The following is a 57,671-nucleotide window of genomic DNA, read 5'->3' as shown; positions in this document are numbered from 1 at the left end:
CACCAAACTTGAATGTTGATTTTTTTGGACCATTTTTTGCCCAAAGCGATTCAACTGTCTGACTTGGTGTTTCGATGGTTTTCTTATCAACAGTAACTTTACCAGGAAGTTGTCCTGTAAAGGATGCTACTTTTTTCTTGGAGACATCAGAAGATAATTCAAATTTATCCTTTGTCCCGAACATCGCTGGATTTGCTTGGTATACTTGATTAATGAGATTGGCTAAATAGCTAGAAGAACGTAATCGGGCTCTTGAGTCCATTCCAGTGTTGTCATCGTGACCTGCCCAACTACTGATCGTAATAGATGGCGTTGAAACAATCAGCCAAGAATCACGGTAGTCATTTGTTGAACCTGTTTTGCCGATCCAATCCGCTTGTCCCAGTTCATGATTTAAAGCAGTAATATCATCTTTAAAAGGTGTCGTGATTTTCGCAGTGATTACACTACGCATCATATCATTCATAATTGATGCTGTAGCTTCAGAATACACTCTTACAGGTTTTTCCTCATGTTTGTAGATGACTTTTCCTGAGTTATCAGTAATTGAATCAATCAAATAACCTTCTTGATAGACCCCGCCATTAGCTAAAGCTTGGAAGCCATTGGTTTGTTCCAAAGTCGTTACATCAACGGTTCCCAAAGGTGCAGACTCAACGCCCCAATTATCGTTGGTTGGATAATTCATTTTTGCCAAGTAATTTTCATAAGCATATTGTTTAGAACCTCCATTTTCTAAAACATCCTGATATAAATGATAGGCAGGGATATTGTTAGACCATTCCAAAGATTCTCGAATCGTTTGGAAGGTATTAGAACCTTCATTCGTTGCATTGACGATTTTTTCTCCTGCGTTACTTCCTTCTTGCCAGGTAGTTGCGTAATCAGAAACACGTGATTCTGATCCTACGAGCCCCATATCGATGGCTGGACCATACACGAGTACTGGTTTAATCGAAGACCCAGCTTGTCTTTGGGTGTCAAAAGCATGATTATTTTGGTTTTGTAGATAATTTCTACCACCAACAAAACCATAGATACGACCAGTTTTATTATCCATCAAGACATTTCCTGTCTCAACTTGTGTGGCTTTGCCATCGTCTAATAGATGACCATAACTTTTTGCTGCTTCTTGCATTGCCGCATAAACATTTTTATCGATCGTTGAATGGATCGTATAACCTTTGTTTTGGATCGTTTGTTGTGCTTTTTGATAGTAGGCATCATAGACTGAACTATCAGATAAATCTGCATCATCTTTTTCAGCTAATTGTTTAGTGATGATCTCTGTGGCTTCACCCATAACGGTATAATATAGAAACTCACGATCACTTTGTTCAGCAATCTGTTGTGGTAAGAAATCTTTCGTGAGATCATAAGCTTTCGCTTCTTCATATTGTTGTTTTGTGATTTTATTTTCACGATACATGCTGAATAGAACCACATCTTTTCGATTTAATCCTGCTGAAAGGTCTTCTTTTAAACTCCCAGTATTTGTATAAGGACTATAAGTGATCGGACTTTGTGGCAAGCCTGCGATAAAGGCAGCTTGTGGCAAGTTGACATCCTTGGCATTGACACCAAAGATTCCTTTCGCTGCTTCTTGTACACCAGCGATATTTTGTCCTTTATTGTTTCGACCAAATGGAGAAACATTTAGATACATAGAAATAATTTCATTTTTGGAAAAGTGTTTCTCGACTTGTGCTGCTAATAAAATTTCATTTGCTTTTCGCTTGAATGTTGTTTCATCAGTTAAGATTTGTTGTTTGACTAACTGTTGAGTCAACGTGGAACCACCGGAAGAACCGATACCAGTTGCTTCAGAAAATAAAGCACGCAAAACAGCTTTTGGTACATAGCCGTTATGTCGCTCAAAATACTCATCTTCAGTACTAATGATTGCAGTTTTCAATAAAGGCGAAATTTGATCTGAAGGAACGGCTGTCCGCATTAAATCAGTTTGGATCTTTGATATTTCAGAATTGTCAGCATAAACAAGTTTAGATGTTTCTGTAATGTTGCCAAGCTCTGATTGCAGGGTTGCTTTGGATGGTATTTCGGTATCTTCAACAAGATAGGCAAAATAACCAGCTCCGATACCAACACCAAGGGCTGCCAGTAGCAGAAGAAGGACGACGATAAAAGTAGTCAGTGATTGGAAGACACCAAAAGCGATGTTTAATCCCAACCATTTTTGCTTTTTCCTTCGATGTTGCTTTTTCCGAGTATCTTTACGTGGCAAAAGGGTTCACCTCAACTAATAGTTTTATTTCGCTAATTATAGCAAATAATGGAACAAAAAAACAGATATGGTGATTTTTATAAGGATTATTTCAACTTTCTTTTTCTGAATGATAGAGTGAACGAGGAACTTAAAGCACTAGACCGGTTTTCGAGTCGTAAACTTTCCTTTCACTATATGTTCAGTTAAAATAGAAAAAGATTAGCTTATTTAGAGTGATTATCAATGAATGGAATATGGCTTGATAAGGATTTCGATCATTGACTCACTTTTTATGGAGAGGAAGAATTTTATGTTATTAGGGTCACACGTAAGCATGAGTGGGAAAAAAATGCTATTAGGGGCAGCAGAAGAAGCTGCAAGTTACGGTGCTTCAACCTTTATGATTTATACTGGAGCACCGCAAAATACTAGACGTAAAGCAATTGAAGACATGAATATCGAAGCGGGGAAAGCGTATATGAAGGAACATGGATTATCTGATATAGTGGTTCATGCACCTTATATTATTAATTTGGGAAATACGATTAAACCGGAGATGTTTCCTTTTGCGGTTCAATTTTTAAGAGAAGAGATCGTCCGAGCGGAGGCTTTAGGAGCAACACAGATCACTTTGCATCCAGGTGCCCATGTCGGTGCTGGTGCCGAAGCTGGTATCGCCAAAATCATTGAAGGATTGAATGAAGTTTTGACGAAAGAACAGACTGCACAAATTGCTTTAGAGACAATGGCTGGTAAAGGGACGGAAGTCGGTCGGACATTTGAAGAATTAGCGCAGATCATTGATGGCGTGACTTTGAATGAAAAATTGTCTGTGACATTTGATACTTGTCATACGAACGATGCAGGCTATGACGTGTGTCATGATTTTTCAGGTGTCATGACAGAATTTGATAAAGTAATCGGCTTGGATCGATTGAAAGTGTTACACATCAATGACTCGAAGAATCCTCAAGGGTCACATAAGGATCGTCATGCTAATATTGGTTTCGGGACGATCGGTTTTGATGCACTGAAAGAAATCGTACATGAACCGATGTTTTCAGATATTGCCAAAATCTTAGAAACCCCTTATGTAGGGAAAGAGAAAAAAACGGCCTATGCACCATATGGAAAAGAAATTGCTATGTTAAAAGAAAAACACTTTGATCCAGAAGCTTTCCCAGAATTATTAGCAGCAGTGAATGAATAAACAAATGAAACCTTAAAGTTTTGATTGTAGGATTTGTGCAAAATCTACTGATATTAGTAGAAAAAAACGTGATTTATCTACTTCACGAAGACATTTCAACAAATGGACATAAAAGTTGTTGAATGTAGTAATACGAATTAAAATAAGCCGAAGAATTTCCCAGAGTAACCATTTCGGGATTCTTTGGCTTATTTTTTAAAGTTGGACACTTAAGGAACAACTTTTTTATCATCTAATCTTTTTATTAGTTATTTTCTTGAACGGTTAGTTGTTGCAAACGTTCTGCGTATCTTTTGTTCCCTTTATACAAGTCGACGATCGTCCAACACAATAAGGCTAAGACAGCAAAGATAATCAAGTAAGCCACATTGTCTGCCCACATCAATTCATTGGTAGTTGCTTGATCACCAAAGAAACTTTCGATTTGTCCAGGCAACCCTCGTAAATTCAAGAATGTCAGACTGATTACGGAGATCCAGCCTAAAGATTTAACGAATAGATTATTTTTAAATTGTTTCCCCATCTCTACTTCACTATTTGTCATCATCAATAATGGAATCATTGAAAAAGGAAGCGCAAATGCAAGGAATACTTGAGATTCGTTCATCAAATGATTCAAAGCAGTATGTTCTTCGATCGTTCCTTTCGTGCTGGTAAAGAGGACACAGAGTAAAACAGGGATGACAGACAAGAGACGTGTGACCAAACGACGTAACCAAATCGGCATACGCATGTGGATAAAGCCTTCCATGATCACTTGTCCTGTCAGTGTTCCAGTAATCGTAGAATTTTGTCCAGAAGCTAAAAGGGCAACAGCAAATAATGTAGATAAAATGCCAGATTTTGCTACAGTGGTCAATACATCATTGCTCATAACAGAAGGATTAGACAATGCTTCGTAAAGCCCAAAAAATGATGGGTCTTGCACAGAACCATTTTTAAATACTGCAACGCCCATGATCAAAAGTAAAGCATTGACTAAAAAAGCCATAGTTAATTGAATATTAGAATCCCAAGTTGTAAAACGAACAGCTCGAGCGATATCGGTTGGGTCTTTCCGATCGATTTCTCTCGTTTGTGAGACTGCAGAATGGAGATACAAATTATGAGGCATGACAGTTGCGCCAATGATTCCTAATGCACCTGTCAATGGTGTTTCACCACCAATCATCGGTGAATCAGCAAACGTTTTGCTATTAGGAACAAAGCCAGCAAATAAATGTTTCCAGTCGGGATTTGACAAAGCCACTTGGTAGACAAAAACGAATAAAATGACAAAGATCAAACAAACGACGATCGCTTCAATTTTACGAAAGCCAATCTTAGTTAACATCAATAAAACAAAAACATCAAAAACAGTAATAAATACGGCAATTACTAATGGAATATCAAAAAGTAAATAAAGGGCAATGGCGGCCCCAATTACTTCTGCAATATCGGTTGCCATGATTGCCAATTCAGTTAACACCCACAAAATCACACCAAGTGTTTTACTTGTACGGGCTCGGATGGCTTGGGCTAAATCCATTTGACTAACGATGCCTAGTTTTGCTGCCATATATTGCAAGAGCATAGCGACTAAGCTGGATAAAAGAATGACTGACATCAGTAAATATTGAAAGTTTTGTCCTCCTGTAATAGAAGTCGACCAGTTTCCTGGGTCCATATAACCTACCGCAACGAGTGCGCCAGGACCTGAATAAGCTAATAATGTTTTAAAAAAACTTTTCCCTTTAGGAACTTTGACTGTTCCGTTCACTTCAGCTAAAGATAAGCCGTTGGTGTGTTCAATCAATTTTTGTTTATGGAATTGATTACTCAAAAAAATCACCTCTCATTTTCTTCACGACCCCATTCTACACCTGCATCAAAAAAATTGAAAGCAATTTATTCGGTTTGCCTAAAAAAAATATATGGTTAAGCTTCTGTTTGGCGAAGTTATAGGAAAGCAGTAAAATAAACTTTTTAGCCAAAACTAAAGAAAACGCCTTTCTTTTTTGGGAAAACTTTAGTAAAATAAGTCATTGAGAGCAATTCGGAAATAGAAAGGAGAGATTTATATGGTAAAAACAGGAATAGTCGTACTTATCGCAGTTATTGCTTTATTAATCGGCGCAATCGGTGGATTCTTTTTTGCGCGTAAATATATGAAAGATTATTTAGAAAAAAATCCTCCCGTTAATGAGGACATGTTACGATCAATGATGATGTCAATGGGGCAAAAACCATCTGAAAAGAAAATTCGTCAGATGATGCAACAAATGAAAAACCAAGGGAAAAAATAGGGTTTTCATTGGACAAATCATAGCGGGCTGATTGATTTCAGCTCGCTTTTTTTGTTAGATGGATTTATGGAAGCGATTAAAAACAAGGTTGTGTAGTTAGTGAGAAAAATGAGTGACACTGACTAAATTTTTAAGAGAAAAAGAGGTTGATGGGAGTTAAAAAGGAGGAAAAATATGTCTATTTTTAGGAAGTTGGGTTGGTTTTTTAAACAAGAAAAGAAGCACTATGTGATCGGCGTTTTTTCTTTATTATGTGTTGCCTTGGTTCAGTTAGTTCCGCCTAAAGTAATCGGGATCATCATCGATGAGATTGCAGATAAGAATCTCTCCATGCGATTTATCGTCTTTTGGATCGCTGTATTAATCGGATCTGCCATTTTACAGTATCTCTTTCGTTTCATTTGGCGGGTGAATATTTGGGGAAGTGCAGCGAGGTTAGAGAAGGAATTACGTCAGCGTTTGTTTATCCATTTCACTCGTATGGATAGTATGTTTTATCAAAAATATCGTACAGGTGATTTAATGGCACATGCGACCAATGATTTAAATGCGATTCAAAATGTGGCAGGAGCAGGCATCTTGACATTTGCTGATTCGGTCATTACTGGGGGAACCACAATCATTGCCATGATCCTTTTCATTGACTGGCGCTTGACTTTACTTGCTCTGATCCCTTTGCCGCTATTAGCTGTTACTTCAAGGATATTAGGATCAAAACTACATGATGCTTTTCGAGAATCACAAGAAGCTTTTTCCAGTATCAACGACAAAACGCAAGAAAGTATTACTGGGATTAAAGTAATCAAAACCTTTGGGCAAGAGCAGGAAGATCTGGCAGATTTTCAAGAAAAAATCGAACAGGCAATCACAAAGAATAAACGTGTCAACTTTTTAGATGCTTTGTTTGATCCGTTTATCACGCTGATCATTGGGTTATCTTATGTTTTAACGATCATCTTGGGTGGTAAATATGTGCTAGATGGCACGATCACGATTGGACAAATGGTTTCCTTCATCAGTTACATTGGAATGTTGGTTTGGCCGATGTTTGCTATTGGTCGGTTGTTCAATGTTCTGGAAAGAGGAAATGCTTCTTATGACCGAGTGAATGAACTCTTACATGAGAAGACCCATATCGTTGAACAACTTGGTGCAGTGAAGACACCCGCAAAAGGAGAATTAAATGTAGAGATCGCGCAATTCCATTATCCCAAAGAAGAATTACCCGCCTTGGAACAAATCAAGTTTGCAATTAAAGAAGGGGATACATTAGGAATTGTTGGTAAAACTGGTGCTGGAAAAACCACGATCATGAAGTTGCTGATGCGTGAATATGATGACTATCAAGGACAAATCAAATTTGGTGGTCGTTCGATCAAAGAATATTCCTTAGATGCTCTTTTACATTCTATTGGCTATGTACCACAAGATCATTTTTTGTTTTCAATGACGATTCGTGAGAATATCCGTTTTTCTGATCCTAAGTTATCTAACGAAGAAGTGGAAGCTGCTGCGTCGTTAGCATCAATCAACCAAGAGATCAAAGAATTACCGAAGGGGTATGAAACATTAGTTGGTGAGCGGGGTGTTTCCTTATCTGGTGGACAAAAACAGCGGATCTCGATTGCCAGAGCATTGATCCAAAATCCAGAGTTATTGATCCTTGACGATGCGTTGTCGGCAGTGGATGCTAAAACAGAAGAAAGAATTTTGCGGAATTTAAAAGAAATTCGTCAAAGTAAAACCACGATCATTGCCGCTCATCGACTAAGCAGTGTGATGCATGCTGATGAAATCATCGTCATTGACAAAGGACAGATCGTTGAACGTGGCCGTCACGCCGAGCTATTGGCTTTAGGTGGTTGGTACAAACAAATGTGGGAAAAACAACAGTTAGAAGCCAAAATTGAAAGGGGAGAAAATGATGGAAGATAACTATCAATCCGAATGGTCAAAATCCATTCCATTGCGAGAGCAAAAGCAAATCATTAAACGCTTGTTGCATTTTGCTAAACCCTTTAAAGCGACTTTCATCATTGCCATCCTGTTTGCTTTGGGATTGTCAGTAATCAATGTCCTATTACCTCGAATCATTCAAACCTTTATGGATGAATATTTAGCCAAACAATCTGCTACGACACAAGTGATTTTATTTTTTGCAGGCTTGTATTTATTTGGGGTCATCGTCAAAAGTATCATCTGGTTTTTCCAATGGTATTTGTATTCCAATGCTTCGCTTAAAACCTATCAATATATCCGTATAAAATTATTTGAAAAATTGCATACATTGGGAATGAGATATTTTGACCAGACACCAGCCGGCTCGACCGTCTCAAGAGTCACGAATGACACCGAAACGCTTTTTGAATTTTGGTATGTTTTTCTGATGGTATTGACAGGCATTTTCGCAGTAGTTTCCTCCTTTATTGCAATGTTTCAAATCAACGGACGCATTGCTTTATGGCTGTTGCTTTTTTTACCTGTTCTAGGAGTCGTGATCTGGTATTATCAAAAATTTAGTTCTCGGATTTATCGTAATATGCGAGAAAAGTTAAGTCAGTTGAATACTAAATTAAATGAATCCATTTCAGGGATGCGGATCATCCAGCAATTCCGGCAGGAAAAACGGTTAGCAAACGAATTTGAAGCGGTCAATACGGATTATCTCAATACACGATACGCTATGATCAAAACCAATTCGCTGTTATTGAGCCCGATTATCAGCTTTTTATATGCATTAGCCATTGCTTGGGCACTGACACTTTTTGGCTTAGATGCCTTAAAATCACCAGTGGAAGTTGGGCTGATCTATGCTTTCACCACATATGTCCAAGGGTTCTTCAATCCGATGTCTCAAATGATGGATTTCTTAAGTATATTCACTGACGGGATCGTCGCTGGTAGCAGAATCTTAAAAATCATGGACACAGAAGAATACGCACCACAGCAACATGAAGGAGCAAACAAAACCATCACTGAGGGGAAAATTGAATTTCGTAATGTCAGCTTTTCCTATGATGGAAAAAATAAAGTACTGAACAACATTTCTTTTGTTGCCAATCCTGGTGAAACTGTCGCATTAGTCGGTCATACTGGCAGTGGGAAAAGTTCGATCATCAATGTATTGATGCGTTTTTATGAATTTTATGAAGGGCAGATTTTAATTGACGGGTGTGATATTCGGGAATATCCGATTGCTGAACTTCGTAAAAAAATGGGGTTAGTTCTCCAAGATGCTTTTCTATTCTATGGGGATATTGCAGGAAATATACGTATGATGGATCCAGCGATCACAGATGAACAGATACGTGCAGCGGCAGAATTTGTCCAAGCCGATCGCTTTATTAATGAATTACCAAATGGGTATCATTCAAAAGTGATTGAGCGAGGCGCAAGTTATTCTAGTGGACAACGACAATTGATCACATTCGCACGAACCATTGTTACTGATCCTAAAATCTTGGTTTTAGATGAAGCAACTGCCAATATTGATACCGAGACAGAAGGGTTGATTCAAGAAGGATTAGCAAAGATGCGTCGAGGAAGAACCACTATTGCGATTGCGCACCGCTTGTCAACGATCAAAGATGCGGAACTCATTCTTGTCTTGGATAAAGGAAAAATCGTTGAACAAGGAACCCATCAGGAGTTGCTAGTAAAAGAAGGACTGTATGCTGATATGTATAAACTCCAAAGTGAATAGTTGTTCCAAATAGAAGTAATCAGACAGAGAAAAAGAGGAAATCATCTTCTTTTTCTCTGTTTTTTTAATAAAGACAATTTTATTGAGTATCAGAAGTAGAGTACCTTGAACAATAGCGTTTGAAATAAACAAAACAGATATAAAATAACTATTTAGTGATCATTTCTTAGCGGAGACATTTTATCGTCTGTCAGAACTTAATGAAAAACAAAAAGCAGTTTTGGTAGACTTAATGGCCGACAAGATTGATGATCCAAAAGTATCCGTAGAAGAGCTCAAAAAAGTAGTGGCTGCCAAAATGGAACAACTCTCATCAATTGAATCAAAACAAAGAAACAAAGAGAGTGAGGGGGGGAGCAAGTTTTAGTCAGGCAAGAGAACGTGGACTAATAGGCGCTACTGAGCCTAGTCCAACTGCTAACAACTACGAAAAACAACATGAAATTTAAGCAAATAAGACCTAAAAAATATCCATGTTGTCATGGTAAATTTTTTAGGTTTTTCTTTTTGGACACGACTAACTTAACAAGCTAGATGGTGAAAAGAGAAAATGCATAAGAAGCTGAAAAGTGTGAGATAATTTATTCCTTAATTGCAGGAGGCTCTTCCATAATAGAGGAGCTGATTGGGCGATCGTCTACTTTTTGTCCGATTTTGATTAAATGGTTGAGGTTTTTTTGATATTCCTCTGCAAAGATACAGCTGTATAGTACGTCTAGTAAGTAACAAATTGAAGTATTGATCGTAAAATTACTGATTTTCGAATACAATCGTTCTCTGGTAGTGATACGAAGGATTGCTGAGCTGAAAGTAGAAAGAGTGGAATCACCAATACTCGTCAATGTTAAAATCGGCACATTGATTTCTTGCAAAATCTTGGCTGTTCGTAACATCATTTTATTTTCGCCGGTATAAGAAATTAAGATGGCACAAGTATCAGGCGTACAGTTGTAGGCTTCATAGTAGGATTCGCCTGAAGTCGTCACGATCGTTACGTCTCGTTTGATTCGCTTCATTTTCAACATAAAAGCCTGCGAGATCAAAGTATTCGAATTACTAGAAAAAAGGACGATTTTTTTTGCTTTCAATAAAAGCTGTTTTGCTCGTTGTAAGTCATCGTGGTGAAGCAATGAGAGTGTGTCTTCAATCGTCATTCGTTCCAGTGCAGCGACTTTGTTCGCAATAGACATGATTCCATCGTTTTCTAGAAAGGGGAGGTTGGCATCAACTTCTTGAAAATTTCCTTCCAAATACTCGTTTTCCGCTAAAAAAGCTTCCTTAAAGTGGACCCAACCGTTGAACCCAGCCTTTTTGGCAATCCGAATCAACGTAGAAGGATGGACATAACATGCCTTCGCAATTTGTTGAATTGTTGCTTCTTTGAGTTGATGTTCATGGCTTTGAATAAAATGGATCACTTCTGTTTCTGCGGGAGAAAAAGCAATTTTTTTTAATTTTTCTTTTAATAGCATGACGATCCTCTTTTACATATTTTTAATTTTTTGTGTAAAAATATTGTAAGCGCTATTTATTGATTCGTCAATCGTTCGTTGTTCTTATACAAGATTTTCACAAAATAATCGGCTATATAATGAATTTTTGTAAATGGAAATGCAAAAGAATAAAGTTAACTTGTTGTTTTCGTTTACAAAAAACATAATATAGTTGTAAAAACAAAAAAGGAGGAAGCTCATGGAACGAAAAGTGAAGATTGCAACAATTGGTGGCGGAAGTAGCTATACCCCTGAATTGATGGAAGGGTTTATTAAACGATATGAAGAATTACCGATTAAAGAAATCTGGTTAGTGGATGTAGCAGAGGGTCAAGAAAAATTAAGAATCGTCAGTGAAATGTCTCAACGAATGTGGGATGCTTCGCCTTATGATGTTAAGATCTATGCGACGTTGGATCGAGAAGAAGCACTGCGAGATGCTGATTTTGTAACAACTCAGTTTCGGGTAGGTCAATTAGATGCCAGAGTGAAAGATGAACGAATCCCTGCATATTATGGCATGCTTGGACAAGAAACCAATGGAGCTGGCGGGATGTTCAAAGCGTTTCGTACCATTCCGGTCATTCTTTCAATCGTAGAAGATATGAAAAGACTATGTCCCGATGCTTGGCTGATCAATTTTGCCAATCCTAGTGGAATGGTTACAGAAGCTGTCGTTCGCTACGGAAAATGGGAAAAGGTAATTGGGCTTTGTAATGTACCAGTTATGGCAATGATGACAGAGCCAGAAATGCTGGGAGAAACCAAAGAAGACTTGATTTATAAATTTGCTGGACTCAATCACTTTCATTGGCATAAAGTAGCAGATTCACATGGAAACGATCGAACGAATGAGCTAATCGACCGACTTTATGCTGAAAATAATGGCTTACCAAAAAATATATTCGATGTGCCGTTTTTCAAGGAACAATTACAACAAATGCAAATGATTCCTTGTGGCTACCATCGCTATTATTATCGTGAAGAAGAAATGTTGAACCATGCTTTAGAAGAATATCAAACAATTGGTACAAGAGCAGAACAAGTTAAAAAAACGGAAGCAGAATTATTTGAGTTGTATCAGGACCCAGAACTAGACCATAAACCAGAACAGTTACAACAACGTGGGGGTGCTTATTATTCAGATGCTGCCTGTGAAACGATCGCTTCGATCTATGCCAATAAAGAAACCCAAATCGTTGTTTCAACAAAAAATGACGGCGCTGTTCCTGATCTGCCTGCTGATTGTGTCGTGGAAGTCACAGCGTATGTCGGGGCACAAGGGGCACGCAACGTTGCTTTCGGTTCTTTGCCACCAGCTGAACGTGGCTGGCTTCAAGTCATGAAAAATATGGAATTATTGACGATCGAAGCGGCAGTGACGGGTAATTATGGCACAGCGCTTCAAGCATTTACGATTAATCCCTTAGTACGGTCGGGTGAAACAGCGAAACGGATCATGGATGAATTGTTTGTTGCTCACGAAGCGTATTTGCCACAATTTAAGGAAACGATCCACCGCTTAAAAGAAGAGGGGATCGAAGTACAAGATAAAATAGCAAACAACCTGACAAAAACTTATCAAAAACAATAATGGAGGAAGTAGGATGGCATTTAGGAAAGACTTTTTATGGGGTGGCGCAACGGCTGCCAATCAATGTGAAGGAGGCTACGCTGAAGGTGGACGTGGTTTAGCTAATGTTGATGTTGTTCCGATTGGTAAAGATCGTTTTTCAGTGATCACTGGGAAACAAAAAATGTTTGACTTTGATGAGGAACATTTTTATCCAGCAAAAACAGCCATTGATATGTACCATCGTTACAAAGAGGATATTGCACTTTTTGCGGAAATGGGATTTAAAACCTATCGCTTATCCATTGGGTGGAGTCGTATTTTTCCAAAAGGTGATGAAAAGGAACCAAATGAAGAAGGGTTGAAGTTCTATGAAGATGTCTTTAAAGAATGTCAAAAATATGGAATCGAACCGTTAGTGACAATCACTCATTTTGATTGTCCGATGCATTTGGTCAAAGAATATGGTGCTTGGCGTTCTCGAAAGTTGTTAGAGTTTTATGAAAGACTTTGCCATGTCATTTTTAATCGTTACAAAGGACTAGTGAAATACTGGTTGACCTTCAACGAAATCAATATGATTTTACATGCTCCATTTATGGGCGCTGGATTGTATTTTGAAGAAGGGGACGATGTGGAACAAATCAAATACCAGGCAGCCCATCATGAATTAGTTGCTAGTGCAATCGCTACAAAGATCGCTCATGAAGTGGATCCAGAAAATAAAGTTGGCTGTATGTTAGCAGCTGGCGCAAATTATCCTTACACTTGTAAACCTGAAGATGTCTGGGCGTCAAGAAAGGCGGACCGGGAAAACTATTTCTTTATTGATGTCCAGTCAAGGGGAAGTTATCCCGCCTATGCCTTAAAAGAAATGGCACGTAATGGAATCAAAATTGAGATGGAACCAACTGACTTAGAAATATTAAAAGAACATACCGTTGATTTTATTTCATTCTCCTATTACTCTTCCCGGGTAGCTACTACTGATCCAAAAGTATTAGAGCAAACGGCCGGTAATATTTTTGAATCGGCTAAAAATCCTTATCTTTCAGCCAGTGAATGGGGCTGGCAAATTGATCCATTGGGGTTACGTATCACGATGAATGATCTTTATGATCGTTACCAAAAGCCATTGTTCATCGTCGAAAATGGATTAGGTGCGATTGATACACCAGATGAAAATGGCTATGTAGAAGACGACTATCGGATCGATTATTTAGCACAACATATCCAAGCAATGAAAGATGCGGTTGAGCTCGATGGTGTGGATCTCCTGGGCTACACGACTTGGGGCTGTATCGATCTTGTCTCTGCTGGGACTGGCGAAATGAAGAAACGCTATGGGTTCATCTACGTTGACCGTGACAACGAAGGAAATGGGACATTGGAACGCTCGAAGAAAAAATCGTTCAACTGGTATAAAAAAGTCATTGCAACAAATGGAGAAGATTTAAGTAACGAATAGTGAATCAAATAAAAGTCTATTGTTTTTAAACTAATTTTTCGAGTATAATAAATCTATTCGAGGAAAGAGTAAGCAGAACAATAGACTTTTTTTTCTATAGGCTGTAAAGTAAGCTTACTTGATTTTTATAATGGAGGAATGTACATATGTATGATGTTATCGTGATTGGTGCTGGACCTGCTGGAATGACTGCTGCGTTATATGCGTCACGTTCAAATCTTTCAGTTGCTATGATTGAACAAGGCGCACCGGGTGGACAAATGAATAACACCGCTGAAGTTGAAAATTATCCTGGATTTGATTCCATCATGGGACCTGATCTTGCTTATAAAATGTATGAAGGTGTCACTAAATTTGGAACAGAAAATGTCTATGGAATTGTGCAAGACATCAAAGACCATGGAAATTACAAAGAAGTGATTTGTGAAGATCAATCTTATGAAGCCAAAACAGTGATTATCGCAACGGGTTGTATCCATCGTAAGTTAGGTGTTCCTGGAGAAGAAGAATACGCTGGACGAGGTGTTTCCTATTGTGCCGTATGTGATGGTGCTTTTTTCCGAAACAAACGCTTAGTCGTGATCGGCGGGGGCGATTCTGCGGTAGAAGAAGCCATCTACCTAACACAATTTGCTTCTGAAGTCGTGATCGTTCATCGAAGAGACGAATTACGTGCGCAAAAAATCATCCAAGATCGCGCATTCGCTAACGAAAAGATTTCATTTGTCTGGGACACTGTCACAGATGAAATCGTTGGTAATGACATGGTGGTCACTGGGGTTAAAGCGCATAATGTGAAAACGAATGAAACCGTTGATTTAGCAGCAGATGGCGTGTTTATTTATGTGGGATTAGATCCATTGACTGAACCATTTAAAAAAGCTGGTTTAACTAATGCAGCTGGCTGGATTCCAACAGATCAAGACATGCGTACGACTATGCCTGGTGTGTTCGCTATTGGGGATGTTCGTGAAAAAGATTTACGACAAATCACGACAGCAGTCGGCGATGGCGGCATTGCTGGTCAACAAGTCTATAAATATTTAGAATCATTAGAAGAAACAACACAAGCGTAAAGTAATCAAAAGAGATGAAGAGCTTCTTGAATACTATTCATTTTTATACTACTAAAGAGAGAGTGGGACAATAGTTCTTTCTCAAAAAGAAAATAAGTTCGATTTTGATGTTTATTGTCAAAATCGAACTTATTTTTTCTGTTATGCGCACTTTCCTCTCCATAAGGCATATACGTAGAGGATGCAAAATTGGCTTGAATAGTGCAAAACTAAATCCAAATTTAAAGATCCATTTTTGTTTAGATGGGTTAAATATGAGTGAGGTTTTATCTAAAGACAATTGCAACGGAAAAAAGATAACATCAACTGAGCTTCGCTACGTTTATCGCAATTGGAAGGAATTGAGCGATAATGTTATTTTTATGAAAGGAGGACAGAGGGTAAAAGCACCTTGGGAACAGGAACCAGAAGTTTGGCAAGCATATCAGCCGAAGAGTTGGAATAATCTTGGAACTTTGCAAAAGAAAGAAGAGCAAACAAATAAAAAAAGAAAATTATTTGATATTCTAAAAAATAAAAAAACTCAACCAGATAATCGTAACGGTTCAGTGCAATTTCAAAAACAAGAAAAATCTTGTTTGATATTGTAAGAACAGTAGGAATAATCTTGATCTTGGCGAAAGAAAAGAAGAACCCATCTGCGCTTATTTTTCCTTCTGACTTTTCTATCTAAAAAGAGAATGCTATACTGAAAGAGGTAGATATTTTAGAAAGAGGTGTTCGCTTCATGTCTTGGGAACAAGTATACCAACAATGGGCCAATGAAGAAAATTTAGAAGAAAATTTAAAAAAACAATTAACTGATCTTAGTCAGGACCCTGAAAAGCTGGAAGATGCTTTTTATGCTCCTTTAGAATTTGGAACAGCAGGAATGCGGGGAATTTTAGGTCCTGGGATCAATCGAATGAATATTTATACGGTCAGACAAGCAACAGAAGGGCTGGCACGTTTTATGGATACACAAGGAGAAGAAACAAAACGTCGCGGCGTAGCGATTGCTTATGATTCACGCCATCAATCGCCTGAATTTGCGATGGAAGCAGCGAAGACTTTGGCACAACACGATATTCCTTCTTTTGTCTTTGAGAGTCTACGTCCAACACCTGAGCTTTCTTTCGCTGTTCGTCATTTGAATACGTTTGCGGGAATCATGGTGACAGCTTCTCATAACCCAGCAGCTTACAATGGCTATAAAGTTTATGGAGAAGATGGCGGACAAATGCCACCCGCTGATGCGGATGCATTGACAAAATATGTACGTGAAGTAAGTAATCCTTTAAAAGTCGCTGTTTTAGCTGATGACGAAGTAGAAACTAGTGGATTGATTACGATCATTGGTGAAGAAGTCGATAAAGCATATTTGGAAGAAATCAAAGCAGTCACGATTGATCAAGAATTAGTCCAAACAATGGGGAAAGACTTAAAATTGGTGTTTACACCCCTTCATGGTACAGGAAAAATGCTAGGAGAAAGAGCATTACAACAAGCTGGTTTCGAACAATTTATGCTTGTACCTGAACAAGCTGTAGCTGATCCTGACTTTACAACGGTTCAATCACCAAACCCTGAAGAACATTCAGCATTTGAGTATGCGATTCGTTTAGGTGAAAAAGAAGGCGCTGATCTATTGATTGCAACTGATCCTGATGCGGATCGCTTAGGAGCAGCAGTTCGCCAACCTGATGGCTCTTATAAAGTTTTGACCGGTAATCAAATCGGTGCGTTAATGATTCAATATATTTTAGAAGCACATCAATCACGAGGGACTTTACCTGAAAATGCAGCCGTACTTAAGTCAATCGTATCAAGTGAACTTCCTGCAGCCATCGCTGAAAGCTATGGCGCTACGATGATCAATGTCTTAACAGGCTTTAAATTTATTGCAGAAAAAATCCATCAATTTGAAAAAGATCATTCTCATACATTTATGTTTGGTTTTGAAGAAAGCTATGGTTACTTGGTCAAACCATTTGTACGTGATAAAGATGCAATCCAAGCACTCTTATTGTTAGCCGAAGTGGCTGCTTTTTATAAAAAACAAGGGAAGACACTTTATGACGGCTTACAAATGATTTTTGAAAAATATGGTTATTTTGCTGAAAAAACAATCTCAGTCACGATGAGTGGTCAAGAAGGTTCAGCCAAAATCGCTGCTTTGATGAAGAAATTCCGTGACCATGCCCCATCAGAATTTGCTGGAGCAAAAGTTCTTCAAACAGAAGATTTCAAAGAATTAACGAAAACAGATTCAGCTGGACGAGTGGAAAAATTAACGACACCTCCATCTGACGTATTAAAATATGTATTAGAAGAACATGGTTGGGTAGCGATCCGTCCTTCAGGAACAGAGCCAAAAATCAAATTCTATATCGGTGTAAAAGGCAATTCCGCACAAGAGGCACAAGAAAAGATCGATACCTATGAAGCAATCATCAAATCAATGACAGAAGAATAAAATAATTGAGACTGATGGAAAAAGTGGTAAACTTTAGAAGTCAGTCTTTTTTTATGGAGGTGAATCGGTTGACAGACACACCAAAAAGCGAAATAGAAAAAGTGAGTCAATTATTTAAAGTCTTAAGTGATCCTACCCGATTGAAAATATTGATGTATTTAAAAGATGGAGAACAAAATGTGACGGCCATCAGCCAAGCGGTGGAAATGGAACAATCCGCTGTTTCCCACCAACTACGTTTATTAAGGGAAAACCATGTGGTAAAATCGCATCGTGAAGGCAAAGCAATATTGTATAGTTTAGATGATTTTCACGTGTTGGATATCTTGGAACAAACCTTGAAACATGTGGAACATCAGTAAAATAAGAATGAGGCATTTCTAAGGGAATGTAAATAGATTATACTGAAAAAAAAGCCAGCAGACACGTGTCTGCTGGCTTTTTTTTCAACTAGTTATGCGTTTGGTTCTGGTTGTTTGTTATAGCTGCTTACTGGATACAATTATTTGTTCTTTATTTTTCTCCTGAAGTATCCGTGCCATAATAACTGTGGTCCTCTAAATCTAAGGCATTTAGGATCAACGAAGCCGTTTCTTCAATTGAGAGAGAAGCAACATTGATCACAACGCAACCTAATTTTTCATACAAATCATTAGCAAAATCTAATTCTGCTCGTATTTTTTCGATATCAGAATAAGCCGTATCAGGATTTAATCCATAGGAACGCATCCGTTCTTTTCGAATATTATTTAAAATATCGGGATTATTGGTTAAACCAACAATTTTTTTAGGATCGATCTCCCAAAGTTGTTTTGGGATATGGGCTTGAGGAATGAGTGGGAGATTCGCCACTTTTAAGTTTTTATTCGCTAAAAAAAGACTTAACGGTGTCTTTGACGTTCTGGAAACTCCTAGCAACACCACGTCTGCTTCTAAGAAACCTCTTGGATCTTTCCCATCATCGTATTTTACAGCAAATTCCATTGCCTTGATTCGTTTAAAATAATTTTCATTCAATAAATGTAGGGCTCCAGGTTGACGAGTGGGTTGAATTCCTGTTAATCGTTGGATTTCTTCGATCGGTGGGGTCATCACGTCAAAACTAAATAAGTTGTTTTCTTCGCAAAAACTTCGGGTATAATCAATCAGCTCTTGGTTGATCAAGGTATGAAGAACTAACGCTTTTTCTGCTAACGCATCTTGTAAGGCTTGTTCGAGGGTGTCTTGGTCAGTGACAAACGTTCGACGAAATAAATTAAATTCAACTGTAGGATATTGTGCCATGGTTGCCTGTGCGAGTTTTGTTGCTGTTTCACCAGCTGAATCAGAAATGACAAAAAAAGTAACGATCTCAGTAGAATCAAAAGCCATAAATAAAAAACCTCACTTGCATTTTTTTTATCTTTAGTATACCATACTGTGGAATATGTACTTCGTAATCATTTTGATTTGGAGGGAAAGACTTGAAAAACCAAACATTAATCGAACAATCGTTAGAAATTTTGAAAAATAACGGATTTAAATACACGAAAAAGCGAGAAGCATTATTGACTTATTTGGTCAAAAGAAATCGTTATGTGTCAGCAAAAGAAGTATTTGATTTTATGAATGAGGAATTTAAAGGAGTGAGTTATGATACGATTTATCGTAATCTCCATGATTTCTCTGAGTTAGACTTATTAGAAGAAACCGATTTGAATGGCGAAATGAAGTTTCGTTTTCATTGTTGCCAGGGAGAGATCGGTCACCATCATCATTTTATTTGTACCGTTTGTGGGATGACAAAAGAAATCCATATGTGTCCAATGGACTATTTTGAAAATCAATTATCAGGTTGTACGATCGAAGGGCATCGGTTTGAAATTTTCGGTCGATGTGAAAACTGTCAGTAGTTGTTTTATAATAAAATAACATATCATTATTTTAAAAAATCCAAAGATTCCCTTGACGGTCAAATCAGCATTAGATATAATGTTTTATAGAACAGTCTTGTTTTTTGGATTATAATTTCAATAACAATTACGGTTACTTTTTAAGCTCGGAGGGAGGGAATTAACATGTCAAAAACAGTCATTCGTAAAAACGAATCAATTGACGATGCTCTTCGTCGCTTCAAACGTTCCGTGTCAAAAGCGGGTACTTTACAAGAATCTCGTAAACGTGAATTCTACGAAAAACCAAGCGTAAAACGTAAGAAAAAATCTGAAGCAGCTAGAAAAGCAGCGAAAAAACGCAAAAAAACGCAAAAAAACTAGTTCCTTTATGAATTGGAGTTGGTAGTGTGTCACTACTAAGTAGATTGAACGATGACATGAAAACAGCGATGAAAGCAAAAGATAAAGAATCTTTACAAGTCATACGTATGATTAAGTCATCCATTCAAAACGAGCAAATCAAAGAAGGTCACGACTTGACTGAAGATGAAGAATTAACAGTGTTGTCTCGTGAAATGAAACAACGGCGTGATTCTTTACATGAGTTCGAAGAAGCTGGACGTGACGATTTAGCTGAAAAAGTGAAAAGTGAAATAGTAATTGTTGAAAAATACATGCCAGAACAACTTTCTGAGGATGATATTCGTCAACTTGTTCAAGAAGCGATTACACAAACTGGAGCTTCTTCTGTCAAAGAATTTGGCAAAGTCATGGGTGCGATCATGCCGAAAGTCAAAGGAAAAGCAGATGGGAACCAAGTGAATGCGATTGTGAAAGAGCTATTACAATCTTAAACTTATCATTTAAAGAGTTTGGGACAACCGCCCTCTCTTAAAAAGAAAATAAGCCTGATTTTGATCCACAACGTCAAAATCAGACTTATTTTTTTTAGATTTTTTTTCATGCATGTCCCAATTTCCTCAAGGTGAGCGCCAAGGCAACATCAATCGGTACGCCTTGTTCCCCATGCAATCATACATATCCTTCTTTTATCTCTCTTCCTCACTCGATAGATCTAGGCTTGGTTAGATTGGTTCTTTGCCTTATCTATTAAGTAAAAGCTGTTTATTGATAGGCAGGAATCTCTCAATCATGGAATAACATAAAGTAAATCATGGAAGTTCAGCAAAGTAATTTTAGGTTAAAATGAATGAAACGAATAAGGAGTGAGACAACCTTTTTTATTTGCTATATAGTTTTTTATGAATATGGTAAAATAGGAAGGAATGAATTGAAGTAAAGGAGATGTCTATTTTTGACAGAAGCATCCAGTTCTTTAGAAATTAGATTAACAGCTGCTGACGATATCAGTATGTTGTTAGGCTCGCATGACAAACATGTAAAATTAATTGAAGAAATGACTGAAACAACGATTCATACGAGAGGCGAAATGATCCAGATTATTGGAGAAGAGCCGGGGCTTTCGTTAGCACAATCGGTGATACGTACCTTACAAGAATTGATCAAGCGGGGGATACATGTCAGTACACCTGATGTTGTTACTGCCTTAAAAATGGGGCAAAAAGGGACATTGGATTACTTCATTGAAATGTATGAAGAAGAAATCGTCAAAGACCGCAATGGTAAACCGATTCGAGTGAAAAATAGTGGACAAAAACAATATGTCGAGGCCGTTGCTAAACATGACATCGTATTTGGTGTCGGTCCTGCTGGAACAGGTAAAACATTTCTAGCTGTCGTTTTAGCAATTGCTGCGTTGAAAAAAGGCGAAGTCCAAAAAATCATTTTGACTCGTCCAGCGGTGGAAGCAGGAGAAAATCTTGGTTTCTTACCGGGTGATCTGAAAGAAAAGGTTGATCCTTATTTACGTCCAGTGTATGATGCACTGTATCAAATATTTGGTTTAGATCATACCAATCGTTTGATGGAGCGTGGGATCATCGAAATTGCGCCATTAGCTTATATGCGTGGGCGAACACTTGACGATGCTTTTGTAATACTAGATGAAGCTCAAAATACAACAGTGGCACAGATGAAAATGTTCTTGACTCGTTTGGGGTATCAATCAAAAATGATCGTAAACGGCGATACAAGTCAGATTGACTTACCTAAAGGGACGATGAGTGGTTTGATCCATGCAGAACGTACATTGAAACAAATCAAAAAAATTGCTTTTGTCAATTTTGAAGCAAGTGACGTCGTTCGTCATCCTGTTGTAGCCGAAATCATCAAAGCTTATGAAAAGGCAGATCTTCATCAAGAGTAAGGCTTAGGGGGATAAGCAATGTTGAATAAAATACTCCAACAACTGCAAGCAAAATTAGGAAAGGCGGCAATGCCTTTCTTATTGCTTTTGTTTTTTGTGATCGTTTGTGGCGTTACGTTCAGTAGCGTCAAGCAAAAAGCCAATGATTTCAAAGAAGGACAAGTGGCAGAAGAAAGTATCCGTGCGAATAAAACGATCGAAAATACAGAAGAAACGGAACAAAAAAGAAAACTAGCAGCGGAAGCTGTTACGCCAGAATATACGTATCAACAAGATTTGGCGAGTGAACAAAGTAGTCGCATCAAGCAGCTTTTTGAATTGATCAATAAAACAAATGATTCGATCAATAAAGCGTATAAAGAAAAAGTGGATAAAGCAAAAGAAAATGAGAATGTTCCCAAACCAACTATAGATGAGCGAATTGCAGCTCTAAAGAAGAGTTTTGAAAATGCTAATGCTGAAAACGTGGCATTTTATCAAAAATTACCGACTAACTTTTACACAAAAATCTTTGGCATGTCAGATAGTCAAATTGCGACAGTCCGAGATGAAAGTCTGCGATTGATCAATGAACAAATGAAAAAGCAAGTTCGAGAAAGTGATTTAGAAACCTTCAAGCAACAGGCGGAAGAACAGATCCAATATTTGAACGTGACACCTGACCAACAACAAACGATCCATTATCTTGTCGATCAAGGAATCGTCGTAAATGATGTCTTAAATGAAAAGAAAACAGAGGAATTGAAACAATCAGCAAGGAGTGCGGTTCAACCGGTCATGATCTATCAAGGCGAAATCATTGTTCGTGAAGGAAATCAAATCGATGCAGATGCAATGAAAAAGCTTGAATTATTAGGATTGACCAGTCAAACAACGTCAATTTTTCCTTTAGTAGCAATGATCTTAGCAGTCTTATTGCAAATTGCTGTTTTAGTTTACAACTCAATGCAGTACCATGAAGCCGGAAAACGAACAGAGTATGTTCTCTTTTACGTTACGGCTATGTCCATCAGTGTGTTATTAATGAAATTTTTCCAACTATTCCAAACGGAACAAGCAGCTTTTATCCCGCTGTTTTATCCTGCAGCTTTTGTTCCTTTAGTTTTAAATTTCTTTTTGAACCGACGGGCAGGAATTATGGCTGCCTTGTTCCAAGCCGTATCTGCACTGTTTATTTTTTACGGTTCGATTGGGACCAACTTTTTGACCGTTATCTTGATGGCCTATCTTTTTTCAGGTTTATTAGCGACGGTTTTAAAACGCCAACGAGTATCCGAACAATGGTTTTCAGCTATGATGTGGGTCATTATTTTTCCGTTGATGATGGATGTTGTGCTGATCGTTTATCAAGGTATGAGCTTTAGTAATGGAACAACTTGGCTAACGCTGATTTGTGGCTTTATGGGTGCTTTACTGTCCTATCTGTTAACGATGGGATTACATCCGTATATCGAATTGATGGTCAACGATGATAGTGTGATCGTCTTGAATGAGTTAAGTAACCCTAACCATCCGTTGTTAAAACAGCTATTGGAAGAAGCGCCAGGGACTTATCATCACAGTATGATGGTCGCCAATTTAAGTGCGAACGCAGTGGCTGAGATCAATGGGCGGTCATTATTGACACGTGTAGCTTGTTACTACCACGATATTGGTAAAATCAAACATGCTAGCTTTTTTGTAGAAAACTTGCCTTCTGGTGCTGAAAATCCACATAATTTCTTATTACCGGAAGATAGTAAACAGATCATTTTTGGTCATGTGACCGATGGAGCGAAAATTTTAGAGGAATATGGCATGCCGCAAATGGTAATCGATATTTGCCGACAGCATCATGGAACAACATTGATGAAGTATTTCTATATCAAGGCAAAAGAAAGAAATCCTGAAGTCACCGAAGAACAATTTCGTTATCCTGGTCCCAAACCACAGACCCGAGAAGCCGGCATCGTGAATATTGCAGATAGTTGTGAAGCGGCAGTACGGGCAATGGATCATCCAACAGGTGAAAAAATCGAAAAATTTGTCCATAATTTGATTGAAGAACGAATCTCTGATGGTCAACTTGATGATAGTGGTTTAACATTAAAAGAAATTCGCAAAGTGGAAAAATCTTTGATCAGTGGGTTAAGTAGTACCTTCCATTCACGGATCAAATATCCTAAAATGAAATCGGAAGCGGAAACGATGAAAGTAGAAAAAGAAAATGGCTAAAATAAAAAATATCAGCAATAAGTAAGAAAGAAGCGATAAATATGGACATCACATTTATGGATGAAACACAGAAAGTTTCAACAGAAAAAATCAAAGAGATCGAGGACCTTCTGCAATTTGCAGCGGCTCATTTGAAATTACCCGAGGAAACAGAAATGTCTGTTACTTTTATGGACAATGCAGCAATCCAAGAAATCAACCGTGTCTACCGTGGCAAAGATGCCCCAACAGATGTGATTAGTTTTGCATTAGAAGACGAAGGGGAAGACGAAATTCCCGTGATTTTTGAAGAAGGCGATAATCCTTTACCACGAGTATTAGGAGATATCATGATCTCAATTGAGCGTGCCCAGGAACAAGCGGAAGAATATGGTCATTCGTATGATCGAGAGTTGGGATTTTTGGCAGTGCATGGCTTTTTGCACATCAATGGTTATGATCACATGACACCCGAAGATGAAGCAGAGATGTTTGGTTTACAGAAAGAGATTTTAGATGCTTATGGACTTAAAAGATAAAGAGTGCGAGAAAAAGGTTGAGAAAAATAAGCACTTCGCTATGTCAGTAGAATTTGCTCTTCAAGGGGTTAAAACAGTCTTTGATGAGGAACGTAATATGAAAAAACATGTAGGTTTTGGGTTGCTGGCGTTTTTTATGGGAGTTGTATTTCAACTAAATCAACTAGAATGGCTGTGGTTAGTTTTAGCAGTTTTTCTAGTGTGGATCGTTGAGATTTTAAATACTGTTTTTGAGAATGTAGTGGATATGTTTACCGATTTTCATTTCCATCCAATTGGGAAAAAAATCAAAGATATGGCGGCAGGAGCAGTGTTAGTCACCGCTTGTTTTGCAGTGATCGTCGGTCTCATTTTATTTGTACCTAAAATCTATCAAATGTTTTTTAATTAAAAGGAGAATAATATGTTAGAACATAAATCAGGTTTTGTCGCTATTGTGGGACGACCAAATGTTGGCAAATCAACATTATTAAATCGAATCGTTGGGCAAAAAATTGCTATCATGAGTGACAAGGCACAAACGACCAGAAATAAGATCCAAGGCGTTTATACGACACCAGAAGCACAGTTGATTTTTATCGACACTCCGGGAATCCATAAACCAAAACATCGTTTGGGTGATTTTATGGTAGAATCAGCCTACAGTGCACTAAGAGAAGTGGATGCTGTCTTATTTATGATCAGTGCGGATCAAAAACGTGGACGTGGGGATGATTTTATTATTGAACGATTAAAAAATGTTCAATCACCTGTTTATTTGATTATCAATAAAATCGATAAAGTTCATCCAGATGAATTATTAGGAATCATCGAAGATTATTCGGCACAAATGCCTTTTGCACAAGTTGTACCGATTTCGGCTACCGAAGGGAACAATGTGGACCGTCTAATGGAAGTGTTGATCGCTGAGATGCCAGAAGGTCCTCAATACTTCCCGGATGATCAAGTAACGGATCATCCAGAATACTTTATCGTTTCGGAATTGATTCGTGAAAAAGTCCTGTTTTTGACTAGAGATGAAGTCCCACATTCAGTGGCTGTTGTTGTTGACTCAATGAAACGCAATGAAAATGATAAAATCCAAATTCAAGCAACCATTATCGTTGAACGTGATAGTCAAAAAGGGATTATCATCGGTAAAGGTGGTAAAATGCTAAAAGAAATTGGGACGAAAGCAAGAAAAGATATTGAAAATTTGCTTGGTGACAAAGTATTTCTAGAACTATGGGTTAAAGTTCAAAAAGATTGGCGCGATAAAAGAGTTTATTTACAAGATTTTGGTTACCGCAAAGAGGAATATTAACTTTAAGTAGATAAAAATGAGTTGAACGTGATTATTCGATAGACGAAACCGCGTGTAAAAGTCAGAAGACAAGAAAATGAGTAGAATAAGTGGGAAAGGAAAATGATTCAGTGAATGATTTTTCTTTTCCTTATTCTTTTTCTAAAAGGGGGCGAAAAAAATGAGCCAGCTAGCCGAATCAAAAGGGATCATATTGTCCAGTCGAAATTATAAAGAAAAAGACAAATTAGTGAAAATTTTTACTGAGTCTGCGGGGAAGCTGATGTTTTATGTCAAAGGAATTCACCGGCAAAACCAACCATTAGCACCTGCACTACTCCCTTTTACTGAAGGAATCTACATTGGTACGTTCAAAAGTGAAGGACTTTCGTTTATAACCAGCGTAAAAGATGTTCACTCCTTTAGAAAAATTCAAGAAGACATTTTTTTAAGTGGTTACGGCACGTATTTGTTAAACTTAGTGGATGCAGCGATCGAAGACCATCAATATGATCCCCATCTTTTTCAATTTACACAAGCAGCATTGCAACGGATGGATCAGGGTGACGACGCGGAAATCATCACTAACATCTTTGAGGTACAATTATTGCAACGCTTTGGGATTGCACCGATTTGGACACATTGTGTGGTGTGTGGCAAAACACAAGGTAAATTTGATTATTCTTCCAAATATGGAGGCGTGCTATGCGAAGAACATTGGTCAATGGATCACCGTCGTTATCATGCAGATCCAAGAGCTGTTTATTTCGTGCGTATGTTCTCTGCTATTTCTTATGATAAGATCACAGGGATCAATTTAAAAGACGAAACCAAGGCAACGATCAGGCAACTGATTGACCAGTTATACGAAGAATACGTAGGGATTCATCTAAAAAGTAAAAAGTTCATTGATCAAATGAAATCATGGGAACATGTCCTAAAAAAGCCTGATCCGGAAGGAGAAAGTGCTTCTAAAAATCAACAAAGTGAGTAGAATGTTCAATCAACATTCAAAACTATTTGACAAAAGCCTAACTATACGTCTATTATGGAACCTAGATAAATGAGAGTTTTGTACAAAAACTTGATTGGCTAAATAAAAGAATAAAGTACGTTGAACAAGATCAGTAAAAAATACGTAGCAAAAGCGAGTTCGGGAGGGTGTGAGCCGAATGCTGTCGGTTTTTGAAGAGGCACTTGGGAGTACTTACAATGAAGCTGCCGAAATTTTCGGAAGTAGGGTGGAACCGCGAAGTTATTCGTCCCTATGTTTGTTTAGACAAGCATAGGGACTTTTTGTTGTTTCAAATTCTCAGCAAACTATTTAGAAGTGGAAGGAGTCATTTTAAATGAGCAAAAAATTATCTGTACAAGACATGATCTTGACGTTACAAAAATTTTGGTCATCAAATGGGTGCATGTTGATGCAAGCCTATGATACAGAAAAGGGGGCAGGTACAATGAGCCCATATACCTTTTTACGAGCAATTGGACCAGAGCCTTGGAATGCAGCATACGTAGAGCCTTCTCGTCGCCCAGCCGACGGTCGTTATGGGGAAAATCCGAACCGTCTGTATCAACATCATCAGTTCCAAGTAGTGATGAAACCATCACCTGAAAATATCCAAGAACTTTATTTAGAAAGTTTACGTTTATTGGGGATCGATCCTTTGGAACACGACATTCGGTTTGTCGAAGATAACTGGGAAAACCCTTCGATGGGCTGTGCCGGTGTTGGTTGGGAAGTTTGGCTCGATGGAATGGAAATTACACAATTCACGTATTTCCAACAAGTCGGCGGTCTGCCATGTAAACCAGTGACATCTGAAATTACTTATGGTTTGGAGCGCTTGGCATCCTACATCCAAGAAGTAGAAAGTGTCTATGATCTTGAATGGTCAGATGGCGTAAAATATGGGGAGATTTTCAAACAGCCTGAATACGAACACTCCAAGTATTCATTTGAAGTCAGTGATCAAGAACTATTATTAAGTAATTTTGATCGTTTTGAAAAAGAAGCTAAACGATGCATTGATGAAAATTTAGTTCATCCTGCCTATGATTACATTTTAAAATGCAGCCATACATTCAATCTACTAGATGCTCGTGGGGCAGTTTCTGTCACAGAACGTGCTGGTTATCTGTCACGTATCAGAAATATGGCAAAATCTGTTGCAAAGATTTTTGTGGCAGAGCGTGAAAAATTAGGATTTCCTTTATTGAATAAAAACACAGCAAATCCAGAAACGGTTAAGGAGGCTGAATAACATGGCAAAAGAGTTACTTTTAGAAATCGGGTTGGAAGAAATGCCTGCCCATGTAGTTACACCAAGCATGAAACAACTGGAACAAAAAACAGCAAAGTTTTTAGATGAACACCAATTGTCTTATGATACAATCGAAACTTTTTCAACGCCAAGACGTTTAGCGATCAAAGTAACCAATATCCCAGAACGTCAAGCAGATAGCGAAGAAGAATTAAAGGGTCCGGCTAAAAAAATCGCATTGGATTCAGATGGAAATTGGACGAAAGCCGCAGAAGGGTTTGTACGTGGTCAAGGTTTGACGACTGACGATATTACCTTTAAAGAGCTGAAGGGTGTAGAGTATGTGTACGTAACCAAATATACACATGGACAACCAGCGAAAGAAGTATTGACTGGACTTGCAGATGTCATCAAAAGTTTGACATTTCCTGTTACGATGCATTGGGCAAATTTTGACTTTGAATATATTCGTCCTATTCATTGGATTGTTGCTTTACTAGATGATGAAGTGATTCCTTTCGAGATTTTAGATGTTACAACAGATCGCACATCACGTGGTCATCGTTTCTTAGGAGAAACAGTTCGTTTCGCTCATGCCAATGAGTATGAAGAAAAATTACAAGAACAATTCGTGATAGCTGCGCCACATAAAAGAAAAGAAATGATTGTCCAACAAGCAACAGAATTAGCAGAGAAAAACCATTGGACGATCGATTTAGACGAAAAGTTATTAGAAGAAGTGAATAATTTAGTCGAATATCCCACAGTTTTTGCTGGCGATTTTGAAGAAAAATATCTGTCTGTCCCTGAGGAAGTATTGGTTACTTCAATGAAGGAGCACCAACGTTATTTTGAAGTAAGAAATGACCAAGGATTACTCTTGCCACATTTTATTTCTGCTCGAAATGGGGATCGTGTCAAACTAGAAAACGTGATCCGTGGAAATCAAAAAGTATTGACTGCTCGTTTAGAAGATGCAGAGTTTTTCTACAATGAAGATAAAAAGATTGAAATCGATACTTTTGTTGATAAATTAAAATCAGTGACTTTCCATGAAAAAATTGGAAGCATCTACGAAAAAATGCAACGAGTACAAGTTATTGCTCGTATTTTAGGTAAATCTGTCGGCTTATCACCAGAAGAGTTAACGGATTTACAACGTGCTGCTGAAATCTATAAATTTGATTTAGTGACCAACATGGTAGGTGAGTTTCCAGAGCTTCAAGGGATCATGGGTGAAAAATATGCGCGATTACACGGCGAAACATCAGCTGTAGCAACAGCTATCAAGGAAAACTATCTGCCAATTTCAAGTGAAGGTGACTTACCAGAAACCAAAATTGGTGCAGTATTAGCGATTGCAGACAAATTAGATAGTATCTTCTCTTTCTTTACAGTTGGAATGATCCCAAGTGGGTCAAATGATCCGTATGCTCTTCGTCGTCAAGCGTATGGGATTGTCCGCATCATCGAAGCAAAAAATTGGGCATTTCCATTGGTTCGTTTACAACGTGAAATCGACCAGGCAATCAATGAAGATCAAGAACGTTTTGGCGTCCAGTTATCGGATGGACAACAGGCAGTCATTGATTTTATCAAAGGACGTTTCCGTCAGTTACTAACTACAAAACAAATCCGACACGATGTGATTGATGCAGTTTTAAATGCAAAACAAAGCGATTTGACAAAAGTTTTTGCAGCAGCTCAACTGTTTAAAGAACGTTTAGATGAGGAAGAGTTTAAGCCATCGATGGAAGCATTGACTCGAGTGGTTAATTTAGCGAAGAAAGCGCAAGAAACAACGACAACAGAGATTAATCCTGCGTTATTTGAAAATGAAGCTGAAACAGCACTTTATCAAGCGGTAGCAGAAATGAAAAAACAATTTGGTACACAAACGCTGAAAGAAGATTATGATCAACTTGTTGCTTTACGTCCATTGATCGAAACGTATTTTGACCAAACCATGGTCATGGTAGACGATCCTGCTGTCCGTAACAATCGTTTGGCACAGCTGAAACAAATTGCTGAAATGGCACTATCAATAGCAAGCTTAGATCAGATTATCACTAAATAAATCAGGTAGCCCTTTGCCAACTTGATTTGAAACAAGCGTTATGACAAGTCTAGCTCTGAGATATAAGCCGAAGCATCCGAAAATAGTTTCTTCTATTTTTAAATGCTTCGGCTTATTTTTTGACTGATTACCGAAGTGCAGATCTTTGAACGCCGTCGATAAGATTATGAAAGTACCAGAGTGGATGCTTTCATAGCAATTACTCATCTTAGTATAAAAAGTAAGCTTAAGGTCTTAATACCTCAGACTCTTTTTATGTAGTGTATATCGTTTTTATTCATGCTATCTAGCAATAAACGACTTATCTTTCACGAATCAGAACAATATGACATTTTTTGGTAAAAAGAGAACAATCGGTTAGTGCTATTGAGTGAAATGCATAGTTTTTGTTATTTTTAAATCATCCTTTATTTAAAAATGAAAGTTAGGTATAATTAATATAGAAAAATTGTTATTCATAACAAGAAAAGCTTGTTATGAATGGGATAATAGTAAATAGGATCTCAGGTAGAAATTCTTTACTTGTCTAATGAAATTAGCAAATTTCCCGTGATTTGGAAGCGATTAGATAAAGTAACGATTTATTTTTTTGGGAATAAAAAGTTTTTAAAACGATAGGATCCAGTATCTTACTCTAGATGATAATAATTATCATCTGAATGATAAACTAAAAATATTTTTAGAAATCGATGTCATTTAATTATCTAAGTATGTTCATAGGATGGAAGTCTCACGAAGCTTCACTGAAACGAGTATATTTTATGAGAACAAGTAACATCAGCAGGATGTCATGTGTTAAAAGAAAAATGAATCTAGGAAAGTAACAGGAAAGTGGAGAGAAATGGAAGAGACAATTAGTATAAAAGAGATCATCGGAGTATTTCGTAAGCGTTTGTTGACCTTATTTATTTCAACGTTAGTTGGTTTGGCGGTAGCAAGTTTCGTTACATTCTTTATTTTAACACCCAAGTTTAGTTCACAAGCCCAATTGATTGTCACGTTGCCTCAGTCAAATATTACGAATGTCAATGATGTGAATACGAATTTACAAATGATTAACACCTACAAAGATATGATCATTAGTGACTTAGTTTTAAGTGAAGTGAAAGATCAATTAGAAACGCAAGATCAGCTAGCAATGACGGTTGGAGAAATCAAACAAGCAATCACAGTGAATCAATCCGAAAATTCACAAATGTTTTCTATCCAAGCGATTAGTTCGATTCCAGATAATGCTCAGAAAATTGCGAATACCACAGCTGAGGTGTTTCAAACGAAAGCAAAAGATGTGATGAATGTCGATAAAATATCGATCATTTCTGAAGCGGTTGCGGACGGAACATCGGTGTCACCAAATAAAAAAATAAATATTGCCCTTGGCCTTATTTTAGGTCTGATGATTGGCATGGGGATAGCTCTGTTATTGGAATTGTTCGACCAGACTGTGAAAGATGAAAAATATCTTTCGGAGGTCATAGGGTTTCCAATTTTAGGGACGGTACCAGAAATGACTGCCAAAGATTTCAATAGAAATGACAAAAACAACAACGCACCGGTGACAATAAACGATGAAACTGGTGAACAAGCGAGAGCTTCTCGTAGAGCTCGTTCGAGAGTGTAGGAGGGAAAACATGCGACGTGTCATAAAACAAAAAGAAACACTACTTCAACCGATTCGTTTGATTACTTTAACTAATCCTTCATCAGCAGCGGCTGAGCACTACCGAACGATTCGAACCAATATCCAATTTGTTTCAATCAATGATCAACAAGTCAAAACGATCGTGGTCACGTCATCTGGACCAGGTGAAGGGAAATCGACCACGGCTGCAAATCTGGCTGTTGTCTTTGCAAAAGCTGGTCAGAAAGTGTTATTAGTTGATGCTGACATGCGAAAACCAGTTATTTACAAAGCATTTCAAATAAATAATCATTATGGGTTAAGTAATCTACTCAGTTCAACTGAAACGATCAGTAAAGGGATCCAAAAAACGGCAATCAAGGAATTATCAGTATTACCAAGTGGACCGATTCCTCCTAATCCATCAGAGCTGTTAAGCTCGAAAAGAATGGATCAGCTAATGGTAGAAGCAAGTCAGCTCTATGATATCGTGATGTTTGATTTGCCGCCGATTGTAACTGTGACAGATGCTCAAATCTTGTCATCAAAGGCAGATGGTACGCTTCTGGTAGTACGTGAAAAGACTTCACGAAAAGAAGCAGTTGTGAAAGCCAAAAAATTATTAGAGATGGCTCAGGCAAAGGTACTGGGAATTGTTTATAACGGAGTCGAACAAAGCAAAGATACAAGTTATTATTATGAATGATAAAGAGGAGGTAAAGGGAATGATCGATTTACATTGTCATCTATTACCAGCAGTTGACGATGGTGCGCAAAACCTGGAAGAAAGCCTGGCAATGGCTGAAAAAGCGGTTGAACAAGGGATTACTCATATTTTATGTACACCGCACCATAACAATGGCAAGTATTGTAATCAAAAGAAAAAAGTCATTCCCCTAGTCGCCACTTTACAAAAAGAGCTGGATAAAAGAAATTTACCGTTGGTGTTATTAGAAGGTCAAGAAGTTCGTATTACTGGAGAATTGCTTGAAGCGCTTCACCGAGATGAACTTCTTTTTACAGATTTAAATGATACTTATCTGTTGATTGAATTTCCTACATTAGAAGTACCGTTATATGCAAAGAACCTTTTTTTTGAACTGTTGAAACTAGGAAAAATACCAGTAATCGTGCATCCTGAGCGTAATACTTATTTTGCAAAAGATCCGAATCGTTTGTTGCCTTATCTAGAAATGGGCTGTTTGACACAGCTGACAGCGCCAAGTTATCTGGGGCGCTTTGGCAAAGAAATCCAAAAAACAGCAAAAAAAATGGTCAAGTACAATCTTGTACAAATGATTGCTTCGGATGCTCACGGTGTTGAGCGACGTTCTTTTTGTTTAAAAGAATGTTATGAACAAATCGCTAAAGACTTCAATAACGAAAAAGTTGAACAAATGAAACAAGTCGCCAAAGATTTAATCAATGGGGAGCAGATTCATTATCCAACTTATCAAGCGATAAAAAAGAAGAAGTTTGGGTTATTTTAGGGGGAGTAAAGGTGTTTGAAGTCACAAGAAAAAGAAAGATTGCTATTTTGATAGGAGTTGATAGCTTATTGTTGTTTTTGGCAAACATTGCTACAATTAGATTCATGAAGCCATTCGCAGAAGTATCAACGGATTTTATGTTCATCTCTACAGGCGTTTCAATAGGTTTCTATTTGTTTTATGGGAGTTTATTTAAAGTCTTTACAAGGATCAATCGCTATATGAATTTAGAAGAAATCAGGGCGATTTTTGTTTCTTTGTCGATCACTATGATTTCAAATCTTTTTGTCTTGTTTTTTATCAATCATCAGTATATGTTACGTCTAACGATCTTTACCTATATTTTGTCTTTGCTTTTAATCATGGGAAGCCGTCTGGAGTGGCGTCTTTACATTGAGAAAAAGCAGACAAAGCTACAACCTAGAGCCACTGCCAAGAAGACGATCATCGTAGGCGCTGGTGAAGGCGGTAGAATTTTGGCAAATATCTTACTTGGATCAAAAACAGCAAGTGACACCTATGTCATTGGTTTTGTTGATGATGATCCTAATAAGCAAAATACATATCTTTCAGGAAAAAAAGTGATCGGTATGATCAAAGACCTCCCTGCACTAATCAAGAAACATGATGTACAAATCGTTACCATCGCCATTCCTTCCTTATCCAAAACAAAAATCAGGAATATCTTTCAAATGGTAGAATCCTTGCATGTCAAAGTAAACACGATGCCTTCAATGGAAGAAATCGCTTCTGGAAAAGTCAGTGTCACAAAATTAAAAAAAATTGACGTAGTTGATTTACTAGAAAGAGAGGAAGTTGAATTGGACATTGAATCGATCAAAGGTCATTTGACAGGGAAAACCATTCTGGTGACTGGTGCGGGTGGCTCGATCGGCTCAGAGATTTGTCGGCAGATTATCCAGTTTTCCCCAGCACAATTATTACTAGTAGGACATGGGGAAAATTCGATTTATTTGATCGATCGGGAACTCCGCATGAATCAGCAAAATCAGCAGACAAAAATCGTCCCGCTCATTGCAGATATTCAAGATCGTGACAAAATCAATGAGATCATGCAAAACTATCGCCCAGATATCGTTTATCATGCTGCAGCACATAAGCATGTTCCTCTCATGGAAGTAAATCCCAAAGAAGCAGTAAAAAATAATATTCTTGGAACGAAAAATGTTGCGGAAGCAGCCAAACAAGCGAAAGTCAAGAATTTTGTGATGGTCTCAACAGATAAAGCGAATCATCCACCTAATGTGATGGGAGCGACAAAGCGGATTGCAGAAATGATTGTAACAGGATTGAACGAAAAAAATGGAACAACATTTTCCGCTGTTCGCTTTGGAAATGTATTAGGTTCACGAGGAAGTGTGATTCCTGTCTTTCGTGAACAAATTGCGCAAGGTGGACCAGTCACGATTACTGATTTTCGGATGACACGTTACTTTATGACAATTCCTGAAGCAAGTCGATTGGTTATTCAATCAGGAGTCTTGGCTAAAGGTGGAGAGATTTTTATTTTAGATATGGGTGAACCAGTCAAAATCGTCAACCTTGCCAAAAATATGATTCGCCTGAGTGGCTATCGTGAAGACGAAATTGAGATTCTTGAAACGGGTATCCGTCCTGGGGAAAAACTATATGAAGAACTACTGTTGGATAAAGAGAGAAACGATGAAGCTGTCTATGAAAAAATTTTTGTCGGAAACATCAAAGGTTATTCAAATCAAAAAGTGATGGATTTTATCCGTCATTTGCCAAAAGATGAGAAACAATTAGCAAGAGAAGTGATTCGTTTTGCCAATGCTTCTAATCAATAGAAACTAGCTGTTTTAAGCTGAACGTACTATTAGTAAAGTAGTAAAAATCATTGCTTTATGTGCTGGATTATACGATTCCTGCGATCAAAAATTGCATAGGGATACGTTATTCAAATCGCATGTAAAAAAACGTTTGACCATCAAAAAAAGAAACGAGAGGAGAAAGCGAGTGGATGCAATAATAGTAGGAGCAGGTGGGTTTGGTAAAGAAATTGCTTTTTTGCTCCAACAACAAAATGAGTATCAGTGGGTCGGTTTTGTCGATGATCGTAAAAGTGAGCAAAGCGATGTTCTAGGAAAACCTGTGATTGGCAAAATTGCTGACTTGCTTCAAGTCAAAACACCAATGGCAGTTTTTCTTGGGATTGCGGCTCCGACGGTCAAAGAAAACATCTATGAACAGTTACGACAAAACCCTCACTTGCTTTTTCCAAATTTGTTTGCCCCTAGCGCATTGATTGGCTTAAATGTTCAACTGGGCATTGGGAACATATTGATGCCTTACACGACCTATACTGCAGATATTTCAATCGGTGACTTCAATATGATCAATATTGGTTCAACAATCGGTCATGACTCCATTATAGGTAGTTACAATGCCATTTTTCCTAATGTCAATATTTCGGGAGCAGTCACTTTAGGAGATAAAAATGAACTGGGTGTCGGTACAAAGATTATTCAAGAACGTTCGATTGGTGATGGTAACATTATTGGGGCTGGCAGTGTTGTCATCAGAGATATCCCTCATCATTCAAAATGGGTGGGGGTACCAGCAAAGATAATTGAAAGGTGGAGTTGATGTGAGAAAAAAGCGAATATTATTAGCTTCGCCCCATATGAGTGAAGCAGGCTATGAACAAGCGTTTGTCAAAGAAGCCTTTGATACGAACTGGATTGCCCCTTTAGGTGCCAATGTCGATGGTTTTGAGCAAGAACTGGCAGATCATGTGGGAGCCAAGCATGTTGCTGCGCTTTCTTCAGGTACGGCAGCGATTCATTTAGCATTAAAGGCAGCAGGTGTCACGAAAGGAGATCAAGTGATTTGTCAATCCTTGACTTTTGCAGCTACGGTCAACCCGATTCTTTATCAAGGAGCCGCCCCAATCTTTGTGGATAGTGATGCCGAAACTTGGAATATGAGTCCTGTTCATTTACGCGCAGCTTTAGAAAAATATCCAAAAGCGAAAGCGGTGATCGTCGTTCACTTATATGGATTAGCTGCAAACTTAGCTGAAATCATGCAGATCTGTCAAGAATATCAAGTGACGTTGATTGAAGATGCTGCCGAATCATTAGGAACGACTTACCAAGGTAAATATACAGGAACGTTTGGAGACTATGGGATTTATTCCTTCAATGGAAATAAGATCATCACAACTTCAGGTGGGGGAGCATTGATCTCTGACGATCCTTTAAAAATCGAAAAAGTCAAATTTTGGGCCACTCAATCTCGTGAAAATGAACGTCATTATCAACATTTAGAAATCGGTTATAACTATCGTATGAGCAATATATTAGCAGGAATCGGACGTGGTCAATTAAAAGTATTAAATGAAAGAATCCAAAAGAAGCGTGCCATCTATCAATTTTATCAAGAAGAATTGTCCGAGTTTCCTAATATACAATTTATGCCGGAAAACTCTTGGAACGAACCTAACTTTTGGTTGAGTGTCATTCGTTTAGAAGGAATAGATCCATCTTATTTGATTGAAGAATTGGAAAAAGAACAGATCGAAGCACGTCCTGTCTGGAAACCGATGCACTTACAGCCTGTTTTTGACTCTTTTGATTTTATTGGCGGCGAAGTTGCAGAATCGCTTTTTTCTTCTGGAGTTTGTCTTCCCTCAGATACTAAAATGACGGATGAAGAGTTAAATAGAGTCGTTGCAACGATCAAGCGAGTGATGCGTTATGAGTAAACCAACCTTTTATCGACTTTTTGGAAAGCGTGCGTTCGATCTTTTTTTCTCAGGTCTTTTATTGCTTTTGCTTGCACCACTGATGCTCATACTTGCAGGGTGTGTGCGATTAAAATTAGGTTCACCGGTTATTTTTAAGCAAACAAGACCAGGGAAGAATGAACAATTATTTTTTATGTACAAGTTTCGCACGATGACAGACGAGAAAGATCAACATGGCGCGTATCTTCCAGATGAAGTTCGTCTAACAAAATTCGGCAAACTACTTAGAGCGACTAGCCTTGACGAGCTGCCAGAGCTTTGGAATATCTTTAAAGGCGAAATGTCTTTTGTTGGTCCTCGTCCATTATTGGTAGAATATTTGACACTTTATAATGAAGAGCAACGAAAACGCCACAACATTCGCCCAGGTTTGACCGGATTGGCCCAAGTCAGTGGTAGAAATGCGATCAGTTGGGAAGAAAAGTTTACGTATGATTGTTTGTACGTTGAAAGTTATTCGTTTGGCAAAGATGTTTGGATCTTGTTACAAACAGTTCTTAAGGTGTTCAAACAAGAAGGGATTAGCTCAAATTTTGGACCAACAAGTGAAAAATTTGAAGGGAATGAACCATACTGAAAATTTTATATGTGACGACGATCTCCAATACACTCAATGCTTTTTTAATCCCTCATATTGATCAACTAATCAAAAATGGACATGAAGTGAGTGTGGCATGTGCGCTTGAACAACCGTTGGCATCTTATTTTTCTGATAAAAAAATACCTGTATTTCAAATACCATTCAATAGGAATCCATTAGCTAAAAGCAATCTTTTAGCCTATAAGAAAATCAAACAGCTGATCAAAGAAGAGAATATCGATATCGTACATACGCATACGCCAGTTGCTTCGATGGTGACAAGACTTGCTTGTAAGCGGATCAATATTCCTATCTACTATACGGCACATGGGTTTCACTTTTATCAAGGAGCCCCTATGCTTAATTGGTTCGTCTATTACCCAGTTGAAAAATACTTATCTCGTTATACAAGTAAGCTTATTACCATTAATCAGGAAGATTATTTGCTTGCTTCACAAAAATTTAAAGCAACACAAACTCATTTGATTCAGGGGGTTGGAATCCAAGTCGAAAAGTTCGAGAAAACCTTGGTTGATAAACGGCTAAAAAGTAAGGTACTTTCACTAGCTCAGCCAACAACCAAAGTACTCCTTTCAGTCGGTGAATTGAATAAAAACAAAAACCACGAACTGGTGATTCATGCACTCGCTTCATTTAAAGACCAAGATTTCCACTATTTTATTTGTGGAACGGGGCCTTTGAAACAAACGCTGGAACAAAAAATTAAATTTTTAGGTTTGGAAAAGAAAGTCAGTTTACTCGGATATCGTAAGGATATTATTCAGATCATGAAAATGAGTGATCTATTTCTCTTTCCTTCTTTAAGAGAAGGATTGCCCGTATCGATCATGGAGGCTATGAGCGTTGGTTTACCGGTAGTCGCTTCAAATATACGAGGCAATAAAGATCTGATCTATGATGAGAACACAGGAAAATTGTTTGATGTCAAAGAGTCAGAAGAACTAGTGAATATTCTTCAAGATTTTTTTGCTGGAACGTTACCTGTTACAAAATATTCCGAGAAAGCTGCTGCTCATATCCAACAATTCAGCGAAAATGTAATCATCAATCAAGTAGCAGAACTTTATGAAACTTTATAACTAAAGGAATTTCACAAAATAAAAAAAGCACTTAAACAGGGAAAATGAGGTGAAAAGCTCTTAACCTCAAGAATGTTTTGATTATTTGTAAGAGTGACTGACGAAATGAGCCTGGGTTCAAAGGAAAAGTAAATGGCTTTGTTTTTTATAAAGCGAATGAAACGAAGAACTACCAATAACGTTCCAGTTTGTGTTTTTTATGTTAATAAAACTAATTATAGAGGTGAAACCAATTGAACGTATCAATTTTCGGCCTAGGCTATGTAGGGCTAGCCAATGCGTTATTACTTAGCCAGCATGAGAATGTCAAAGCTTATGACATCGTAGCAGAAAAGATCGAACGACTACAAAAGAAGGAGTCACCAATTGAAGATCGTGAAGTACATAATTTTCTTCAAAGAGAAGACCTAGCAATCGAATTTATTAAGGATTTCCGAGAAGCGGTTCTTTTTGGTGATTATTTGATTATTGCCACACCCACTGATTACGATGAAAAGAAAAATTATTTTAATACCTCATCGATTGAGAGCATCATTGAACAAGCTCTCGCCATTCGCCCAGAAGCAAAATTTATCATTAAGTCCACGGTACCAGTAGGGTATACGGCCGAACTAAAGAAAAAATATCAAACAGAAAATATTGTTTTTTCACCAGAATTTTTACGTGAAGGTAAAGCATTGTACGATAATCTTTATCCTTCCCGCATTGTTGTAGGAGAATGTTCAGATAGAGGGACAGAGATTGCGAATATGTTCAAAAAGAATACGCAAGCAGATAATGTCCCAGTTTTATTGACTCATTCAACAGAAGCGGAAGCAATCAAGTTATTCTCAAATACGTATCTGGCGTTGCGTGTGGCTTACTTCAATGAATTGGATAGTTATGCGGAGATACGAGGCTTAAATACGAAACAAATCATTGAAGGCGTCGGACTGGACCCACGTATCGGCTCTCATTACAATAATCCTTCATTTGGTTATGGAGGGTATTGTTTGCCAAAAGATACGAAACAGTTGAAAGCAAATTATACCGATGTGCCTAACAATCTTATCCAAGCGATCGTTGAAGCAAATACAACCAGAAAAGATTTTATTGCAGAACAAATTTTAGCCCAAAAGCCTAAGACTGTGGGAATCTATCGGTTAACGATGAAAGCCGATTCAGACAATTTCCGTTATTCATCGATTCAAGGAGTCATGAAACGAATCCAGGAACAAGGAGTTTCGGTGGTTGTCTATGAGCCAACGTTACCTGTTGAAGAATTTCATCATGCGCCTGTCGTTTCGGATCTTGCGCGATTCAAACAACTATCGGATGTGATCGTCTCAAATCGGATGGACCATCAATTAAAAGATGTGATCGAAAAAGTCTATACGAGAGATATTTTTAGACGGGATGAATAAATGAAAAATATAGCCAAAAATTTTTTTTATCAGAGCTTGTTTCAACTGACGAAAATCATTCTTCCGATTATTACCATTCCAATCGTTTCTAATGCTTTAGGGCCAAGTGGGATCGGTCTTTATAATTATACGTTTTCAATTGTCCAATATTTTGTTTTGTTTGCGGGGCTAGGGGTAACGATGTACGGGAACCGGGAAATAACTTTGACTTACAACCGTAAGAAAGAAGCGTTATCAGAAGTTTTTTGGGAAATTCTGCTTTTTAAGGCATTAGCGAGCTTAATTGTCATAGTCGCTTACTTTATTGTTGCCTCTTTATTAAATAATCGTTCGTATTTGTTTGTCCAATCCTTGGCGGTTTTTGCCGTATTATTTGACGTATCTTGGTTTTTTATGGGAATTGAAGATTTTAAGAAAACTAGTATAGCTAATTTAGTAGTCCAACTAGTCACGTTTTTTCTCATTCTTTTCTTGATTAAAAACGAAGACGACACGTTAAAATATACCTTGATTCAAGGACTAGGTTTAGTTTGTTCACAAGTGAGTGTCTGGTTCTTTATTCCTAAATACATTCATTTGACGAAAGTTGATTTAAAGAAAAGTCTTAGTCATTTAAAGGGCTCTTTTGATTATTTTATTCCTCAAATTGCGATCATGTTGTATACCAATTTGAATAAGACCCTTTTAGGTTTCACATTAGGAAGTGTTGCAGTGGGCTATTTTACCAATTCTCTGCAATTGAATACCGTATTCATCACGATCATAACTACCTTAGACATCGTCTTACTTCCCCATATGACAAGTTTTTTTGCAAAAAAAAATATGGAGAAAATCGTTCGCACGATGGAAAAAACGATTCATTTACAATTGTTTTTTTCGATTCCAATCATGTTTGGGATGTTGACAGTTTATGACAAGCTCGTTCCTTGGTTTTTTGGCGAAAAATTTAGCTACATCACTCAAATTATTCCATATTTTACGGTTTTGATTGTGATCGTTCCTTTAGGCATGGCGATTTCTAGACAATATCTAATGCCAATCGGTCAGGTTAAAGAGTATAATCGTTCAGTAATCATTGGAGCTATCATCAATCTTGTGGCAAATCTCATACTATTGCCGTCTATTGGCTTTTTGGGCGTTGTATTTTCAACTATTCTCGCCGAAAGTTTCGTTACAGTTGTAAGAACAAGAGCTTTTCTGAAACAGACGACGTTTACCTTTTCTCTAAGAAAAATCGGGATGTTTATAATTGCTGGATTGATCATGTGTTTGATCACCAGGTTTTTAACAGGTCATTTAACGAGTAATATCCGAACCAATCTGATCCAATTCGTCATTGCTTGTCCGATCTATCTCGCAATCACAACGATAACCAAAGTCAATCCACTAGTTGATTTATTGAGGATCAAAAAGAAAATCTAATGATGACAAACAACAGGTCAAAGACCTTGAAAGTGGTTGCTGCTAGTGAAAAGAAAAATGTTTACACTGATTTTCATTCAATTCGAACTATTGATTCGGCAATATAGCGAAGAATAATCAATGATCAGAGGGCAAAATAAAAAAGGAGGAGAGGCGTTCTCTCTTCCTTTTTTATTTTAGCTATTTTGAGAAATAAACGAAATGCTTAGTTATTTCCGTTTTTGTTGTTTTCCAGCGTTACGACCTGTTTGGTTTTTAGGTGCTTTGACTTGTTTCTTCACTGGTTGTTCGCTATCCGCAGGTGTCACGTCTTTACGAGGTGTTACGACTTGCTTCGGTGGATTTTGTTTTAACTCTTCTGCCACTTGAGCTTTTAATTTAGGCTTCATGATGACATTTGTAATGAAGGTTTGCAAACAACTAAAGATACCACCAACTACCCAATAAAGTGTGACTCCAGCTGGCGCACTGATCGACATGAAGACGATCATCGCAGGCGAAACGATAAGCATCGTACGCATTGTTTTCTTTTGTTCTTCAGGGATACCGATTGTTGAAATATATCCTTGAAGTAAATAAGCAGCACCAGCAATCGCAACTAATACAAAACTAGGGTGTCCTAAGTCGATCCCATAGAAAGAGGATTCACGAATGCCTTCTGTATAACGAGCTGTGAAATAAAGGGCTGAAAAGATCGGCATTTGGATCAAGAGAGGCAAGCAGCCGATCCCGCCAGTCATACTTAACCCATTTTCACGATAAACTTGTTGCATTTCAGCTTGTGCAGCCATTTGTTCTTCACGAGTAGTCGCCGTTTTTAGTTTTTGTTGAGCGGCTTCGACTTGCGGCTTCAATGCTTGCATTTTTTCAGATTGGATCATTGTCTTTTTCGATTGACTAATACCTAATGGCAAAATGATGATACGAACGATGACTGTCATTAAAATAACAGCCCAACCATAGGACCAGTTGAAGTTCTCCACTAAATATGTAATCGCTTGTCCCATTGGATGGACTAATACTCGGTACACGATACCTGATGTGTCAGGGTTACCATTTGAATCCAGACGAACACAACCAGATAAGAAAAGCATGACTGTGACAAGGCCAGAACCCAATACCCAATTTTTCCATTTATTCATAAAATACTTCCTCTTTTATAATTTTTACACAAAATTAACTATACTAAAAAAGCACACACAATTCAATCTACTTTATAGAAAATTCATAGATTCCTACCTATATGGTCTTAAAAAAATAAAAAAGTTATTTGTCAAACCACAAAAAGGAAAGGGAGAAAATCCATCGGTTAAACAGAAGCAAAAACGATCAAACGAGTGAGGGACGATTAGAAGAGAGAAGGCACGTTGTTTCTTTAAAAAAAGTCCTTTATCGTCAAACTTTCTTAAAGTCATGTGAGCCTTCTCATAGTGTAAATAGAACTACCTTTTGCGTGTTTCGTCCATTCAGAATCAGTAAATTAGCCGATCACATCAAATTTTTTTCGTTCTTCCATCATCGGATTATCTTGCAAGTCAACGTATTGTACGCGACCACTAGGACTTGGAGAATCCTTTACTTCTTCAATGAATCTTTTGATCGTTTCCTCATCGCCACATGCTTCGATTGTCACCGAACCATCTTCTTCGTTTTTAACTGTGCCTGTGATCCCTAATTGATCGGCAACGATTTTTGTCATATAACGAAAGCCAACACCTTGGACACGTCCTTGAACGTTCATCTTGATTTTTTTCATCATATCCACCTTTCTTTCCTTGCTTTTTAAATTAATGATATCGATTTTTTGATGTTGTAACAAGTTCAAGGTTCGAATTCATGCTATAATTAAGTGAGGTGAAAAATGTGAAAGAAATCCAATCAGCAAAAAATCCAAGAATCAAAGAATTGAAAAAACTACATAAGAAAAAATACCGGGAAGAAACAGGCGAGTATCTACTCGAAGGATTCCATTTGGTTGAAGAGGCAGTTGCTTCTCATGCCAAAGTAAAAGAAATCTTAATCACAGAAAAAGGGTTAGAAGAGTGGGAGGAGTGGCTTAAAAACCATTTAGACATCCCTTGTACCTTGGTAACGAATGAAGTCATGGCTGTGGTATCAGATTTGCCAACACCCCAAGGTATCTTAGCCGTTATGCTCTACGAAAAAGTAAACATGCCCGAATTAACTGGAGGATGGTTATTGTTAGATAATGTCCAAGATCCTGGGAATGTTGGAACAATGATTCGTACGGCAGATGCTTTTGGACTATCTGGTGTCGTTTTAGGAAAAGGATCAGCTGACATTTATAGTACAAAAGTGTTAAGAAGTATGCAGGGGAGCAATTACCATCTACCAATACTTCAAACAGACCTTGAGCAAATGATCCCGCTTTTAAAGGAACACAATTTTAATATCTATGGAACGGAATTGAACGAGGATGCTCGTTCATTAGAACAGGTAACTGTTCCTGAGAAGTATGCAATTGTCATGGGGAATGAAGGGCAAGGCGTGCGGCCCGAAATTCTTTCCTTGACGGATAAAAATATCTATATTCCGATTCGCGGAAATGCTGAATCATTAAATGTAGGAGTGGCAGCAGGCATCGTACTTTACCATTTCTCTTTATGATTAAGGAACTATTAAGCTTTCTACATTTTGATGGAACCTCACTAGAATATTCCGAACACTAATGGTATACTAGGATCAATTTCAAAGGAAAATGAAATTCAAAAAAGGTGGCAGATCAATAATTATGACAGAAAAATGGCGTGAAGACGAAGAATATATGTCTTATGTAGAAGATCTATTAGCAACAGATGCAGTGAAGAAATTAGCCAATTATACACAACATGTCCACTCCACTCGATTAGAGCATTCTCTTAGTGTTTCTTACTATAGTTATAAATTAGCCAAAAAATGGGGCGGTAATGCAAAAGCAACCGCACGTGCAGGTCTTTTGCATGATCTTTTCTACTATGATTGGCGTACAACAAAATTTGATGAAGGAACGCATGCTTATATCCATCCAAGGATCGCAGTGAAAAATGCAGAAAAAATTACTGACCTATCCGATTTAGAGCGTGATATCATCTTAAAACATATGTGGGGCGCTACGATCGCACCGCCTAAGTATAAAGAAAGCTATATTGTGACGTTTGTCGACAAATATTGTGCTGTGAAAGAAGCAGCACAGCCGATGACTGCTTCGATGAAACAAAAATGGCAAAGATATTTCGGCAAAGAACAATCGATTTAATACGATGTGATTAAGAATTCTTCCTGAGAAATTTCATAAAATTTCTCAGTTTTTTTTTTATTGACGAACCATGATTTTTACTGTTTACTTTGTATCAAGAACAAGTTGTTGATACAAACTTAAAGGGGGTGATGATAAGATGCCATATGGATCTTATTTAAAAGAGTGGAAAAGCTTTAACTAACGTACTTTGTTGAAGTTCTTTTCTTCAAAGTACATTCACTTGAAAGAAGAAAGGACTCAAAGTCATGGAAAAAACAATTAAACCTTATCAATATTATTTTATTAAAAGAGAAGTCGAACAATTAATATCAGTCTATCATTCAGTAAACGATTCTAAAACGATCGAAACGGTCCAAGCATTAGCTGTGGAGAGAATAGAGGAACTAGTAGAACCCTCACAAAGGATGAACCTTTTCTTAGAAAATATCTTAGATACTTCTTTGACCAAAGAAACTGCTGAACGCTTATTAGAAGAATTAAAAGAATCAGTTCAACCTTTTGAGCAACCTTCGAAAGCTCAAATCGAAAAATTATTCCGAAAAGTGAAAAAGTTAAAACAACCTGATTGGAATCATTTGGATTTAAGAGAACACACCTATATTGGATGGAATGATCCTGGTACCCAGAAAAAATTTCTTGTTTATTATGATGAATCAGGGAAGTTAAACGGTATTCGCGGGACTTTGTCCCCGACCATTACGAAAGGGATTTGTACGATTTGTAAAAAAACTTCGAGTGTGTCACTCTTTTTAGCAACAACAAAATCGAATTCAGATGGCACCTATACGAAAAAAGGAAACTATATTTGCCATGATAGTGAGCATTGTAACCACAATTTAGTCCAATTGACTCCTTTTTATGAATTTACTGAGATTGTAAAAAAAGAAGGATAATTTCATTGTATTTTTCATAAATATATGCTATTTTAATTGATGAAGTGAATAGGTGATGGTGTTCGCCTTTAAACGTTAATCTTAAGATAACTAATGACGCCTACTAAGAATCGGGATACCCCTTTTTTTAGTAGGCGTTTTTTTTGAGGAGGAAAAGAGATGGAAAATCGATTACCTGATCCAATTAGGGTCGTCGTATACATGGTCAAGTGGCTATTAATCACATTGTTATTGGGAATCTTTATGGGGAGTTTATCAGCCTTTTTTCTCAATAGCTTAACATGGGTTACTAATATACGCCTTGCTTCACCCTGGTTGTTGTTTCTTTTACCAGTAAGTGGTGGAATTTTTGCTTTTTTATATAGTAAGTACGGAGGAAATTCTGGTAGAGGAAATAACTTAGTGATTGATCAAGGAAATGGTGGGGAAGAAAAAATTCCTTTACGCCTGATTCCTTTAACGTTATTTGGAACGATTACCACCCATTTATTTGGTGGTTCTGTCGGACGAGAAGGAACAGCTGTGCAAATGGGAGGCGCTTTAGCAGAAAATTTAGCCCGTCTCTTTCGGTTAAATAAAGTAGAACGGGAGTTATTGGTGATCAGCGGGATCAGTGCTGGTTTTAGTTCCGTTTTTGGTACGCCTCTGGCTGGAACACTATTTGGGTTAGAAGTTTTAGCAATTGGAAAAGTTAGAACAGAAGCCTTATTTCCAAGTTTTTTTGCAGCACTGTTTGCTAACTTTGTGACTGAAAGCTTTGGGGTGAAACATATCCATTACCCTATGGGGACGATTCCAAATTGGGATGTATCTCTTTTCTTTAAATTATTCGTTGCAGGCATTGCTTTTGGTCTTATTGGTTGGGTATTTAGTCGTTCGATTGTTTTTTTGAAAACTTGGTATGCCAAAAGAATGGCTAGTCCAGTTCTACGTAATTTTATTGGCGGAGCTGTGGTCGTCATCGCAGCGCTCTTATTGCAAACCCAAAGATATTTGGGGCTCAGTTTGCCTTTGTTAACTGATGCCTTTAATGGTACCGCCCATTTCTATGATTTTCTTGGAAAGCTTGGATTTACTGTCTTGTCTTTAGGTGCTGGTTATCAAGGTGGAGAGGTAACTCCTTTATTTGAAATCGGAGCGACATTAGGTGCTGCTCTAGCACCAATCTTACATGTGTCCATTCCTTTTTTAGCAGCCTTGGGATTCATTGGCGTCTTTTCAGGAGCAACAAATACACCCATTGCTTGTTTTGTTATGGGAATCGAATTGTTCGGTGGACAAGCAGCCAGTTATTTCTTTATGATCTGTCTGGTGAGCTTCATGTGTTCTGGTAATAGTGGAATTTATTCAGCACAAAAAGTAGTAGTGAAAAAGGGAATTCTTTTCCTGCCAATGATGGGAAGTCAGAAACAGTCTGAGCGATCTAAGGGGAGAACGAAAGCACGAAAATAGTTGTTGCAAAAGGAAAGATTACAAAAAGTAAAAGGCATTTGGGGGGCACCCAAATGCCTTATTTAAATAAAGATGCTCAAAGCTGCGAATAATACGGTAAATAGCACGATTAAGCCACCAACGATCAAGTGTCTTTTTTTGTGCAGAACCAAGATGGCGATATATTCTCGCAAAAATGCATTCGGCAAGTAGTAAAAGGCAGTTTTCGCTCCGATTCCATCCGCTTTTAAACCAGCTTGCTTTGCATAAAGACCTGCACGGAAGATGTGGTAATTATTAGAAGTGAAAATCGCTCGATATGGCCCACCAGTTTGTTGATCCATGAGTTCTTTAGAAAAACGCATATTTTCTAAAGTTGTCTTTGAATTGGCTTCCACCAAGATATCTCTCTCAGGAATGCCTTTAGCTAAAGCATATTGCTTCATCGCAATTGCTTCCGGCACTTTTTCATCTGATCCTTGACCACCAGACATCAATAGAATAGGCGGGTTCAAGGTTGCTTTACTTTGTGCCCAATAAAAGGCGATCGCTTTGTCGATTCTTTTTGCTAAAAGAGGGGATACCGTTTCGCCATTGAGTAGACCAGCCCCTAAAACGATAATGTAATTTTGGTTGTATCGTGGACGGTTGAACTGATACAAAAAAGAAACGGTTATAAAGTTATAGAAAACCACAAAAAGATAAAACAGAATCAATGGGACAGCCGTGAATAATACATTGAACCATTGTGGGAAATATTGGATAAAGAAGATTTGAAATATAGTATATAACGTCAAAAAGATTGCTAATAATAAAGTTAAGAGATTGGCTAATGAGCGAGATTCTCTTTTTAAAACTAATAACCCGTTCCAAAATAAAAAGACGATCAAAATGTAAACGCCAAATAACAAGATCAACAAAACGGGGATAGCAATTATTGCAAATAAACCACCAATAAAAATATTTTGTGTTTCAAGCAGCAAGGTGACTAAGTAGCCGCCAAAACTAATTAAAAAGAAATTGAACAATACCCCGTTCAATAGTTTGCGTTTTTCAGTAAAATAGGAGAATGCAAAAATACTGAAAAAAACAAGTGGGATCAAAAAGTAAAAGGTGGAATAAAAAATTTCCAAAACAATGAAGTAAGTGACCATCATCATAAATGTCCAAGATCCACAATAAAAGAACAGAGCAGGATCACTTTGACGACGGCGCCAATAAAGAATACCGGTAAACCCTAAAACATAGAGAACCAAGAAAGTCAGGTCTCTTGTCAAATTCATAGAATTAACTCCTTTCGTTTAATGAACACGAAATAAAACGTGTTTTGTTTAGGTTGATACCAATTTACGCAAAAACGATTGAAAAACGATTGATTGAAAGATAAAATCAATAAAATTGACACAACCTTTACTATTATAGCTAAAATTAGAGAAAAAAGCTGTTCTGAAAAATTAAAAACTAAAAAAAGGAAAACTTGAGGCATGTAGCAGGGATTGTTAGATAAAAGTACACCTCCTAAGTTAGACAATGACATTCTGACTTAAGAGGTGTACTTAAAATTCTACGTTCTACTTGTTGGTATTTTAGCTGGATTAGAACAAATTACTAAAAAAATCAGTAACATGTCGCCAACCAATCACAAAGATATTTGCTTTTTCAACTGATTTAGCAGTAATAATATCTGTGGTTGGTTCTTTATTGTCTTCCAAATAGCCCAGTGAATCATCGGCTAAGGTAATCGTTGCTGTCCCTACCTTCATACCTTTATTGACGGGGGCTGCTACTTGATCATTCGTTACGACTTTTTTATCAAGGGTAGGAGTAATTTTTAATTTACCAGTATCCATACCATTTCTTACCCAAACTTTTACAGGATTTTTTAAGGCAACTGCTACTGAAGTTTCTTTGCCATCTTTCACTGCTAAGTTTTTTAAATCTGGAATACTTGCATTGGACTTTCCAAGTTCTTTAATTGACCAATTATCATAGCAGTAATCCATTAAACGTCCGGTTTCGTTGAAGCGGGCACTTGGATTTGTAGCATGGTCATCGGCATTTAAAACAACCGTAATGACTCGTCTACCATCTTTATTGATCGTTCCAACAAAACAAGCACCAGCAAATTCAGTTGTACCAGTTTTTAAGCCATCTACGCCTTCTTTGTAGTTAACAAACCCAGAAAGCATCCAATTCCAATTCACCATTTCGACAGGAGACTGAGTCCCTTCGCCGAACGTTTCATTAGTAGTATTTGTCACTTTTAATACCTCAGGGAAATCTAAGATCAAGTGTCTGGCAACGATCGCAACATCTTTGGCTGACATTTGGTTTTCTTCTGTTTCCGAGGTACCTTCAGGACGATTCTCACCGAGATAGGAATTATTTAATCCAGAGGCGTTCACAATCGTTGCGTCGTTAATACCCCAATCTTTTAATTGTTTTTTCATCAATTCAAGAAACTTTGTTTCACTGCCAGCTATTTTTTCTGCTAAAGCTACCATTGAGGCGTTAGCAGATTGAATAAAGGCTGAATCAAAAAGTTCTTTGACCGTATAGCTGTTCTCTTTGTGTAAAGGTACATTTGACAAGTCAGGAACAACGCTCAATTTTTCAGCATAATCTGAAATTGGCACTTTTTCATCCCAAGTCAGTTTTCCTTCTTTTACTTGATCAAGAACGATATAAAGACCAATTATTTTGGTGATTGAAGCAATTCCCATTGGTTTTTCTCCATCTTGATCATAAAGGATCTTACCATTCTCTGCATCAACAGCAAAAGCGGCTTTTGCATTGACTTTGAATGATTCGTCAGCGTGAACTGCTGTGATTGGTAAAATCGCAGTGAGGCACAAGATCAAACTTGTTAATAACATGAACAATCGTAATTTTTTTTGAGGCATTTATTTTCTCCTTGTTTTCTAATAGTTTTCCTATAAATTAAAATTTTATCAAAGAGATAGAGTAGTTTCAATATTTCTGATAAAAACATAATAAAAGATATTTATAGAAAAAGGAGAAAAGTGGTTACTTCTCTTGATCTTTGCTACGAATTTTTACCGGTTGCACTTCTGGCTCATTCAATCGAGAAGCAACAAAAATAGTAACAGCAGTTAGGGTTAATAAACTGAAGATCATGAATATGTGCATGTGATCACCTCATTCATTTATTTTCTCTTAGTGTAGCAAAAAGAATTGAATTTCTTTTTAAGAAATGAAAGGAATGATTGAGTAAAGTATGAAATAATTATGAAATTAATTAAATAAAACAAAAATAGAAATAAGTCGTTTTATTAAAATTCGTTTTATTATCTCGAAAAAATTTGTTGTGGTAGACTTTACTTATAGTAAAGGAATGACTTTTTTTAGGAGGGATACGATTATGACAAAAATGGCGAAAGAATTATTGTCACAGCTGACTTCAGAAGGTGCTACAGGCCCATTCGTCACGATTATGTTGAACACCCATGTCGCACATCAAGATGTAGAAAAAGATCAAATCAAGTTCAAAAATTTTGCGAAAGAAGCAAAAAAACGGTTTGAAAAAAAATATGCTGAACATGACTGGTCCTTGTTCCAAGAAAAAATCACTAGTTTGTTAGAAGATGCTTCATTTTGGCGAAGCGCTACAACAAGCGTGGCTGTCATCTTATCTCCAGAACATACGTATATCCATCGCTTAGGTATTCCTGTAGATGACCAATATTATGTGAGTGATCTGCCATATCTTCTAGCGATTATCAAAAATAGTCACTTTAACTACACTTATTATCTACTAGGATTGAATCGTGATTCAATGAAGTTGTACGAAGTAAACAATAAGCAGGTAACTGAAGTAAAATTACCGGAAGATGCACCGAAAGATGTAGTAACTGCTTTAGGTTCGGAGTTAACAGGTGGCGGATTAAACTATACTTCAAATGGTAGTGAGGGAGCTACGTTTCATGGTGTCAATCCAAAAGATGAGGAAGTAGAGATCGACTGGGTCAATTATTATCAAGCAGTTGATGATTATCTTAAGGATACCTTTGACAATCCTGAAAAACGCCCAATTTATCTCTTTGCGTTACCGGAAAACCAAACGATGTTCAAAAAAATTGCTAAAAATCCGTACTATTGTTCTGATGTGGCGATCTCTGCCTCACCTGCACAATTATCGTTAAAAGAAATCGAAGCAGGAGCTAAAAAACTTTCTGAGGAATTAGCTGCGAAAGAAGCAGAAGGGTATAATCATTTGTTAGATAAAAAATTTATCGATCAACTAGTGGATATCGTTCCAGCTGCTAAAGAAGGGAAAATTTCTCACTTGTTTATTGCTACGTCTAACTTAGTGGATGGATTTGGAGAAGATCCAGAAACAGAGTATGATCGCCGTCAAGTTTTAAATGAATTGGCAGATAATGTCATCATGAACGGAGGACAAGTAGTCATTCTTGAACAAAAAGAGGCACCAGATGAGAAAAGTTTAGTAGCAATCCTTCGTTACTGATAGAGTGCCATGAGATTTTGCATTTTGAATAAAGAAATGAAAGAGCACGACTGGGGAAATTTTTTCCTCAGTCTTGTTTATGGTTAAAAAATAAAAAGTAGAAGAAATCAATTCAACTGGTGTTATTTTACTATCAACTATCGTTCTTATGGGGAATCTTATCAAAAAAAATCGTTAGAGAAAGTCTGAATTATAAGGAAACGATTCCATATTTGTTAGGACGGAATACAGAGATATCCCTCTTTTTCTCGTTTTTGTCAGAAAACACCAGATGAAAAGGAAAAAAAGAAGGGAAAATAGTGGCTATTTTGTAACCGATATGATATATTAAGAGTGTAGTTTTTGTTCGGTAATCTGTGGCATGTTTCAAATAAACATCTTCCAGATATACACCATTCAAGTAATTGCAAAATATGTGTTGAAACACAAGGAGGATTTTTATTATGGAAACAGGTACAGTAAAATGGTTTAACTCAGAAAAAGGTTTTGGATTCATTACAGCAGAAAACGGTAACGATGTATTCGTTCATTTCTCAGCTATCCAAGGCGACGGATTCAAAACTCTTGAAGAAGGTCAAACAGTAAACTTTGACGTTGAAGAAGGTCAACGTGGCCCTCAAGCAACTAACGTTGTTAAAGCTTAATTAATTGATTTGAATAAAAGCTCGATAACTACATTGTAGTTGTCGAGCTTTTTTGTTTTGGATCAATCACGAAGTTAAATACGTTCTTCAGATAAGTAGAATTGATTCTGCATCAATAGGTAGTTGAGTAATCAGCCGGTAGTTAAGGTGATCAGATGATTTAGAAAGTGAACCAATAATATAAAGGTTTTTTTCATAAATAGAAAGAGAGATTAAGAAATTTTCTGGTGATTGTAGTATAATCGCAAGAGAACATTTAAAGGCAAGAGAAGAGGAAGTAAATTTGAAATCAAAAACTTATGCAGTTGTCGATATTGAAACGACTGGGACAAATCCAAAAGAAGATCGCATTATCCAATTTGGATGTGTCATGATTGAAGGTGGTCGAATCACTTCTCGTTTTTCGATTGATATTAATCCCGGACGCAAGATTTCCAAACAAATCCAACATCTGACAGGAATTACCAATCGTCGTGTCCAACAAGCACCTTATTTTGAAGATGTGGCCGCAACCATCTATAATCTGTTGGCGGATACGATTTTTGTTGCTCATAATATTTATTTTGATTATAACTTTCTTAATCAGGAGCTATTAAGGTGCCAAACACCGGGATTAAAGATTCCTGGCATCGATACTGTTGAATTAGCTCAAATCTTCTTGCCAAGTGAGCCAAGCTTTCGATTGGCTGATCTGTCAGAGAGTCTAGGCTTTATTCATGAAAATCCACACCAAGCTGATAGTGATGCCGAAGTGACTGCCCAACTTCTTCTATTGATTGAAGAACGGATGCGCCGTTTACCATTAGTCACATTAGAAGCCATTTATGCATTAAGTGGGCAAACAGGAATGGATACAAGTCGATTTATTCAAAGTGTGATGGAAGAGATGAGAGAACAACCTCAGCCGTTAAACGAAGAATTAGAGATAATTGATGGGTTAGCTTTGCAAAAAAAAGAAGTAGATCTTTATACCAGCATTCATTACAACGAGCAAGTTTATCCTAGAAAGAAACAAGCTAAAGAAAAGATATTTGGGAAAACATTGATGTATCGCAAGGAACAAAATCGCTTGATGAATGCAGTATACGACCATTTTACCAAAGATGAGTCCAAAGATTTGATGATTGAAGCCGCTACTGGAATGGGAAAAACGATCGGGTATCTACTCCCACTCAGCTATTTAGCCACTCCTGAAAAGCCGGCGATCATCAGTACTGTCTCACTGGTACTCCAGCAACAGATCTTGGAGAAAGATATCCCATTGTTAAATCAATTGTTGGATCAACCGATTCAAGCAACAGTGATTAAAAGTTATCGCCATTATATCGATTTGCAAAGGTTCAAAGCGACCCTTGAAGCGCCAAAAGAACAAAAACAATATTTACTTTACCAAATGGCAATCCTTGTTTGGTTGACTCAAACGAAAACCGGTGATTTAGACGAATTGCATTTGACCAACTTGAATCATCTTCTCTTTAGTGAGATTGCCCATCGGGGGACTTCATTTTTAGCTAAAAATCAACCGTTTTATGCACAAGATTTTGTTCGTTTTTTAGAGAGAAAGATCCAGCAAAGCAATTTTTTGATTGTGAATCATGCCTTTTTAGTCCAAGAAACCCAAAGAAAGCGACCATTGTTACCAGAGAGTCCATATTTATTGATCGATGAGGCGCATCATTTGCCTGATATTGCAGAGAAAGTCAATGATCGCCGCTTAAGTATTGCGTATTTTTTCAAACAAATCCAACAGTTTAACGAATCGGATCATTTGTTTGACCGGATCAAAGCGTATTTACCAGAAAACCACGAAGTTCAACGTTGGTTAGAGATTTACCAAGAGGAGTTAAACGCACTTAACGAAGCGCAAATTTTTCTGGCAGAAGGACTGAATCAATTTGCGGCAAAGCAAACAAACGGTCAGTATCCAGAAGAAATGATGGTTACTCAAGAAATGCTTTCGCAGTTACCATTTGAGTCGAGTCTTGCAATTGACCATCTCCATGTGTTTTATCGTGAAATCAAACAACTACAAGACCAAATGCGCTTAAGTTTGACAATCATTCAAGAAAGCTGGACGAAACAAATGCGCATTGATTTAGCCACTCTTTATCAATTATTCGATCAAATGGAAAAGCAAGCAACTTTGATGGAACAGTGGCTGGAAGATTGGCATGAAAATTTGATCCATTGGTTTGTTCCCAACAAAACGGCGCAACAAACGATTTTTCATCTTCACGATTTCAAGGCAGCCTCACTGAAAAGAACAGTTTGGTATCCGCGCTACACGCATATTTTATATATTGGCGGCACGCTTAAAGTGGGACCGAATCGTCAGTATCTTGCGAAACGTTTAGGAATTGAAGGTACACCATTGAAAGTGATCGCATCTCCTTATGATTACGAAAAACAAGCCCGTATCTATGTACCCAAAGAAGCACCGTCAATTAGTCAAGTTGATCAGCAACAATACGTGGACTATTTGTCTCAGACGTTGTCTCAATTGATCTTACAAGAAAAGCGGCCAATCTTGGTTTTGTTTACGTCACATGATATTTTACAAAAAGTTTATCAGGCGATTCATTTATCCATGTTAGAGCAAGGACGGGAAATCTTAGCCCAAGGGATCGGTGGTAGCCGACAGAAATTGTTGAAACGATTCATGCTGTCTGAAATGAGTGTTTTATTTGGAGCTGATAGTTTTTGGGAAGGTGTGGATTTACCGGGGGATGCTTTACAGATTGTCGTGGTTACCCGCTTACCTTTTGACAATCCGTTACGACCGATGGTGAAGGCAAGGAATACCTACCTTGAATCAGAAGGAATCAACCCATTCTATCAAGAATCGATCCCTAAAGCTGCTTTAAAATTGAGACAAGCCTTAGGAAGATTGATTCGTGGTGAAGAAGATCGAGGCGTTTTATTGATTCTGGATCGTCGATTACTGTCTGCGAAATACAGTAATCGGATCTTGCAGGCCTTACCGAAGAATATTACGATCAAAGAAGAAACATTGGACGATATTTGCAAAGATATCCCAAAATTCTTAAAGAAAAACGAAGAATAAACTTCTTCAGACAATCTATTTTCGCATGAAAAATCTGCTATAATAAAACTTAGCGAATATAAAAGGAGCGACGATCCTTGAAGAAACAATCAAAACAAAAGCAAGAATCTCCGAAAGAAAAAACAATTAATCATGTATTACTAGGGTTGATTATCGCTTTATTAGCGATCATCGTATTTAGTTCGATTTTTTATTTACGTGCGAGCCGCCCAAGGATGCAAGCCAAACAAGAAGCAATTGAGATTGCTAAAAAATACGCAGGACTTGAAGAAGCAGATCACTTTTATTGGTTTACTCGGAATCATACTTACTTTTCTTTGACTGGTAAAAACGATAAAGGGCAAGAAATTGCGGTCATTATTCCTAAATCGGGCGAAAAGGTCAAAGTATTAGCTCAAAAAGATGGGATAACTGAACAAGAAGCAAAAGAAAAAATTGCTCAAGCTCATCCAGAAGTCCAAATCGAAAAAGCTTCACTAGGAATGTACGATAATCAAGCTGTCTGGGAAGTTGTTGGAAAAAATTCAAAGGATCAATTCAATTATTATTTGCTTTCTTTCGAGTCAGGGAAAGAAATAAAAACTATCACTGGAATATAATTTGTAAAGGATGAGTAGGATGAAGCTGTCAAAAAGAGTACAACAATTAGAACCTTCTGTGACGCTTGCTGCAGCAGCAAAAGCAAAAGCTTTGAAAGCACAAGGAAAAGATATCTTAAGTCTAACGGTCGGAGAACCTGACTTTGCAACGCCCGAAAATATCCAAGAAGTGGCGGTTCAGGCAATTAGAAACGGCAAAGCAAGTTACTATACGCCGAGCGCAGGGATTCCTGAACTACGCCAAGCAATTGTCGATTATATCAAGGAGTACTATGGGATCACCTATGAACCTTCTCAAACGATTGTAACGGATGGTGCAAAATTTGCGTTATATGCCCTTTTTCAGACGATTTTAGATCCTGAAGATGAAGTGATCATCCCAGTACCTTATTGGGTAAGTTATGGAGAGCAAGTAAAATTAGCAGAAGGTCGACCGGTATTTGTTAAAGGCGAGGAAAACAATGGATTTAAAATAACTGTTTCCCAGCTAGAAGCATCACGAACCCCTAAAACGAAAGCATTGATTATCAATTCTCCTTCGAATCCGACAGGAATGATCTATGATCAAAAAGAGCTGCAAGCAATCGGAGAATGGGCTGTCAAACATGATATTTTGATAGTTGCAGATGATATTTATGGACGTTTAGTTTATAATGGCAATGAGTTTACTCCAATTGCAACAATCTCTGAAGCTATTCGTAAGCAAACGATCATCATCAATGGGGTCTCAAAAACTTATGCAATGACGGGATGGAGAATCGGCTATGCTTTAGGGAACCAAGAAATCATCGATGGGATGATTGCAATTGCTTCTCAATCAACAAGTAATTCAACAGCAGTCAGCCAATATGCTGCGATTGAAGCGTTGACTGGTGAGCAAGATCCAGTGGAAGAAATGCGCGTGGCATTTGAAGAACGCCTAAATATCTTATATCCACTTGTTTCAAACTTACCTGGAGTGACACTTAATAAACCACAAGGTGCTTTTTATTTGTTTCCGAATGTAAAAGAAACGTTGGCTATGTGCGGTTATGAGAATGTCACGAAGTGGGTAGAAGATCTATTAGAGGAAACGGGTGTTGCTTTAGTAACTGGTGAAGGATTTGGTGCGCCAGAAAATGTGCGATTAAGTTATGCAACGGATCTTGGAACTTTGGAAGAAGCAGTCCGACGTATTGCGCAATTTATTGAGAGTAAAAGTCAAATATAATCCTAATAATTAAGGTAGAGCGAAGGAGAGTCATAAGTGGAAACAATTCAAATCATTGATTCGAAAAATCATGTAGGAGAAACAGTAAAGATTGGCGCTTGGGTAGCAAATAAACGTTCAAGCGGAAAAATTGCTTTTCTACAACTAAGAGATGGAACGGCTTATTTTCAAGGAGTAGTTGTGAAAAGTGAAGTTCCAGAAGAAGTATTTCAATTAGCGAAAAATCTTCACCAAGAAACATCAATCATCTTGACCGGAGAAATCCGTGAAGATAGCCGTTCAAAATTCGGCTACGAAATCGGGATTAAGACAATCGAAGTTGTCAGTGAAAGTCATGATTATCCCATCACACCTAAAGAACATGGAACTGATTTTTTGATGGATCACCGTCATTTATGGTTACGTTCTTCCAGACAACATGCAATCATGCAAATCAGAAATGAAATTATTCGTGCAACATATGAGTTCTTTAATAACCATAACTTTGTCAAAATCGATCCTCCAATTTTAACTGGTTCTGCACCAGAAGGAACGACTGACTTATTTGAAACGAACTATTTTGACCAAAAAGCGTACTTATCACAAAGTGGTCAATTATATATGGAAGCTGCAGCGATGGCTTTTGGTAAAGTATTCTCCTTTGGTCCAACATTCCGTGCAGAAAAAT

The 57,671-nt window shown here is 37.6% G+C and carries 50 protein-coding genes and 1 riboswitch (2 of these 51 only partly in view); of the genes, 41 read left to right on the top strand and 9 right to left on the bottom strand.

Features of this window, described 5'->3' with window-relative positions:
• A protein-coding gene (locus IGK21_RS09150) for a transglycosylase domain-containing protein (protein ID WP_034700950.1) crosses the window boundary here: on the bottom strand, positions 1-2,245 show its 5' portion. The gene continues 101 nt to the left of window position 1, outside the view; 2,245 of the gene's 2,346 nt are visible here — the first part of the coding sequence; it begins with the start codon at positions 2,243-2,245; its stop codon lies off the left edge, out of view.
• A 292-nt stretch (positions 2,246-2,537) separates the two neighbouring features.
• Here IGK21_RS09150 and IGK21_RS09145 point away from each other — a divergent pair, with 292 nt between their 5' ends.
• Positions 2,538-3,437, top strand: a complete 900-nt coding sequence (locus IGK21_RS09145; RefSeq protein WP_010737962.1) for a deoxyribonuclease IV — start codon at positions 2,538-2,540, stop codon at positions 3,435-3,437.
• 244 nt (positions 3,438-3,681) lie between these two features.
• On the opposite strand, the gene IGK21_RS09140 is transcribed toward IGK21_RS09145, so the two are convergent.
• Positions 3,682-5,259 carry an Nramp family divalent metal transporter gene (locus IGK21_RS09140; RefSeq protein ID WP_010718543.1) on the bottom strand — a complete coding sequence of 526 codons (1,578 nt, stop codon included), beginning with the start codon at positions 5,257-5,259 and terminating at the stop codon, positions 3,682-3,684.
• Positions 5,260-5,497: 238 nt separating this feature from the next.
• Between IGK21_RS09140 and IGK21_RS09135 the strand changes: the two genes are divergently transcribed.
• From IGK21_RS09135 to IGK21_RS09125, 3 genes are all read left to right on the top strand, one after another.
• On the top strand, positions 5,498-5,722 hold the full coding sequence (locus tag IGK21_RS09135) for a YneF family protein (RefSeq protein ID WP_010718542.1): 225 nt from the start codon (positions 5,498-5,500) through the stop codon (positions 5,720-5,722).
• A 174-nt stretch (positions 5,723-5,896) separates the two neighbouring features.
• A complete protein-coding gene (locus IGK21_RS09130; RefSeq protein ID WP_034700948.1) occupies positions 5,897-7,657 on the top strand; it encodes an ABC transporter ATP-binding protein in 1,761 nt (586 codons plus the stop codon).
• Positions 7,647-9,425, top strand: a complete 1,779-nt coding sequence (locus IGK21_RS09125) for an ABC transporter ATP-binding protein (RefSeq protein ID WP_034700946.1) — start codon at positions 7,647-7,649, stop codon at positions 9,423-9,425. Before IGK21_RS09130 ends, IGK21_RS09125 begins: the two co-directional genes overlap by 11 nt.
• A gap of 581 nt (positions 9,426-10,006) precedes the next feature.
• Here IGK21_RS09125 and IGK21_RS09120 read toward each other — a convergent pair.
• Positions 10,007-10,897, bottom strand: coding sequence for a MurR/RpiR family transcriptional regulator (locus IGK21_RS09120; RefSeq protein WP_010737959.1), 891 nt, complete (start codon positions 10,895-10,897; stop codon positions 10,007-10,009).
• Positions 10,898-11,117: 220 nt separating this feature from the next.
• Between IGK21_RS09120 and IGK21_RS09115 the strand changes: the two genes are divergently transcribed.
• From IGK21_RS09115 to IGK21_RS09090, 6 genes are all read left to right on the top strand, one after another.
• Positions 11,118-12,512, top strand: a complete 1,395-nt coding sequence (locus tag IGK21_RS09115) for a 6-phospho-beta-glucosidase (protein ID WP_034700942.1) — start codon at positions 11,118-11,120, stop codon at positions 12,510-12,512.
• A 13-nt stretch (positions 12,513-12,525) separates the two neighbouring features.
• On the top strand, positions 12,526-13,959 hold the full coding sequence (locus tag IGK21_RS09110) for a 6-phospho-beta-glucosidase (RefSeq protein WP_181915070.1): 1,434 nt from the start codon (positions 12,526-12,528) through the stop codon (positions 13,957-13,959).
• Between the two features lie 146 nt (positions 13,960-14,105).
• Complete coding sequence (gene trxB / locus IGK21_RS09105; protein WP_088775277.1) at positions 14,106-15,035, top strand: thioredoxin-disulfide reductase; 930 nt, start codon at positions 14,106-14,108, stop codon at positions 15,033-15,035.
• Between the two features lie 194 nt (positions 15,036-15,229).
• The gene (locus IGK21_RS09100) at positions 15,230-15,625 is read left to right on the top strand and encodes a hypothetical protein (protein ID WP_181915069.1); all 396 of its coding nucleotides are present in this window, start codon (positions 15,230-15,232) and stop codon (positions 15,623-15,625) included.
• Positions 15,626-15,762: 137 nt separating this feature from the next.
• Positions 15,763-17,490 carry a phospho-sugar mutase gene (locus IGK21_RS09095; RefSeq protein WP_010737954.1) on the top strand — a complete coding sequence of 576 codons (1,728 nt, stop codon included), beginning with the start codon at positions 15,763-15,765 and terminating at the stop codon, positions 17,488-17,490.
• Between the two features lie 14 nt (positions 17,491-17,504).
• Positions 17,505-17,852, top strand: coding sequence for an ArsR/SmtB family transcription factor (locus IGK21_RS09090; protein ID WP_025480128.1), 348 nt, complete (start codon positions 17,505-17,507; stop codon positions 17,850-17,852).
• Positions 17,853-18,003: 151 nt separating this feature from the next.
• Here the strand turns inward: IGK21_RS09090 and IGK21_RS09085 are convergent, their stop codons facing one another.
• Entirely contained in the window at positions 18,004-18,861 is an 858-nt protein-coding gene (locus tag IGK21_RS09085) for a pyruvate, water dikinase regulatory protein (RefSeq protein ID WP_010718532.1), read from the bottom strand.
• 92 nt (positions 18,862-18,953) lie between these two features.
• On the opposite strand from IGK21_RS09085, the gene IGK21_RS09080 reads away from it, so the two are divergent.
• The 21 genes from IGK21_RS09080 (at position 18,954) to IGK21_RS08980 (ending at position 41,415) form a co-directional block, all read left to right on the top strand.
• Entirely contained in the window at positions 18,954-19,382 is a 429-nt protein-coding gene (locus IGK21_RS09080) for a Fur family transcriptional regulator (RefSeq protein WP_010718531.1), read from the top strand.
• Positions 19,383-19,547: 165 nt separating this feature from the next.
• The gene (gene rpsU, locus IGK21_RS09075; RefSeq protein ID WP_010718530.1) at positions 19,548-19,745 is read left to right on the top strand and encodes a 30S ribosomal protein S21; all 198 of its coding nucleotides are present in this window, start codon (positions 19,548-19,550) and stop codon (positions 19,743-19,745) included.
• Between the two features lie 26 nt (positions 19,746-19,771).
• Positions 19,772-20,218: a GatB/YqeY domain-containing protein gene (locus tag IGK21_RS09070; protein ID WP_010718529.1), complete on the top strand. Its 447-nt coding sequence runs from the start codon at positions 19,772-19,774 to the stop codon at positions 20,216-20,218.
• A gap of 461 nt (positions 20,219-20,679) precedes the next feature.
• Complete coding sequence (locus IGK21_RS09065) at positions 20,680-21,651, top strand: PhoH family protein (RefSeq protein ID WP_010718528.1); 972 nt, start codon at positions 20,680-20,682, stop codon at positions 21,649-21,651.
• An 18-nt stretch (positions 21,652-21,669) separates the two neighbouring features.
• Positions 21,670-23,865, top strand: coding sequence for an HD family phosphohydrolase (locus tag IGK21_RS09060; protein ID WP_010737951.1), 2,196 nt, complete (start codon positions 21,670-21,672; stop codon positions 23,863-23,865).
• Positions 23,866-23,906: 41 nt separating this feature from the next.
• On the top strand, positions 23,907-24,383 hold the full coding sequence (ybeY, locus tag IGK21_RS09055; RefSeq protein ID WP_014834527.1) for an rRNA maturation RNase YbeY: 477 nt from the start codon (positions 23,907-23,909) through the stop codon (positions 24,381-24,383).
• The gene (locus IGK21_RS09050; RefSeq protein ID WP_025480126.1) at positions 24,367-24,774 is read left to right on the top strand and encodes a diacylglycerol kinase family protein; all 408 of its coding nucleotides are present in this window, start codon (positions 24,367-24,369) and stop codon (positions 24,772-24,774) included. Before ybeY ends, IGK21_RS09050 begins: the two co-directional genes overlap by 17 nt.
• A 12-nt stretch (positions 24,775-24,786) precedes the next feature.
• Positions 24,787-25,686, top strand: coding sequence for a GTPase Era (gene era / locus IGK21_RS09045; protein WP_010718524.1), 900 nt, complete (start codon positions 24,787-24,789; stop codon positions 25,684-25,686).
• 160 nt (positions 25,687-25,846) lie between these two features.
• Positions 25,847-26,659, top strand: a complete 813-nt coding sequence (gene recO / locus IGK21_RS09040; RefSeq protein ID WP_181915068.1) for a DNA repair protein RecO — start codon at positions 25,847-25,849, stop codon at positions 26,657-26,659.
• A gap of 355 nt (positions 26,660-27,014) precedes the next feature.
• Positions 27,015-27,932, top strand: a complete 918-nt coding sequence (gene glyQ, locus IGK21_RS09035) for a glycine--tRNA ligase subunit alpha (protein WP_010718522.1) — start codon at positions 27,015-27,017, stop codon at positions 27,930-27,932.
• A 1-nt stretch (position 27,933) separates the two neighbouring features.
• Positions 27,934-30,009 (top strand): glycine--tRNA ligase subunit beta, encoded by a 2,076-nt coding sequence (glyS, locus tag IGK21_RS09030; RefSeq protein ID WP_181915067.1) that lies wholly within the window; start codon positions 27,934-27,936, stop codon positions 30,007-30,009.
• Positions 30,010-30,850: 841 nt separating this feature from the next.
• On the top strand, positions 30,851-31,630 hold the full coding sequence (locus IGK21_RS09025) for a YveK family protein (protein ID WP_010737948.1): 780 nt from the start codon (positions 30,851-30,853) through the stop codon (positions 31,628-31,630).
• Positions 31,631-31,640: 10 nt separating this feature from the next.
• The gene (locus IGK21_RS09020) at positions 31,641-32,336 is read left to right on the top strand and encodes a CpsD/CapB family tyrosine-protein kinase (RefSeq protein WP_010718519.1); all 696 of its coding nucleotides are present in this window, start codon (positions 31,641-31,643) and stop codon (positions 32,334-32,336) included.
• A 19-nt stretch (positions 32,337-32,355) separates the two neighbouring features.
• A complete protein-coding gene (locus IGK21_RS09015) occupies positions 32,356-33,120 on the top strand; it encodes a tyrosine-protein phosphatase (RefSeq protein ID WP_010737946.1) in 765 nt (254 codons plus the stop codon).
• Between the two features lie 11 nt (positions 33,121-33,131).
• Complete coding sequence (locus IGK21_RS09010) at positions 33,132-34,949, top strand: polysaccharide biosynthesis protein (RefSeq protein WP_181915066.1); 1,818 nt, start codon at positions 33,132-33,134, stop codon at positions 34,947-34,949.
• 169 nt (positions 34,950-35,118) lie between these two features.
• A complete protein-coding gene (locus tag IGK21_RS09005) occupies positions 35,119-35,748 on the top strand; it encodes an acetyltransferase (protein WP_010718516.1) in 630 nt (209 codons plus the stop codon).
• 1 nt (position 35,749) lies between these two features.
• Complete coding sequence (locus tag IGK21_RS09000; RefSeq protein ID WP_309578070.1) at positions 35,750-36,868, top strand: DegT/DnrJ/EryC1/StrS family aminotransferase; 1,119 nt, start codon at positions 35,750-35,752, stop codon at positions 36,866-36,868.
• Complete coding sequence (locus IGK21_RS08995; protein ID WP_181915065.1) at positions 36,861-37,487, top strand: sugar transferase; 627 nt, start codon at positions 36,861-36,863, stop codon at positions 37,485-37,487. Before IGK21_RS09000 ends, IGK21_RS08995 begins: the two co-directional genes overlap by 8 nt.
• A gap of 11 nt (positions 37,488-37,498) precedes the next feature.
• On the top strand, positions 37,499-38,590 hold the full coding sequence (locus IGK21_RS08990) for a glycosyltransferase family 4 protein (RefSeq protein ID WP_181915064.1): 1,092 nt from the start codon (positions 37,499-37,501) through the stop codon (positions 38,588-38,590).
• Positions 38,591-38,823: 233 nt separating this feature from the next.
• Positions 38,824-39,993 carry a nucleotide sugar dehydrogenase gene (locus IGK21_RS08985; RefSeq protein WP_063627376.1) on the top strand — a complete coding sequence of 390 codons (1,170 nt, stop codon included), beginning with the start codon at positions 38,824-38,826 and terminating at the stop codon, positions 39,991-39,993.
• The gene (locus IGK21_RS08980; RefSeq protein ID WP_181915063.1) at positions 39,994-41,415 is read left to right on the top strand and encodes an oligosaccharide flippase family protein; all 1,422 of its coding nucleotides are present in this window, start codon (positions 39,994-39,996) and stop codon (positions 41,413-41,415) included.
• Positions 41,416-41,624: 209 nt separating this feature from the next.
• Here the strand turns inward: IGK21_RS08980 and yidC are convergent, their stop codons facing one another.
• A complete protein-coding gene (gene yidC / locus IGK21_RS08975; RefSeq protein ID WP_010718510.1) occupies positions 41,625-42,557 on the bottom strand; it encodes a membrane protein insertase YidC in 933 nt (310 codons plus the stop codon).
• 338 nt (positions 42,558-42,895) lie between these two features.
• A complete protein-coding gene (locus IGK21_RS08970) occupies positions 42,896-43,171 on the bottom strand; it encodes an acylphosphatase (protein WP_010718509.1) in 276 nt (91 codons plus the stop codon).
• Between the two features lie 107 nt (positions 43,172-43,278).
• On the opposite strand from IGK21_RS08970, the gene IGK21_RS08965 reads away from it, so the two are divergent.
• The 4 genes from IGK21_RS08965 to IGK21_RS08950 all read left to right on the top strand — a co-directional run bounded on the left by IGK21_RS08965 (position 43,279) and on the right by IGK21_RS08950 (position 47,019).
• Complete coding sequence (locus IGK21_RS08965) at positions 43,279-44,043, top strand: TrmH family RNA methyltransferase (RefSeq protein WP_034700883.1); 765 nt, start codon at positions 43,279-43,281, stop codon at positions 44,041-44,043.
• Between the two features lie 124 nt (positions 44,044-44,167).
• Positions 44,168-44,671: an HD domain-containing protein gene (locus tag IGK21_RS08960; RefSeq protein ID WP_010737939.1), complete on the top strand. Its 504-nt coding sequence runs from the start codon at positions 44,168-44,170 to the stop codon at positions 44,669-44,671.
• Between the two features lie 248 nt (positions 44,672-44,919).
• Positions 44,920-45,567 carry a FusB/FusC family EF-G-binding protein gene (locus IGK21_RS08955; RefSeq protein ID WP_010718506.1) on the top strand — a complete coding sequence of 216 codons (648 nt, stop codon included), beginning with the start codon at positions 44,920-44,922 and terminating at the stop codon, positions 45,565-45,567.
• 42 nt (positions 45,568-45,609) lie between these two features.
• A riboswitch (Fluoride riboswitch) is annotated at positions 45,610-45,677 on the top strand.
• Positions 45,678-45,726: 49 nt separating this feature from the next.
• The gene (locus IGK21_RS08950) at positions 45,727-47,019 is read left to right on the top strand and encodes a voltage-gated chloride channel family protein (RefSeq protein WP_034700879.1); all 1,293 of its coding nucleotides are present in this window, start codon (positions 45,727-45,729) and stop codon (positions 47,017-47,019) included.
• A gap of 62 nt (positions 47,020-47,081) precedes the next feature.
• On the opposite strand, the gene IGK21_RS08945 is transcribed toward IGK21_RS08950, so the two are convergent.
• From IGK21_RS08945 to IGK21_RS08935, 3 genes are all read right to left on the bottom strand, one after another.
• Positions 47,082-48,281, bottom strand: coding sequence for a YdcF family protein (locus IGK21_RS08945; RefSeq protein ID WP_010718504.1), 1,200 nt, complete (start codon positions 48,279-48,281; stop codon positions 47,082-47,084).
• A gap of 312 nt (positions 48,282-48,593) precedes the next feature.
• Entirely contained in the window at positions 48,594-49,901 is a 1,308-nt protein-coding gene (locus tag IGK21_RS08940) for a serine hydrolase (protein WP_034700875.1), read from the bottom strand.
• 124 nt (positions 49,902-50,025) lie between these two features.
• Complete coding sequence (locus tag IGK21_RS08935) at positions 50,026-50,148, bottom strand: hypothetical protein (RefSeq protein ID WP_010718502.1); 123 nt, start codon at positions 50,146-50,148, stop codon at positions 50,026-50,028.
• Positions 50,149-50,380: 232 nt separating this feature from the next.
• On the opposite strand from IGK21_RS08935, the gene IGK21_RS08930 reads away from it, so the two are divergent.
• The 6 genes from IGK21_RS08930 to asnS all read left to right on the top strand — a co-directional run.
• Entirely contained in the window at positions 50,381-51,487 is a 1,107-nt protein-coding gene (locus IGK21_RS08930; protein WP_181915062.1) for a baeRF6 domain-containing protein, read from the top strand.
• A gap of 443 nt (positions 51,488-51,930) precedes the next feature.
• On the top strand, positions 51,931-52,131 hold the full coding sequence (locus IGK21_RS08925) for a cold-shock protein (RefSeq protein ID WP_005875554.1): 201 nt from the start codon (positions 51,931-51,933) through the stop codon (positions 52,129-52,131).
• 283 nt (positions 52,132-52,414) lie between these two features.
• Positions 52,415-55,195, top strand: coding sequence for a helicase C-terminal domain-containing protein (locus IGK21_RS08920; RefSeq protein WP_025480124.1), 2,781 nt, complete (start codon positions 52,415-52,417; stop codon positions 55,193-55,195).
• Positions 55,196-55,272: 77 nt separating this feature from the next.
• A complete protein-coding gene (locus IGK21_RS08915; protein WP_010718499.1) occupies positions 55,273-55,794 on the top strand; it encodes a cell wall elongation regulator TseB-like domain-containing protein in 522 nt (173 codons plus the stop codon).
• Positions 55,795-55,813: 19 nt separating this feature from the next.
• Positions 55,814-57,004 (top strand): pyridoxal phosphate-dependent aminotransferase, encoded by a 1,191-nt coding sequence (locus IGK21_RS08910; protein ID WP_034700871.1) that lies wholly within the window; start codon positions 55,814-55,816, stop codon positions 57,002-57,004.
• Positions 57,005-57,040: 36 nt separating this feature from the next.
• Positions 57,041-57,671, top strand: partial view of an asparagine--tRNA ligase gene (gene asnS, locus IGK21_RS08905; protein WP_010718497.1) — the 5' end (the start) only. It continues 668 nt past the right edge of the window; only the first 631 of its 1,299 coding nucleotides appear in the window; the start codon lies at positions 57,041-57,043; the stop codon falls past the right edge of the window.

Origin of the sequence: Enterococcus sp. DIV1421a (genome assembly GCF_051711025.1) — a bacterium.
In the GTDB taxonomy this organism is placed as follows: domain Bacteria; phylum Bacillota; class Bacilli; order Lactobacillales; family Enterococcaceae; genus Enterococcus_B; species Enterococcus_B hirae.
Note: the sequence above shows the minus strand (reverse complement) of the source record. Positions and strands in the feature narration are given on the sequence as shown.

Excerpts from the sequence above, each read along its gene's own strand:
- IGK21_RS09145 (WP_010737962.1), top strand. The coding sequence starts at position 2,538 with ATGTTATTAGGGTCACACGTAAGCATGAGTGGGAAAAAAATGCTATTA.
- IGK21_RS09135 (WP_010718542.1), top strand. The coding sequence starts at position 5,498 with ATGGTAAAAACAGGAATAGTCGTACTTATCGCAGTTATTGCTTTATTA.
- IGK21_RS09130 (WP_034700948.1), top strand. The coding sequence starts at position 5,897 with ATGTCTATTTTTAGGAAGTTGGGTTGGTTTTTTAAACAAGAAAAGAAG.
- IGK21_RS09125 (WP_034700946.1), top strand. The coding sequence starts at position 7,647 with ATGGAAGATAACTATCAATCCGAATGGTCAAAATCCATTCCATTGCGA.
- IGK21_RS09120 (WP_010737959.1), bottom strand. The coding sequence starts at position 10,897 with ATGCTATTAAAAGAAAAATTAAAAAAAATTGCTTTTTCTCCCGCAGAA.
- IGK21_RS09115 (WP_034700942.1), top strand. The coding sequence starts at position 11,118 with ATGGAACGAAAAGTGAAGATTGCAACAATTGGTGGCGGAAGTAGCTAT.
- IGK21_RS09110 (WP_181915070.1), top strand. The coding sequence starts at position 12,526 with ATGGCATTTAGGAAAGACTTTTTATGGGGTGGCGCAACGGCTGCCAAT.
- trxB (WP_088775277.1), top strand. The coding sequence starts at position 14,106 with ATGTATGATGTTATCGTGATTGGTGCTGGACCTGCTGGAATGACTGCT.
- IGK21_RS09095 (WP_010737954.1), top strand. The coding sequence starts at position 15,763 with ATGTCTTGGGAACAAGTATACCAACAATGGGCCAATGAAGAAAATTTA.
- IGK21_RS09090 (WP_025480128.1), top strand. The coding sequence starts at position 17,505 with ATGGAAAAAGTGGTAAACTTTAGAAGTCAGTCTTTTTTTATGGAGGTG.
- IGK21_RS09085 (WP_010718532.1), bottom strand. The coding sequence starts at position 18,861 with ATGGCTTTTGATTCTACTGAGATCGTTACTTTTTTTGTCATTTCTGAT.
- rpsU (WP_010718530.1), top strand. The coding sequence starts at position 19,548 with ATGTCAAAAACAGTCATTCGTAAAAACGAATCAATTGACGATGCTCTT.
- IGK21_RS09060 (WP_010737951.1), top strand. The coding sequence starts at position 21,670 with ATGTTGAATAAAATACTCCAACAACTGCAAGCAAAATTAGGAAAGGCG.
- ybeY (WP_014834527.1), top strand. The coding sequence starts at position 23,907 with ATGGACATCACATTTATGGATGAAACACAGAAAGTTTCAACAGAAAAA.
- IGK21_RS09050 (WP_025480126.1), top strand. The coding sequence starts at position 24,367 with ATGGACTTAAAAGATAAAGAGTGCGAGAAAAAGGTTGAGAAAAATAAG.
- era (WP_010718524.1), top strand. The coding sequence starts at position 24,787 with ATGTTAGAACATAAATCAGGTTTTGTCGCTATTGTGGGACGACCAAAT.
- recO (WP_181915068.1), top strand. The coding sequence starts at position 25,847 with ATGAGCCAGCTAGCCGAATCAAAAGGGATCATATTGTCCAGTCGAAAT.
- glyQ (WP_010718522.1), top strand. The coding sequence starts at position 27,015 with ATGAGCAAAAAATTATCTGTACAAGACATGATCTTGACGTTACAAAAA.
- glyS (WP_181915067.1), top strand. The coding sequence starts at position 27,934 with ATGGCAAAAGAGTTACTTTTAGAAATCGGGTTGGAAGAAATGCCTGCC.
- IGK21_RS09025 (WP_010737948.1), top strand. The coding sequence starts at position 30,851 with ATGGAAGAGACAATTAGTATAAAAGAGATCATCGGAGTATTTCGTAAG.
- IGK21_RS09020 (WP_010718519.1), top strand. The coding sequence starts at position 31,641 with ATGCGACGTGTCATAAAACAAAAAGAAACACTACTTCAACCGATTCGT.
- IGK21_RS09015 (WP_010737946.1), top strand. The coding sequence starts at position 32,356 with ATGATCGATTTACATTGTCATCTATTACCAGCAGTTGACGATGGTGCG.
- IGK21_RS08995 (WP_181915065.1), top strand. The coding sequence starts at position 36,861 with ATGAGTAAACCAACCTTTTATCGACTTTTTGGAAAGCGTGCGTTCGAT.
- IGK21_RS08980 (WP_181915063.1), top strand. The coding sequence starts at position 39,994 with ATGAAAAATATAGCCAAAAATTTTTTTTATCAGAGCTTGTTTCAACTG.
- yidC (WP_010718510.1), bottom strand. The coding sequence starts at position 42,557 with ATGAATAAATGGAAAAATTGGGTATTGGGTTCTGGCCTTGTCACAGTC.
- IGK21_RS08970 (WP_010718509.1), bottom strand. The coding sequence starts at position 43,171 with ATGAAAAAAATCAAGATGAACGTTCAAGGACGTGTCCAAGGTGTTGGC.
- IGK21_RS08960 (WP_010737939.1), top strand. The coding sequence starts at position 44,168 with ATGACAGAAAAATGGCGTGAAGACGAAGAATATATGTCTTATGTAGAA.
- IGK21_RS08955 (WP_010718506.1), top strand. The coding sequence starts at position 44,920 with ATGGAAAAAACAATTAAACCTTATCAATATTATTTTATTAAAAGAGAA.
- IGK21_RS08950 (WP_034700879.1), top strand. The coding sequence starts at position 45,727 with ATGGAAAATCGATTACCTGATCCAATTAGGGTCGTCGTATACATGGTC.
- IGK21_RS08945 (WP_010718504.1), bottom strand. The coding sequence starts at position 48,281 with ATGAATTTGACAAGAGACCTGACTTTCTTGGTTCTCTATGTTTTAGGG.
- IGK21_RS08940 (WP_034700875.1), bottom strand. The coding sequence starts at position 49,901 with ATGCCTCAAAAAAAATTACGATTGTTCATGTTATTAACAAGTTTGATC.
- IGK21_RS08935 (WP_010718502.1), bottom strand. The coding sequence starts at position 50,148 with ATGCACATATTCATGATCTTCAGTTTATTAACCCTAACTGCTGTTACT.
- IGK21_RS08930 (WP_181915062.1), top strand. The coding sequence starts at position 50,381 with ATGACAAAAATGGCGAAAGAATTATTGTCACAGCTGACTTCAGAAGGT.
- IGK21_RS08925 (WP_005875554.1), top strand. The coding sequence starts at position 51,931 with ATGGAAACAGGTACAGTAAAATGGTTTAACTCAGAAAAAGGTTTTGGA.
- IGK21_RS08910 (WP_034700871.1), top strand. The coding sequence starts at position 55,814 with ATGAAGCTGTCAAAAAGAGTACAACAATTAGAACCTTCTGTGACGCTT.